The sequence below is a fragment of the Corynebacterium sp. KPL1986 genome (assembly GCF_000477975.1).
GTDB lineage: Bacteria > Actinomycetota > Actinomycetes > Mycobacteriales > Mycobacteriaceae > Corynebacterium > Corynebacterium accolens.
In genome coordinates, this window is sequence record NZ_KI515719.1 from 1016217 (window position 1) to 1072862 (window position 56646).

The window sequence follows — 56646 nt, forward strand, 5'->3', positions numbered from 1 at the left end:
CTGGCTCGCCGAGCTTACCGGCTATGCCAAGGTCTCCATCCAGCCCAATGCCGGATCCCAGGGCGAGTTGGCGGGTCTATTGGCCATTCGCCGCTACCACGTGGCCAATGGCGATAATGAGCGCGATGTCGTGCTCATTCCGGCCTCCGCGCACGGCACCAACGCCGCCTCTGCGACCCTGGCAAACCTGCGCGTCGCCGTGGTCAAGACCGCCGAGGACGGCTCCATTGACGTCGCGGACTTGGAAGAAAAGATCGAAAAGCACGGCAACCACATCGCCGGCATCATGGTCACCTACCCCTCCACTCACGGCGTCTTCGACCCCGAGGTGCGCGATGTGTGCGATAAGGTGCACGCGGTCGGCGGCCAGGTCTACATCGATGGCGCCAACATGAACGCGCTGACCGGCTGGGCTCGCCCGGGCGATTTCGGCGGCGATGTTTCCCACCTCAACCTGCACAAGACCTTCACCATTCCCCACGGTGGCGGCGGCCCGGGCGTTGGCCCGGTAGCGGTGGCAGAGCACCTCATCCCGTTCCTGCCCAGCGATGCCGCGTCCCCTGAGCTGGACGCCACCGCGGAAACCCCGGTAGGCCAGGGTGTTCCCATTACCGGCAGCAAGTACGGCTCCGCCGGCGTCCTGCCCATTTCGTGGGCTTACCTGGCCATGACCGGTGCCGAGGGCCTTGCCGCCGCATCCGGCCACGCCGTATTGGGCGCAAACTACCTGGCGGCCTCGCTCAACGAGTACTTCCCTGTCCTCTACACCGGCAACGAGGGCTTGGTGGCGCACGAGTGCATCATCGATTTGCGCGAGCTTACCGATGCCTCCGGGGTCACCGCCGCCGATGTGGCCAAGCGCCTCATCGACTTCGGCTTCCATGCCCCCACCCTGGCCTTCCCCGTGGCCGGCACCTTGATGATTGAGCCCACCGAGTCTGAAGACAAGGGCGAGCTGGATCGCTTCGTCGAAGCCATGCGCACCATCCGCGCCGAAATCCAGGAGATCATCGACGGTGAGGTGGCCTATGAGGACTCCGTCATCCACCACGCACCGTTTACGGCTGAGTCGGTGGCTACCGATAACTGGGAGTACTCCTTCGGCCGCGACAAGGCCGCGTGGCCGGTGAAGTCCCTATTGCATAGCTACAAGTATTTCCCACCGGTTCGCCGCCTCGATGAGGCTTACGGCGACCGCAACCTGGTGTGCAGCTGCCCGCCGCCAGAAGCATTCGAGATCGACGATTCCGAGGAGTAACAATGACCGAACTTCTAACCTCCCCGCTCAATGCCAAGCACGAGGAACTCGGCGCTACCTTCACGGCCTTTGGGCCGTGGAATATGCCGCTGAAGTACAACAGCGAGCTGGAAGAACACCGCGCCGTTCGTACCAGCGCCGGCCTGTTTGACCTCTCCCACATGGGAGAAATCTGGGTCAATGGGCCCGATGCCGGCAAGTTCTTGTCCTACTCCTTCATCTCGAACCTGGATTCGCTGAAGGTGGGCAAGGCCAAGTACTCCATGATCACCGCTGAAGACGGCGGCATCATCGATGACCTGATTTCCTATCGCTTCGAGGAAGAAAAGTTCCTCGTTGTGCCCAATGCCGGCAATGCCGATATCGTCTGGGACGAGCTCAATAAGCGCGCCGAGGGTTTTGACGTTGAGCTCAAGAACGAGTCCCGCGATGTTGCCATGATCGCCGTGCAGGGCCCCAAGGCCGCAGAGATCCTCGTCCCGCTGGTAGAGGACAATAAGCAAGAGGCCGTCTACGAGCTGGGCTACTACGCCGCCACGATGGGCAAGGTGGCGCGCACCTTCGCCATCATCGCGCGCACCGGTTATACCGGTGAGGATGGCTTCGAGCTCATCGTCTACAACTCCGATGCCCCTCAGCTGTGGGATGAATTGCTCAAGGCGGGCGCGGAATATGACATCAAGCCGTGCGGCCTAGCGGCGCGCGATTCGCTGCGCCTGGAGGCCGGCATGCCGCTCTACGGCAACGAGCTCTCCCGCGATATCACCCCGGTAGAGGCGGGCATGTCGCGCGCCTTTGCTAAGAAGGAAGCGGACTTCGTCGGTGCAGAGGTCATCCGCAAGCGCGCCGAGGAAGGCCCTCAGGTCGTTATCTCCGGGCTCACCTCGGATCAGCGCCGCGCCGCGCGCGCCGGCGCCGAGGTTTTCCTCAATGACACCAAGGTCGGCACCGTCACCTCTGGTCAGCCCTCCCCCACGCTCGGCCACCCGGTGGCCATTGCGCTGCTCGATACCAGCGCGGAGCTCAAACCGGGCACCGCAGTCGAGGTAGAAATCCGCGGCAAGCGTTATCCTTTTGAGGTAACCGCGTTGCCGTTCTACAAGCGCGATAAGTAAGACACCCCAATACCCTAAAATCTCAGCCCGAAAGGACTCCATATCATGTCTAACCTGCCCCAAGACTTTTCCTACTCCGAAGACCACGAATGGGTAAACGCCGCCAAGGACGCCGTGGAAGGCAAGACCGTTCGCATCGGTATCACCTCCGTGGCCGCAGACCGCCTGGGTGAGGTCGTCTTCGCAGAACTGCCTGAGGTTGGCGATACCGTCACCGCCGGCGATTCCTGTGGCGAGGTCGAATCCACCAAGTCCGTATCTGACCTGTTCTCCCCGGTCACCGGCACCGTGAAGGCCGTCAACGATGCCGTGCACGATGACTACGCCGTCATCAACAACGACCCCTTCGGTGAGGGCTGGCTCTTCGAGGTCGAGGTGGATGAAGCAGGCGAGCTGATGGAGGCTGACGAATACGCCTCCGCGAACGGCCTCGACTAAAAGGCGGTTCGTTCGACCCACTCGAACATAAAATGATGCGGGAGGATGCCACGGCATTCTCCCGCTTTGCTTTCCTCGCTTTGCTTTTCCCCACCAAAGAAGACGACACTGGAGATTATGACTGCACCACGCGATCCTTTCTTTCCCGCTGAACGCTCCATTCGCGCCTCGGACAAGCCGCTTGAAATACGCCACTTGGGCCGTATGGATTACCAAGAAGCGTGGGATTATCAGGCAGAGGTGGCGGCTGCGCGCGCGCAGGGCACGCAGGACGATGTGATCTTAGTGGTCGAACACCCCAATATTTATACCGCGGGCAAGCGCACCCAGCCGGAGGATATGCCGGATAACGATCTGCCGGTTATCACCGTGGACCGCGGCGGGCGCATCACCTGGCACGGCGAAGGGCAGTTGGTGCTCTACCCCATCATCAAGCTGGCGGAGCCTGTCGATGTCGTCGATTATGTCCGCCGCCTCGAGGAGGCCACGATCCAGGCGGTGCGCGAGATGGGCGTGACTACCGCAGGCCGCATCGACGGCCGCTCTGGGGTGTGGGTTCCCTCTACCACCCAGGCCAAGGATCCTTCCGCCTCGCAACGCGATCGCAAGATTGCCGCGCTGGGGATCCGCATTACCCGCGGGGTGACCATGCACGGCCTGGCGCTCAATTGCAGCAATACGCTGGAGTATTACGACCACATCGTGGCCTGTGGCATCGATGATGCAGATATCACCACGCTGTCGCTAGAACTCGGCCGCGAGGTCACGATGGAGGAAGCCGCTAAGCCGCTTTTGCGGGCGCTTGATGATGCCCTCTCGGGCCGACTCATCGTCGCCGATCACAGTTTCGGTTCCGCGCCCGATCCCACGAAGATTGCGAATGAGAAGGCGCGGGAGCGGCGTCGGCAAGCGCAGGCTTGAGCCCGGTGGCCCTAGTTTGGGGCTAGCGTGGAATAGTTGTGCGCCCGCGCGCCTTGAACCTAGAAGAGCTATTAGCCATCACCATCTTTGATCGATAAAGTGAGTATTTGTGACTGTAAAGCCTGAAGGACGCAAGATGCTCCGCATTGAGAAGAAAAATGCGGAGTCGCCCATCGAACAAAAGCCGCGGTGGATCCGCAACCAGGTACGCACCGGACCGGGCTATGAGGACATGAAGTCCCGCGTGGCCGGCGCTTCCCTGCACACCGTCTGCCAAGAAGCCGGTTGTCCGAATATCCACGAATGCTGGGAATCCCGCGAGGCAACCTTCCTCATCGGCGGCGATAAGTGCACCCGCCGTTGCGACTTCTGCGATATCGCTACCGGCAAGCCGGAGCCGCTCGACCGCGACGAGCCGCGCCGCGTGGCCGAAAACATCCAGGAAATGGACCTCAACTACACCACCATTACCGGTGTGACCCGCGATGACCTTCCGGATGAGGGCGCGTGGCTGTATGCGGAGATCGTGCGCAAGATCCACGAGCTCAACCCGCACACCGGCGTGGAGAACCTCACCCCGGATTTCTCTGGCAAGCCGGACCTGCTCGAAGAGGTCTTTGAGGCACAACCGGAGGTCTTCGCGCACAACCTGGAGACCGTGCCGCGCATCTTCAAGCGCATCCGCCCGGCCTTCCGCTACGAGCGCTCCCTCGATGTCATCCGCCAGGCCCACGACTACGGCCTTATTACCAAGTCCAACCTGATTTTGGGCATGGGCGAGACCGAGGACGAGGTCGAGGAAGCACTGCGCGACCTGCGCGAGGCTGGCTGTGACATCATCACCATCACCCAGTACCTGCGCCCCGGCCCGCGCTTCCACCCCATCGAGCGCTGGGTGCGCCCGGAGGAATTCGTGGCCCACTCCAAGCTGGCCAAGGAACTGGGCTTCGGCGGCGTCATGTCCGGCCCGCTGGTTCGCTCCTCCTACCGCGCCGGCCGCCTGTACGTGCAGGCCATGGAAAAGCGCGGCCTGGAATTGCCGGAAAACCTCCAGCACCTGAAGGAAACGTCCCAGGGCGCTACCGCCCAGGAGGCATCCACTTTGCTGGATAAGTACGGCCCCTCCAAGGAAACCCCGGTGACCACCCGCATGGCCAAGACTCCGGCCAATGCTAATTCGGTCGCGGCAACCGTGCGCTAAACCTCGGAATATTCTTATTCGGCCCTCGCCATCTGCGGGGGCCGTTTAACATTTATGTCACCTGACCTTTAAAGTAGGAACCATGGCGAAAGATGACAAAGCAGCCCTGAAAGCTGCCAAGAAGCAAGAACGCGCGGCCAAGCGCCAAAAGCGTAAGCAAACCTGGTCACAGTTGTGGCAGGCATTCAATTTGCAGCGCAAGCAGGATAAGGCGCTCATCCCTATCATGCTGGCCGCCTTCCTCGGCGTCGGCCTATTATTCTTCCTCATTGGCACGCTCTTTAATGGCCAGTGGTTCATGCTGATTATCGGCTTGGGTTTGGGCGCGCTTTTGGCGATGTTCCTGTTTACCCGCCGCTTGGAACGCGATATGTACAAGCGCGTCGAAGACCAGCCCGGCGCCGCCGGTTGGGCCTTGGAGCAGCAGCTGCGCAATACCGTCGGCATCGTGTGGTCCGTAAAGTCCGGCATCGCCGCCACCCGCCAGCAGGACCTTATCCACCGGGTCATCGGCAATGCGGGCGTCATCTTCGTGTGCGAGGGCAATAAGAACCGCCTTCGCCCCACCCTTAACCAGCTGAAAAAGCGCGTGGACAAGATTGCCGGCGGCGTGCCGGTCTATGAAGTCTACGTCGGCACCGGCGAAGACGAGGTGCCGGTATCCAAGCTGCGCAACCACCTCATGAAGCTGCCGCGCAACTACAATAAGAACGCCACCTACGACAATATCCGCCGCATTGAGGCCATGGACTCGATGCCTGGGACGATGCCGGGCATGCCCAAGGGCCCAATGCCGCAGCAGGCACAGAACATGTCCGGCATGAACCGCCGCATGCGCCGCGCGCAACAACGCAAGGGCAAGGGCTAAACACACCGTTAGCCCTTCGCCTTGGCTAGGCTTTCGGCTCTCGCCTTGCTCTACAACACAAACAGTCCCTGCAACCACCCGATTGGGAAAGGTTGCAGGGACTGTCGTGGTTTTCGTGGCTATACGGTGCGCGGGACTTATCCCCGCGCGCCGCTAAGAGTTAATAACGATGGTGCCCGTCGCACGGTCGTGCATGCCGCGCCCGTCCGCATCCACCATGGCGGCTGGGAAGATGACGCCGGTCAGCAGCGTGCGCACTGCCGCGCGCCAGAGCCCCACCTGCGCGCCAGGCACATCCAGGCGGGCCACGCCCATACCAAGGATGAGCATTCCGGGAGTGCGTGCGAATAGCCAGCCACATACGATGCCCATTAATGCCCAGAGCGCGTAGCCCAAAAAGGACACGCCGCCAAGCTGCGTGGTGACCATGTGGATGACGTTGGCCAAGAGCATGCAAATGATCCAGTCAATGGCCACGGCGCCTGCGCGGCGGCCTACCGACGCCATGGATCCGGGTCCGGATTCCGGCAGGCCCAGGTTTTCACCGGGCCACCGTCCGGGGGTTCCTGCATCGTCATATTCGCCCGGAATATTGGGCCCATCGAGCCACGTGCGCTTGTCTGCCATGCTCACCAATTTAGTTGCCCCTCACTCAGAAGTGAAACGAGGCTATTGGCCATGCCGGCCGGATAAAACTAGTAGGCTATAGGCAGATAATTCATCGGCCAACAAACAGGAGGCAATCTTGTCTTTCGAGACAGTGCAGGACATCGTCCAATATATTCAGGATGAGGACGTAAAGTTCGTAGATGTCCGCTTTACGGACGTCCCCGGCACCGAGCACCACTTTTCCATCCCTGCCAGCGAATTTACTGAAGAAGATGCCGAAAATGGCTTGGCCTTTGATGGTTCTTCCATTCGTGGGTTTACCACCATTGAGGAATCCGATATGACGCTGCTGCCGGATCCGGCCACCGCGCATATCGATCCCTTCCGTTCGGCGAAGACCCTGAATATCAAGTTCTTCGTCCATGATCCTTTTACCTTTGAGCCCTTTACCCGTGACTCGCGCAATATCGCCCGCAAGGCCGAGGAATACCTGCAGTCCACGGGCATCGCCGATACCTGCAACTTCGGCGCCGAGGCCGAGTTCTACCTCTTCGATTCCGTGCGCTATGGCACCGATATGCAGCACGGTTTCTATGAGGTGGACTCCGATGAAGGCTGGTGGAACCGCGATAACGAGACCAACCTGGACGGCACCCCCAATACCGGTTACAAGACCCGCGTAAAGGGTGGCTACTTCCCCACCCCGCCGTACGATAAGCACAGCGAGGTCCGCGATGACATCGTGGCCAACCTGCAAGAGGTCGGATTTGAGATCGAGCGTTTCCACCACGAGGTGGGCGCGGCACAAAACGAGATCAACTACCGCTTCAACTCCTTGCTGCACGCCGGCGATGACATCCAGACCTTCAAGTACGTGGTCAAGCGCACCGCCCAGGAGTGGGGCAAGACCGCGACCTTCATGCCTAAACCACTAGCCGGCGATAATGGTTCCGGCATGCACGCCCACATGTCCCTGTGGAAGGATGGCGAGCCCCTCTTCCACGATGAGGCTGGCTACGCCGGGCTTTCCGATATCGCCCGCTACTTCATCGGCGGCATCCTCCACCACGCCGGTGCCGTGCTCGCCTTTACCAACCCAACGCTGAACTCCTATCACCGCTTGGTTCCTGGCTTCGAGGCACCGATCAACCTGGTGTACTCCCAGCGCAACCGTTCGGCTGCGATCCGCATCCCGATCACCGGTTCCAACCCGAAGGCTAAGCGCATCGAGTTCCGCGCCCCGGACCCATCCAGCAACCCATACCTGGCCTTTGCCGCCATGATGATGGCCGGTGTGGATGGCGTAAAGAACCGCATCGAGCCACACGCCCCAGTGGATAAGGACCTCTACGAGCTTCCGCCAGCAGAGGCCGAGTCCATCCCACAGGCACCGACCTCCCTGGAGGCCTCCCTAGAGGCTCTGAAGGAAGACATGGACTTCCTGACCGAGGGCGATGTCTTTACCGAGGACCTCCTCGAGACCTACATCAACTACAAGTACGAAAACGAGATCAACCCCGTGCGCCTGCGTCCCACCCCGCAGGAGTTCGAGCTCTACTTCGACTGCTAAAGAGACGCTAGTTCTCAGCTAGCTCCGGATAGAAGGCAGCCACCTAACCAATGCTTAGGTGGCTGCCTTCTTTTGCTTACGGCGGTACCGCTGGGCTGCCCGAGAGCTTCGTCATAGTCGTCGCCCACTTTGAGGCTGGACGCTCTCTGCAGCACACATGAGGGTTTTCACCAGGTAAAAAGCGGCTCAGTCTTAGTATGCGGATTCGGGTGAAATTAGAATCTGGGTAGTGACTGATAAAATCCACCAACTTCCCCCTCCTGGGCCTGCATGGGCCGGCAGCCTCATGGGCACCTCCATCGTCTCGCGCATGTTGGTTGAAGAAGACATGTTTGTTGCCGCTGGTGTATTTGCCGCACTTGCATGCGCCATCTTCGTCGTGCTGACTGCCGGTTACGCGCGCTATCGCAGTCCGCGGTTTGAGCGGACCACCATGGCGGAATGGTCCATGTTTTTCATCGGCGTCCTCGCGCTTGGGGCGGCATTATCCGGTTTGACGGACATTGGAATATTCCGCCTCGTCGGCTTTTGGGTAGGTGGTCCCGTCACCGTCATCACGTGGGGCATTCAGCTCACTCGCTTCGATGGAGATCCGCGCTTTACCTGGGGTCTCCCCTTGGTAGGGCCAATGATTTCGGCATCGGTAGCCGGGTGGTTGGCCCGCGATTACGGGCAGATTTACCACATCATGGGTACCGCGCTCTTCGCTATGTCTTTGCTGACGGCAGTCCCGGTATTTGTCTACGTCTACTGGGCGGCGTGGCACGGCAAAGTGGATTTTAGCGGTGGAAAATCCGCCACCGCGTGGGTGCCACTGGGCGTGGTTGGGCAATCTACTACCGCAATGCAGATCCTCTACCCCGGCAGTGTCTCCGTGTACTACGGGCTTATCGCGCTCGCCATCGCCATCCCGTTATCGCTGTATGCGATGGTGAACTTTTATCCGCAAGCAGCCCGCTGGGTTCCCTATTCCCCTGCGTGGTGGGCGTGCACCTTTCCGCCTGGCACCGTGAGCATGGGCGGGCACCAGACCGCATTGGTCAATGGTTCAGAATGGCTTGACGTTATCGCGCTGAGCATTCCCCTGCTGCTTATCGCTCACTGGTGCCTGTGCTCAGCGCGCTTCTTAGGCTGGCTCTGGGAGGGCCGCACACGCAAAGAACTGACTCACTAGGTGATGTCTTCCCTCGTCTATCATCGGGCCATGAGCTCTTCGCCTATTACCTTCATTGCCTGGGATGCTGCGGACCTTGCCGGGGTGCGGGAGGTGCTCGCCGGCTTGCGGCGCGACGGGGTCTTTTTATTCCGAGCAAGCCTAGCGCTTGAAACCTCCTGGCTTGGCGATGGCGCCCAGGATTTCTATGGCACCGCCTGGGAATGGGGGCCAGACGATAGCGAGCTATTTTTTGAGCTGGCGCGCCGCAGCAAGCTGCTGATGACTATCGATGCCACGGTCATTTGCTGCGGTTACGACGAAGACGTGGAAGAGGCCAGGGAGTGCATCGCCCAAGAGCTGGTCGTAGCGAACAACGCGCAGGAGTTAAAGCGACTGCTCATAGGCGCGGAGGAAACGCGCTAGAGCCCGGGCTGCTCGCTGCGCTTCATCCAGCCCATGCGGGGAGAAAAGCCTTGCGGGTGCTTGAGGTGCGCCACGGCATCCGCGATCATCAGGCGATGGCGCCGCGACACGCTATCCGGGAGGTGGGCCACCGAGAACCACTGCGCTTCGGTATTTTCTTCATCGCTGATGACGGGCTCGGCGCCGTCGGCGACAGATAGGCGCAGCGCGGTGCTCATGAACATGCATTCATCGCCATTGGGATAGGTCACCGGACCGGATTGGCCAACACCGAGGAGCGCTTCCACCTTGGCATCGAGGCCCACCTCTTCCTTGACCTCGCGCAAGGCGGTGGTGGTAATCTCCTCGCCCGGCTCGCAGATGCCTTCGACCGGGGTCCACACGGCATTATCGGCACGCTTGACTAGCAGTACGGACGGCACCTCCCACAGGGCCGCACCGGTTGGTACATCGCGGAGAATGATGGCGCTGCACGCGGGGACGAAGATCTGATCGTGGCCGATGGATTCGCGCAGCTTCACAATATAATCAGGCGTTGGCATACCACCTAGCGTAGCCAATTGTGCCTGATCCTATGCCACGGGGCCGAGGACCTTCAGTGCCAATTCCTGGATATCCGGTGCGGTGGTAAAGGCCACGTCGATGTTTTGTTGCGTGTCTTCGCAGCTATGCCCCTCGTCCAAAGGCTCGGTGATTCCAGAGACCAGCCCCACGATGGTCTGCCGGCCATCCACATCGCCGTAAACGGGCCCGCCGGAATCCCCGACCGCGCTGCACATCTCCGCCAGGGCGGCGTTGGAATCGTGTTCTAGGCCCTGGTAATTCAGTTGTGTGGAATCCACCGCGTTTTTCACGTTCCCGCAGGTCACGATGGTAGAACTGCCCAGCTTGCATACCGCGTCCGGCAGCTTGTCCAGCTGCGTGGCTACGGTGGTGGCTACCTCGCCTGGGGTGAAGTACTGCGCATCGCGGTACAGCTCGATGAAGGCAACGTCTAAGTGATTGGTCTCCTCGGCAAAGAAGTCCGAATAGATCACCTCGCCTACTGGATCGGCTGGGTAGGCGAAATCGCCCTCTTGGGTTCCGGCCCAGACCTTATCGCCAGGTTTGCCGCAATGGGAGGCTGTCACGGCGATGGTGCGGCCATCGGCAAGCGCGAAGGACCACGCCGCGGTGCAGGACTGGAAGTTAAAGTACTCGCCCGGCTGCGGGTCACTCGTGGTTAAGTTCAGCGCGGCGCCTGGGGGCACCGGCACCACCGCGGGCTCATAAAACTCGTTCGGCGGCGCCGGCGGTGGCGTGTCAGTGGATTGCGCAACCACCCCATCCTGCTGCTGGGTGGCATCGGTGCTACACGATGCCACCGTAAAGAGCCCTACTACTGCCAGCAGGCTACTGGCTATTCGTACCCGCGTCACCTGCAGAGTCCTTGTCCTGTTCTTCCTTATCCGCCTCTGCTTGTGCTTTTAAGTCGCGGATGAATTTTTCCGGATCGAATTCGGTATAGTGCTCCGGCCCGGCGAAGTTTTCTAATGCCATGTGGTTGCTACACCTCCGTGTTCTTGATGCTCGAGGTAATAAAGTCCTTGACCGCTGCGGCATCGTTGGGCAGATCCGCCACGTGGCGCTCCGCATCTAGGATGTCAGCGAAACGCTCCGGTGGCTGCGGCGCGCTCCCGATGGCCTCGGTAATGGTTTCGCTGAATTTTACCGGCAGTGCCGTTTCCAGGCAGATAATGGGCGTCGTCACGCCCTCTTTTTGGGCCGCACGCGCCACCTTGATGCCATCGGCCGTGTGCGGATCCGCCAGGTAACCATAGCGCTCGTGGACGTCCTTGATGGTGGCGAGCCGATCATCGTGGGTGGAGGAACCGGAAAAGAAACCGTAGTCTTCACGCGCGGCCGTGATGAGCTCTTCTTCCAGGTTAAACCCGCCTTCTTTGACCTTGGTGCCAAAGAGATCCGCAACGCGGGCAGCATCGCGGCCTAAAAGATCGAAGGCGAAGCGCTCGAAGTTCGAGGCGCGGGAAATATCCATAGACGGCGACGAGGTGGCCATGGTTTCCGCGGCCGGACGCGGGCGGTAGTTGCCGGTGCGGAAGAACTCATCCAAGACGTCATTCTCATTCGTCGCCACGATGAGGCGATCGATGGGAAGGCCCATGCTGCGCGCGATGTGACCAGCGCAGATATCGCCGAAGTTACCGGTAGGAACGCTAAAGGATACCTTCTGCTCGTTAGTATCGGTGACCTTGATCCAGCAGGAAATATAGTAAACCACCTGGGCTAGCAGGCGCGCCCAGTTAATGGAGTTGACCGCGCCGATGCGGTAGTTGGCCTTAAATTCCGCATCGCTGGAGACGGCCTTTACCACGTCCTGGCAATCATCAAAGACACCGTCGAGGGCGATATTGAAGATATTCGGATCATCCAGGCCAAACATTTGGGCCTGCTGGAAGGCGGTCATGCGCCCGGCTGGGGTCAACATGAAAACGCGGATGCCGTCGCGCCCGCGCATGGCGTACTCAGCAGAAGAGCCGGTATCGCCAGAGGTAGCGCCCAAAATATTCAGCGTCTCCCCGCGGCGGGCAAGCTCGTATTCAAAAAGCTCGCCCAAAAGCTGCATGGCCATATCTTTAAATGCAGCGGTGGGGCCCTCGGACAGGTGGCCGATAAAGAGGGCATCGCCAAGCTCAGTGACCGGCACGATCTCTGGGGAGGCAAACTTCGGGTTGGTATATGCCCGGGCTGCGATTTTATCCAGATCCTCGTCTGGAATATCATCGATAAACAGCTTGATGACCTCGGCCGCAAGGGCGGCATAGCCGTTGGTTTTCACCACATCGCGCCACGCATCCAACGTGGCGGAATCTAGTTGCGGGTAGGTTTCAGGCAGGTAAAGGCCGCCATCGGGCGCGAGCCCTCCTAAAAGGATATCCGTAAAGGATGCGGGCTGGCCGGTGGTATCACGGGTCGAAATATACTTCACAAGATGAATCCTAGTAGTTAACGCGTAAGGTATCAGCCATGTCGCAGCCAAATCCCAGAGAAGTTATCACAACCCAGGCGTTAATGATTTGGATCGCGGCAATGGCGGTCTACCTCGTAGCCATTACCGGGCGGTCTTCCTTCGGCGTCGCCGGCCTTGATGCCATCGAGCGCTTCGACGTCGATGCCGGGCGCATCGCGGTATTTACCTCCGTGCAATTGGGCGTTTATGCCATCGCGCAGATCCCCACCGGCATGCTGATCGATAAATTTGGCCCCCGCATCCTGCTCGTGGTGGGCGCGGTCATTATGGGCGTTGGCCAGGTCATACTCGGCTTTACCAGCAATTACGGGGTAGCTATCTTCGCACGCGTGCTCATCGGCGCCGGCGATGCCACGGGCTTCTTATCGGTGATGCGCATCCTGCCTTACTGGTTCCCGCTGCACCGCACACCGATGTTTACCCAGGTGACCTCCTCCATTGGCCAGATGGGCCAATTCATTTCCGCCGTCCCCTTCCTCTGGTTGCTAGGAACTGCGGGATGGACCGCGGCGTTCGTGACCTTGGGCGCAGTAGGCATCCTCGTTGCCATTGCCGCCGCCGTCGCGGTCGCTGACTCCCCAGAGAAGCTCGGGGTTATCCCTTTAGAAAAAGAACCGCCCAATTCCCAGGGCAGCAGCATCGGTGCCCGCTTAAAGGCGGTCTTTACCTCGCCCATCGCCTGGCAAGCATACTTTATTCACTACAGCGGCATGTTGCCGCTGATTGTCTTTGTCATGCTGTGGGGCATGCCCATGATGACCCAAGGCATGGAACTATCCAAGGGCAAGGCCAGCCTCGTGCTGACCCTCTTGGCCGTATTTTTGGTTCTGGTCGGGCCCTTACACGGCCGGATTTCCTCCCGCGCGCAGAATATCCGCCCATGGGTCGCGCTCGGGTTCGTGTGCCTGCACGTGCTGACCTGGGTACTATTCTTCGCCTTCGGCACCGGCGGGGGTCTGGCGGCCATCACCGTGGTCTCCTTTATCTTGGCGCTGTGCACGCCGACGTCGAATTATGGCTTCGACATCATCCGCGAGAACATGGACCGCTCTGTCGTGGCTACCGCCACCGGCTTGGGTAATATGGGCGGGTTTACCTCCGGCATGTTGGGCGCGCAATTATTCGGCATGGTCTTGGATCACTCTGCCGATGCCCCCAATTACTCTATGCCCGATTTCACCTCCGCCGCCCTCGCCGTCCTCGCCGTATGGCTGTGCGGCATGGCTGGTGTCATCATCACCCACATCCTGCGCCGGCGCGGCGGCTACGCGGGGCCATCCGTGCGGATCGTGGAAGTAACCTAGCGGTCTATTCGGGTCTTTCGGCCCCGTCCACCGTGGTGTCGGCCGCCTCTGCATCCTCCGCCTCTGCATCTTCTGCGTCTGGGTCCAAGATAAAGTTGATGGTCCCCTCAGGGTCTTCGAGGAACTCCCTGGTAGCGGCCACGGCCTCGGCCTCGTCAAAGGAAATGCGCTGAAAGCCGGTGTCATTTAATTCCACGATATCGGCATTGGGGCAGCCTAATAGGATGGGTGAATGCGTGGCGATAAATACCTGCGCACCGCGGTCAACGGCCTGGGCGATTTCCGCTATCAATGCCAATTGCCGGACGACGGACAATCCCGATTCTGGTTCATCCAGAATATAGACCCCAGCGCCGTCAACTCGCTCATAGAGCACATCGAAGACGGACTCGCCGTGCGAGCGGGCCTGCACATCCACCTGGGTGGGCAGGGTGGAACGCCCGCCGGTTTCCTCGGGGGATTGCTCGCGCGATAGCAGGTATTCATGGGTTTCCGCCCGCAGGAAGTAGGCGCGCTGGATAAGCTCCGTGCACTCACAAGCCACCGGGCTTACTGGCAAGATTGCTTCCGGATCCCCCATCCGGCCGCCCTTGGGAGAGCACCCAAGATCCGTTGCCATGGCGGCCAAGAGGCTGGATTTTCCTATGCCGTTATCGCCGACGAAAATCGTCACCGGGCGGGTAAAGGAAAAGCGCCTTAAATCCGCTAGGTAATCGAAGGCAGGCAGGCTGCGGCGATAATCCCGCGGCATGGATTTCAGGCGAATGGCATCAACCAACATGCCTGGAACTTTAGCAGCAGCGGCGGTGCACAGATAGGGTAATGCACGCTATCTCTTCGCTAGCGCTGTTGCTACCTCGAGTGCGGACTTGAGGTGCAGGATTAATGGATCCCCTGTTGCTGCTTGGGCAATGGTCTCTGCTGGCACCGTATTCACCGCAAAGGCAATCGCCAATCCCCCGCTAATAGGAAATACTATGGCTGCGGCCACCGCCAAGGTTGTAGATAATCTATTGCTTATTGTCATCGTCTCCTCCAGTCCCTCGGTAACGCACACCATTATTCGTTACCGTTTCGTTATGGGATAACTCTAGGGAGACGAGCTGTTAAGGCCATGCCGTCAGTCTGCCGGTTTCCTGAAACTTCTTGGGGCCGTTCGCAGGCAATCCGTGGCCACGGCCTGGCCTAATTCGCCGGGGCACTTTCGGCCACGATGCCATCGCTGGCGGGGATGACAATCCCCTTTTCGAAGGCCCCGATGATGGCCTTTTCATCGTCTTCATCCAACTCACCAGAGGCCACGGCGCTCTTTAATTCGCGCTCGAGATACTGCCGGACATCAGACTTTCCGGATTTATTCTGGGTAATATCGCGCGGCACCGATTCCAGGGGAATGCCCAATGCCTTCGCCAGCGACATCACGCGATTGGCCTCCGAAGACGCATCGCCTCCTACCGCACCATTAACCTGAGCGGGCGCTTCTTCCTGTACCACTCCCCCGGCTACGGCATCGCCCACGGTCATCGTCCCTTTAGGCGGCTGATGGCGGCTGGTTGCCCACGTGCCAACGACGACGGCGATAATGGCCGCCACGGCGATACAACCCCAGAGGTAGATAAGCTTCCTGCGGTGGGCTCCCGAAGATTTAGCCATGTTAATCCGAATTTCCTCCGAAGAAGCCATAACCATTACCGCGCGAGGAATTGCCAGTGCCGCGTTCATTCAAAATATCAATGAGCGAGCGAATCGTGGCCTCCCCAATGCCGTCGCCGCGCCCGCGCGAGCGGGAGTCCGCACCGCCCTCACGATCAAGGTCGTCTTGGCGATGCAACGCATCGAGGTTCTGCCCGCCGCGGGACGCGCCCGTGTGTGGGGCCGAGACCGCAATGGTCAAGGTGGAGCCATCTAATTTTAGGACGTCATCATCGCGGACCCCTGCCGCGCGAGCGGCGGAAAGCAAGGCGGCCAATTCTCCCACGGTGGCGGAGTCCACATCGAGCTGCAGCTGAAATGACATACCAAAGATCCTTTCTCTAACTTGTTCCTACTTTAGGGCCCGATACTTCAAAAGTTAAGGGAATTAGCGCTGTATAGACCAAGTTATGCGGCAACTTTAAGAATGCTCGAAGGATTCCTCCTCTCCCCAAAAGACTTCATCGACCACCTTGCGCGCGTGCCGGGTCAATTTCAGGTACGTATCCAAGAAATCCTGGTTATTCTCCGGCGTCCACCCGGCCGCGCCAGCTACCTGGGCCAATTGTGGGCCAGGACCTGGCAATTGATCCACCCGCTTGCCGCGCACCAGCACCAATGCGTTGCGGGCATCCGTTGCCATCAACCACGCATCTCGCAGGTCGCTGGTTTGCGCGGCGCTTAAGACGCCGCTTTCTTCCAGCGCATCGAGCACCGGCAGGGTCCCTGGTTGGCGCAGCTCTGGATGCTCGTGCCCGTGCATCATAATCAGCAGCTGCACCGTCCACTCAATATCGGTCAGCGCCCCGCGCCCCAGCTTCGTGTGGGTGGTGCGATCAGCTCCCCGCGGCAGGCGCTCATTATCCACGCGAGCCTTCATGCGCCGGATGGCGCGAATGGTGGATTGGCTCGCGCCGCTATCCGGGTAGCGGTATTCATCGATCATCTCCATAAAGCGCTCGCCCACTTCCTTATCCCCGGCGATGAAGGCCGCGCGCAGCAGCGCCTGCATTTCCCAGGCCTCGCCCCACTCGCGGTAATAGCGCTTGTAGGAGGCAATGCTGCGCACCACAGCACCCGAACGCCCCTCCGGGCGCAGGCCCAAGTCAACGTCCAAGGGAGGATCCCCAGAGGGCTTGGCAAGGCGGCGGCGCAGCTTATCGACGATCCCGATGGCCCACCGCATGGCCTCGCCCTCATCGTCTGCTGCGTCAGGCTCTGCCACGAAAAGGACATCCGCATCGGAACCGAACCCAAGCTCACGGCCGCCGAGTCGGCCCATGCCAATCACCGCAATGCGCGCCGGCGGTTCCGCATCCTCGTGGTCGTTCCGCCATGCCCGCACCTCCGCGCGCAGGGCGGCTTCCAGAACGGCGTTCCAGATAGTCGACAGCTCTTGGCACACCTGCTCAACGGGGATGATCCCTAAGAGATCGCCGCTGGCGATGCGCGCCAGCTCCACCCTGCGCAGCGAGCGCGCGACCGCCACCGCCTTATCCGGGTGCGCATGGCGTTTGCTGGAATTAACCAGCGCCTTAGATACCTGCTCAGGCTTGGTTTCGAGCAACTTGGGGCCGGTCGCGCCATCGGAAAGCTGCTTTACCGAATCCGGGGCGCTGATGATAAGGTCCGCGGTAAATGGCGAGGTTCCTAGGATATGCATTAAGCGCTGGCCGACGATCCCCTCATCCCGCAAAATCCGCAGGAACCACGACTTATCCCGGGCGGCCTCTGAGAGCTTGCGGTAATTGAGCAACCCCATATCCGGGTCCGCGGTGTCTGCCAACCACTCCATCAAGGGGGGCAACAAGATGGCTTGAATGCGTGCCTTGCGCGACGTCCCGGACGCCAGGGAGGTCAGGTGCTCGAAGGCGCGATCCGGCGAGCTATAGCCCAATGCCGCAAGCTGTAGCTTTGCCGCCTCGGGCGAAAGTTTGAGCTCATCGGCGGACATGGTCACCACGGAATTGAGAAGTGGGCGATAAAACAGGCGCGAGTGCAACTCGGAAATGCGCATCCTGATGCGGCGCAAATGCGCGAGCATGCCCTGCACCGCAGACTTAGTGCCCTGCGGGGAGAACCCCGAAATCACCGCGAGCCAGTTCAGGCCCGCTTCATCATCGTCTGCCGGCAGGGTGTGCGTGCGGCGGAAGCGCTCCAATTGCAGGCGGTGTTCTAAAAGGCGCAAGAATTCATAGGCCTCAATGAGCTGCGTGCCATCCTCGCGGCCCACGTAACCGGCGGAAATAAGCGCGTCGAGGGCATCTACCGTCGACAACGCGCGCAGGGATTCATCGGAGCGACCGTGCACCAATTGCAGCAATTGCACCGCGAATTCGATATCGCGCAGCCCGCCGACGCCCAGCTTGAGCTCGCGGTGTTTGAGCTCATCCGGCACATTATCCAATACACGCCGGCGCATGGCTTGGACGTCTTCCACGAAGGAATCGCGCTGCGAGGCCGTCCACACCATCGGCCGAATCTGTTCCAGATAGTCCTGCCCCAGCGGCAGGTAACCGGTCATCGCCCGCGCCTTGAGCAGCGCCTGGAATTCCCAGGTCTCTGCCCACCGGCGGTAGTAGGTCACGTGCGAATCCAGCGTGCGCACCAGCGCCCCAGACTTGCCCTCCGGCCGCAGGTTCGCATCGACATCAAAAAATGTCGTGGAACCAATCCGGTTAAACTCCGCGGCTAGCCTGGTGGCCTTGGGCGTTGCCTCGCTGCCGACGAAGATAACGTCCACATCGGAAATGTAGTTGAGCTCGCTGGCACCGCACTTGCCCATCGCCATGACCGCAAGCTGCGCATCGAGCGGTTCGTCGCCGTAGATCTTGCGCACCGCAACGGCAAGGGAGGCGGTAAGGGCGGCATCGGCAAGCGCAGTCGTCAGCGTGGTGACCTGCCGGAAGCTTACCTCCGGCTGCGGGCGAGATTGCCCTTTGCGGGAGTGGAAGGTACCCGCCACATCGTGCGCGGCAAGCCGCATCATCAGCGTGCGGTACTGGGTCCGCATCTCTTTTTTATGCTCGCCCTCGCTCGCGCGGTACGTACCCGGCGCACTGAGATCGTCCCTCGCTGGATCAGGAGCATCGAGCTCTGCAGCGAACGTTGCCGGCTGCGCCCCCACCGTTTCAAGCAGGCTAGTCAGCATCTCTTCTGGCTCTGGGAGGGGCTTTTTCAGCTCCTCCCACAGCTCCGGGTGCGCGGCGAGGTGATCCCCAAACGCCGTCGACGCCCCCAAGAGCGCGAGAAGGCGCACCCGCACCTGCTCATTGCTGCGGATTTCCGCATCGAGCTCCGGGGCCTGCTCGTAAATGCGCACGAGGTTATTAAGCGCCAAATCTGGATCACCGACCGCAGCCAGCGTCCATAAAAGGTCAACGGACTCCGGGTTATTCCATCCCAGTTGTTCTAAGTCTTGTGCGGCATGGGACCGGCTAAGGCCCAGCGACGCCGGCGAAGGCACCGTGGCAGGACGCATTATTCTCCTAGAAGTTCAGGTTGTTGCGCAGCTCGACTGTCGTAATTTGGCGCTGGTAATCGCGCCATTCTTCCCATTTGGCGCGCAAGAAGAACTCGAAGACGTGCTCGCCCAAGACCTCTGCCATAAATTCGGACTTTTCAAACTCGCGCAGGGCTTGGTCCATGCTGGAGGGAAGATCCTTATACCCCATGGCGCGGCGTTCCCGGTGGGTGAGCTGGTGGACATCGTCTTCAGCGGGATCGTCTAATTCGTATCCTTCCCGGATGCCGCGCAGCCCGGCTGCGAGGATGACCGCATAGCCCAGGTATGGGTTCATGGAGGCATCGATGGAGCGGATTTCCACCCGGCGCGATTCTTCCTTGGTCAAGCGGTACGTCGGCACGCGCACCAAAGCGGAACGGTTCTGCACGCCCCATGTGGCCGAGCCCGGCGCCTCATTGCCAAACATCAGCCGCTTATAGGAGTTGGGCCACTGGTTGATAATGGGGCTCATCTCAGTAGAGTGCTCCAAAATCCCGGCGATGAATTGCTTAGCGGTGCGCGAGAGCGAAAATTCATCGTCCGGATCGTGGAAAGCATTGGACTGGCCTTCAAACAGGCTAAAGTGCGTGTGCATTCCGGAGCCCGGGAGATCCTCAAAGGGCTTGGGCATAAACGTTGCCCGCACATTGGAATCCGTGGCCACCTGCTTAATAACGCGCCGGAAGGTCATAATATTATCCGCCATGGTCAGCACATCGGCGTGGCGGAGATCGATTTCCTGCTGGCCCGGCGCGGTTTCGTGGTGGCTAAATTCGGTGGCGATGCCGAGTGATTCCAGTGCCAGCATGGCGCGGCGCCGGAATAGCGGCGCGGTATCGTGCGTCGCTTGGTCGAAATACCCGCCATTATCGGTGGGGACCAAGTCTGTCAGTTCCTTGCTGTGTTCCAGCAGGTAGAACTCGATTTCTGGTGAGGCCATGCAGGTAAATCCATCATTGGCGGCCTCGGTGACCTGGCGGCGCAGGATATGGCGCGGATCTACCACGGAGGGCTGGCCGTCTGGCTGCGCAATATCGCAGAACATGCGCGCCGTTTGCAGGTCCGGCTCGTTGTCATCAAAGGGCAGGATTTGGAAGGTGGAGGGATCCGGCAGCGCAATGGTGTCTGATTCCGAGATGCGGGAAAACCCCTCTACCGACGAGCCATCAAAGCCAATCCCCTCCTCAAAGGCTGATTCGAGTTCGGAGGGGCTCATCACTACGGATTTGAGGGCGCCCATGATATCCGTAAACCACAAGCGGATAAAGCGGATATCGCGTTCCTCAACGGTGCGTAAGACGAATTCGTGTTGGCTATTCATGCCCTAAACCTTACCGGCTCACCGCTAGGCAGTGTGCAGTTCATTAGTCAATTTCCACATGGTCAGATTCGCAGGTCGCCAGAGTATTCAGGGGGTAGCTAGCGGGGGTTATAGGAGCAGGTACGGCTGCGCGCACGTGCTTTGCTAGTGGGGCAAGCGAACACCTGTACAACCTTTCTAAAGGAAGAAACTAGTATGACCTCCCACGTTGATGAACTTTCTGCCAGCGTTATCGATGCCATAGTTACTGCCGCCCAATACGGGTGGTCCCCGGACGATTTACGCCACGTCCTGGGCGCTTATTCCTATCCCCTCATCTACCGCGCTAGCCCGCACGTACCTGCCCGCATCACCTCACCCGCGCTGCGCAAAGCGTGGCTGCAATTAGAAGCACCGCAAGAAAGTTTCATTCCCCCCGATAAAATGCGCGCCATCATGAAAGAGCTGGTGCACCTGCCGCGTTTGCGCGATACCGAACTTTTAGCAGGCGGCGAGTTGAGCCAGGCTGGTGACTCTAGCGATAAGCAGGATAAAATCCGCCACAAGATTTTGGGGCTATTGCGCAAGGCCGAGTCCACGTCCTTTGCAGAAGAGGCAGAGGTGCTTATTTCTAAGGCCCAGTCGCTGCAGCAGAAATACCGCATCGAAGATCTCTTGACCGTGGACCAGCCCCGCCTCATTTCCCACCGCGTGCACGTTCACCCGCCATATATCAAACACCAGGTCACCTTGTTAGGCACCATCGCCAATGCCAATGGGTGCACCACCCTCCTCATCCATGAAAAGGGCCTTGCCTGCATCATCGGCGCGCCCGAAGACGCCGCCCACTGCGCCGATCTATTCTCCTCGCTGAACCGCCAATGCGATTGGTACATGCGCAATAGCGAGGGTGCCGAGTTTGCACGCGCAACACAGACCACCGCAGCCTATCGCCGGAGCTTTCGGCTTTCCTATGCCGCCCGGATCGGGGAACTGCTGGAGCTGGCCAATGAATACGGCATCGAAGAAAAACTCGATGAGTCTCCCTATTGCAGCCACCACGCGGAGCTCATCGCCACCCAGACGCTACCTGCACTGCAGGCCCGCACCGATCATGCCGAGGAAACCCGCGACCGCCTATTTCCCAACCTGACCACATCCTCGCTATCTATGAATAGTCTGCATGGCATCACTGATGGCATCACGGCCGCGGATAAGTCTCACTTGGGTGGGCCTGCCACTGGCATCGATTCTTAATACCGGCGGCCCCCTCACCCCGCGGCTTCTTCTGCCCGCTTTCAGCCCATGGTGTCGGCTGCGCATTTCTACCTGTGCGCACAGCAAACGCTGCGAAATTTTTCAGGCGATCGCTGCGCGTCACGGGTAGGATCACAGGTGAAATTAATTGTTGTAAAAGCTTAAGGGTATGTGAATGTCAACACAGACTTTCCTGGAAGTAGAAGCGAAATTCGCCGTAGCAGAATCGACTCAACTACCTGAACTCACTCGACTCGAATCCGTTGACCATATAGCAGAAACGCGCCGCCACGCTCTATCCGCCATTTATTACGACACGGAAGATTTGCGCCTAACGCACGCCAAAATCACCTTGCGCCGCCGCACCGGCGGCAATGACGATGGCTGGCACATCAAGATCCCCAGCGAGGGTGGCCGGACCGAGATCCATGCCGAGCTGGGAGAACCGGTAGACGGCAAGTACGAGGTACCCCAAGAGCTGGTACGGCAGGTGCGTTCCATCGTTCGCCACAACGAGTTAAACCCCATCGCGCAGGTGGATAATAACCGCACCGAGATGCTGCTTGCGGATGAGCACAATAATCCGGTCGCGGAATTCTGCGATGACCACGTCACCGCCTTTTCCTTCCTGCCCGGCGGGCAGCAGCAATCCTGGCGTGAATGGGAGGTAGAGCTTGCCGGTGAGCTTCCAGGCACCGAAGCGGGAAGCCAGTTCATCCGCCGCGCCACTTCACTTCTCATCGGCGCTGGGGCGCGCGTTTCTTCGTCCCCGTCTAAGTTGAAGTCAGCCCTGGGAGATTCCTACAACAATGCTCCCCTACCGCCCGCGCTCATTACCCCAGACGTTGATGAGGATTCCCCAGCAGCCGCAGTGATTACAGCGCTGCAAGCCAACCGGGACAAGCTCATTGATTACGATCCGCGCGTTCGCCGCGATGAGTGGGACTCGGTGCACCAGATGCGCGTGGCCACCCGCGAGCTGCGCAGCCACCTGCAGACTTTTCACGGCATTGTCGTCGGCCCACAGATTGAGAAGATCGAAGCCGATCTCAAAGAACTCGCCGGCATTTTGGGCGTAGCCCGCGATGCAGAGGTTGTGGAAGAGCGCTGGCAAGAGCTCTTGGAGTCCGAGGACTCCGATACCTTGGATGCCGCCACCCGCGAACACATCTCCCGCGATATGGGAACGGCCTACCGGCGGGCGCACCGCAGGGTTATCGCCGCGCTAAATTCTGAAGAATACCTCGAATTGCTCGAGTCCCTTGACCGCCTATTGGCGGATCCCCCGACGGCCGGTGCCCAGTCTGCAGAAGATGCCGACAGCGAAGACGATTCCGCTACCGTGGACGCTGACGGGGATACGTCTGAGGATGCAGCCGAAAATTCTGCCGAAGAATCCGCGGAAACGCACCCCGCAGAGGAAGAACCGACCGCTGAAAAGAAGACGGAAAAGTCCCCCAACGCCGGCGATGCGGAGGCCGAGGACGTCGATGCCGTGATGGCACGCCACTTGGAAAAGACCTACAAAAAGTTGGTCAAGCGCCATAAGAAGGCAGTAGACAACTGGGATAACGCGGAGCTTTCACTGCACGAGCGCGAGGATTATTTCCACGATATGCGCAAGGCGGCCAAGAAACTGCGTTACGCAGCAGAGGCAGCCGGTTCCGCAACGAAGCTAAAGACCAAGCGTCTGTACAAGGCCTGCAAAAAGATGCAATCGGTCTTGGGAGATTTCCAAGACTCGGTTACCTCCCGGGATAAATTGCTCGAGCTATCCCAGAACGCGCACCGCCGCGGGGAAGATACCTTTGGTTACGGCCTGCTGTACCAGCGCGAACGCGCCATCGGCCTGGCCGCCTTGGATGATTACAACGAGTCTTTCAAGGACATCAAGGCCGCATTTAAGCCGCTGCGCAAAAAGCTGAAGAAGTAGCGGGCCGTGGCACCAGTTGTGGCGCGTTAGGCCGCATTGGTAGCTGCCAGGTGATGGTTGGGAATTAAACTAGTCCCAGCCATCATCTTCTTTATCTGCGGCATCGGCGGCTTTGGTGCGAGCGCGCGCAATTTCTATGGCGTGCTCGGCCTCTTCGCGGGTGTCATAGGGGCCCATGCGGTTTTCCCAGCCGAATACTTTGCCCTTGCTGACTTCCTTGGTGGAAGGGTCGTAATACCACTTCTCATCTGCTGTAGTCGCCACGGTAGTCCCTTTCGTCTATATACTTTGGACAGCACGTGTGCGCCGCCCGCCTGTGGTTGGTGCCCACACTACCCATGCATGAAAACACGCGCCCGCTAGAATATGAGGGCAGTATTTCTTTTCATGCCTCCCTTGCACCGTCAAGCAGAGCAAGGGAGCCGCTTTATCGGCTACTTTGTCCATGGCGCTAGCCCGCGCCACGTAGCCGCGTGATTTTTATCCGCCGAATTGGAAAAGGAGCTTTTGCCTTCATGCCACTGTGGTCGACGCCTAAGTCCCCTATTGCTGAGCGCGTTGCACAACAACACGCCTCTATCGTGGAAACGGAGCCCACCCATGTCGCCAGCGCGCCCGCGACCTGGCCGCTCATTGGTGAGCATATCGATCATTATGGGGGCATCGTCGCCGCAAGCCTGTCGGATCTCCGCGCGGCGGCGGCCGTCAGTTCGCGCAAGGATGGCATCGTTTCCGTCCACTACGTGCCGGCAATCGGGGAGCCTGCGCACGATTCCATTGGCCTTCAAGAGGTGGCGGCGCTCGCTGCGGCGCAACAACCCACGACGGACTCAGAGGGGCAACCGGTCATCCCGCCCGCACCAGAAGGTGGGCTGGCCGCGCGCATCGGCGGCATCGTGCATACCATGGTCAACCGCCAGTTACTGTCCAGGGAGACGGCTGGAGCGGATATCACCATCGTGAGCGATATCCCCAACGATATCGGCTTAGGCGCCGCATCGGCGGCGGATGTTGCCGTAGCGCTTGCCTTAATGGGCCCAACCGATAACCTCGACGCGCCCTTGCGCGTGCGCGTTGCGGATGTCTGCACCCAGGCGGTGACCACCTTTGCCCATAAGCCCGCCCTTCGCGCGCGCCACACCGCCGCGCTGCGCAGCAGTGGCGACGGTGTGTGCATCATCGACTATGCCGATGGCTCGGTCACCCACGCGCCCCACGTCGTGGACCAAGACGTGGTGGCCTTCGCCGTGGCGGTGCCCGGGAACACTGCGGAAGAACAGTCACAGGCAATTGACGCCATCCGCCAGCGCCAGCAGTTTATCGATGATGCTTGCCATTCCTTCGGCACAGAGTCGCTGCGCTTATTGCCCGATGCTCAACAGCGCGTGGTGGAGTGGCTCAAGGCGGTGCACAAGGTCTACGGCGAGGAGGGCCGCCCCAGCATCAATGCGGCTACTGAGTGGATGGCATTTTATGAGGAAGAGACCTCCCGCGTGGAGCACTTCGTGCGCTACCTGCGCTCGCACCGCCGCAACGAGCTTTTCCCCATTGTGTTGCAGTCGCAGGCCTCGCTGACCAATATCTATGGCTTCGATTCCGCAGAAAAGCTCGCGGAACTGGTCACGGTCCGCGGCGCGGTGGCCGCGCGCTCGGCGCACGCGGGGCTATCTGGAGCCGTTATTGCTTATGTCCCCAGCAACCGCGCGGAAAACTTCGCGGCGGATTTGGCAGACGATGGCTTCCTACTGGTGAAGCTGGCCGCAGGCGAGCCCGCCAAAGTAGAAGATTAAGGGCGAATGAGCCGGCCTATAAGCCGGATTCTGTCTAACCGCAGCGCCCCATTAAGCGGAACGCCGCGCGGCGAACATCCATCTAGACCAACCGTTGCCAGTTGGTTCCAGCAGCTACCTTCAGGCTCGGGCGAGCAGCCTTAAAACGCCTGATCGGGCCCTGCAACGTGGCAGGGCCGTGATGCCTTGCTCCCGGTGGGGTTTACCCAGCCACCGCCATCACTGACGATGCTGGTGCGCTCTTAACGCACCGTTTCACCCTTACCTTGTGTCCCCAACTTGAGCCGAAACGCAAGTGGAGGCACAAGGCGGTCTACTTTCTGTTGCACTTGCCCGCGGGTCACCCCGGGTTGCCGTTAGCAACCACCGTGCTCTGTGGAGTCCGGACTTTCCTCGACTTTCACTTGCGCCCACCAGCTGTCAGCACAGTTTGTCAGCCGCGATCGCCCGGCCGGCTCATTCACCCGCTCCATCTTCGTCGATAGCCGCGCACCTGTGCAAATCTGCTGGAACACTCTGCAAGGCGCTTAGTCGTAACGGATGACTTTTCGTCCATCGATGCTGCCGTCGTGCAGCTGTTTGAACACGTCGTTGACATCGTGAATGCTGCATTCGGTGACATCTGGTTTCACCTTGCCGCGCGCATAAAAATCAATGGCCTCGGCCAGGTCTTGACGCGTGCCGACGAGCGAGCCACGAATTGTCAGCCCCTTCAGCACGATGTCGAAGATGGACGCCGGGAATTCCCCTGATGGCAGGCCATTGAACACGATGGTTCCGCCGCGTTTAGCCATCTCGATGGCTTGCCCGAAAGCATCCGGGTGCACCGCAGTCACCAGCACTCCGTGGCTGCCACCGTCAGTAAAGTCCTGCACCGCCTGTACCGGGTCAACTTCGCTGGCGTTCACGGTAAATTCTGCGCCGTGGCGCTTGGCCAGCTCCAGCTTGGAATCGGAAATATCAACGGCGATAACCCGCATGCCCATCGCGTCGGCGTATTGCACCGCCAGGTGCCCCAGGCCGCCGATACCGGAGATGACGACATATTGACCGGGCTTGGTCTCGGTCATTTTCAGACCTTTGTATACGGTCACGCCTGCACATAGGATCGGTGCGACTTCTACCGGGTCGCTACCTTCCGGGATGCGTGCGCAGTAGCGTGTGTCAACGAGCATATATTCGCCGAAGCTTCCGTCGACGGTATAGCCGCCGTACTCTGCTTTCACGCAGCGGGTTTCCCAGCCAGTTAAGCAGGATTCACATTCGCCGCACGTCGACCAGAGCCAGGCGTTGCCGACAAGGTCGCCTTCGTTCACGAACTGTTCACCCGGCCCAAGCTTGACGACGCGCCCTACTCCCTCGTGTCCGGGGATAAACGGTGGTTCTGGTTTTACGGGCCAGTCACCTTCTGCAGCGTGCAGGTCGGTGTGACAAATCCCGGATGCCTCGAGTTTCACGAGTGCTTGGTGCTCGCCGGGTTCTGGGAGTTTTTCTGCACGGACGGTGACATTAGGGCCGAATTCTTCCACGACTGCTGCCGTGAATTCCTTCGGTGGTTGTGTGGACTGTGCGGTTCTGGTTGGTGTAGTCATTGCTTCTCCTCCTCTGATTGGTGAGCTCAAGCAATGAGCTCTGGTTAATGAGCAAACTGCCGAATTTCAGTATAGAAACAAAATAATAAAATGTGAAGCAAATCACTTATTGGGTATTGTTTTCATTTCGCTGCGCACCTGTCCTGCCATCAAGAGTGGCTGCACCTAACGCCCTCGGCGGCTTATAAGGCTCACCAACGAGGGGTTAGTACAAGCCGAACACGGTGCGCACGGTGGAGGCAGTAAGCGAAAGAAAGGCAGCGGCAAAAACTGTAGCCGCTGCTTATCGAGTTCCCGGTACTAGCTGCGTAAAAACTAAGCTCACATCACCGTCAGCGCAGGTGCGCGGTTTCGTTCACGCTGAGTACCGCCGATGCCACCGGCGAGTTCTCGTCATAAAACTTGACGACGCCAATGCTGGCAAGATCCAAAAACAGGTGACTAAACGTCGCTGGCCCAGCATTCAACGCCTGGCGGGTCAACGATTTAATCGGATTAACGTGACTGACCACAGCGATCGTTTTACCGGGGTGCTTGGCGACGAGTTCTTTTCGGAATTCCCGTACGCGGCGGTGCACCTGTGCGAGTGATTCCCCAGCTGGCGGTGCTAGCGACGCATCGGTAATCCAGGCATCGTGCAGCGCGGCATCGTCATCCTGGGCCTGTTGGAAGGTCAGCCCCTCCCAGTCGCCAAAATCTGCCTCGATCAACGCGTCGTGCGTTTCTACCTGGGCACCGGTTTTTTCCGCGATCTTTTTCGCCGTCACCTGGCAGCGCTGCAGTGGCGAGGACACCACCAGATCAATCTCGCCGCGTTCGGCCACGGCGGCAGCCGAAGCTTCTGCTTGCTGCATGCCGGTCTCGGTCAGCTCAATATCGCTGTGCCCGCAGTACCGGTGCTCAGCGGAGTAGGTCGTTTGCCCGTGCCGCACCAGAATCAACGTGGTCGGCTGGCAGGTCGCGCCCGTCCACGAGGCATGCGAGCCGGTGCTAATTTTCGCAGCGCCAGCATCCGAAAAAGTATCGGACACGGCCTGTTCATCAGCGCCAGCGGCAGTATCACCAGTGTCAGAATCATCGCCAGAATCATCGCCGCGGTCCACCACACCCGGCGCGTGGCCGGCGGCAGCAGCATCCATAGCCTCATTCGACAGTGCATCGGCTACTTTGTTGTCGTTTCGCCGCACCCAGCTCAGGTTCACCCTTCCGAGCTGCTGCATGAGCTTCTGCGCCTGTACACCCAGCTGCTTCATGTCTGGGTGTTTGATCTTCCAGCGGCCGTTCATCTGCTCGACGACCAGCCGGGAGTCCATATAAAAGTCGACGTCATCCGCGCCCAGCTCGACTGCAGCTTCCAGCCCGCGCAACAGCCCGTGATATTCGGCGACGTTGTTGCTGGCTTTCTTGCCGACGACATAGACGATTTCGCGCAACACCGTCTCACCATCGGCGGCGTAGACGACGGTGCCAGAACCTGCGATTCCGGGATTTCCGCGCGAGCCGCCATCGGCGTAGATGATGACCTTCATGATGCCAGGCGCACCAGGTAGGAACCGCAGTCGCTGCACTGTGGCAGCTCATCGGCAGGCGCATTGCGCACGGCGTTTTTATCGGCGGGCGGCAAGACGATAAAGCAGCCACCGCAGGCCCGGTTGGCCTTAAACTGCGCGGCGCCAACGCCGTTTTCTTGCCGCTGCGCGTCGTATTCCTCGAGGACATCGGAAGGCAGCTGTTCGCGCAAATCCGCGATGCGCACGGCGGGATCGGGCTGGTTATCCGCGGCCTCTTGGGCGGCGTCGGCGGCGCGGCGCAGCATGTCCAGCTTGCGCTCGGAATCCGAGACGCGCGCGCCGTGGACGTCCAAGTTGGAGCGCAGCGCGTGGATCTCATTGTGGGCTTCTTGTAGCTCACTCATCAGATCCGCGATGCGGGACTTGGTGGCGTAGAGATCGTGCTCGATATCCTTGCGCTTTTCGGTATCCAATTCGGCACCGAGCTGGCCCTTGTCATCGCGCTCGCGCCGGCGCAGCTTGCGCTCATCGGCCTGGATGCGCAGGATTTCATTTTCCATGTCATCGACTGCCATCTGCGCGGAACCGGAGGCATCGAGCAAGCGCTTGTGTTCCTGCTGCGCCTTGTCGTATTCGACCTTTTCTGGCAGCTCTTTTTCCCCGCCAATGCCTTGCGAGCGTTCCAGGTTGGCCAATTCCAGCAGTACCGGCTGTAGTTCTTGCGATAGTTTCACTTATGACTCCTTTGGGTGCGCGGAGATAGTCCACGGATCAGTGCGCAGGCTAATAATTTCCGTATCTAGTTCTAATGCTGCTTCTACGATATCGCTTGCTTGCGCCGTCCAGGGAAACTCGCTGGCCCAGTGGGCCGTATCGATGACGGCTGGTCCCCCGGCGCGCAAATGCTCGTCCACCGGGTGGTGGCGCAGATCGGAGGTGACATAGACATCGACGCCTAACTTCGCCGCAGCCCCCAGGAAGGAATCCCCGGCACCGGACGATACCGCCACGGTGCGCACCTTTTGCTCTGGGTCGCCGGCGGCCCGGATGCCCCATGCGGTCTCCGGCAGGGCATTGGCCACCTGCTGTGTAAACGCCCGCAGGGTCATCTCGCGGGGCAGTTCGCCCACGCGCCCCAGGCCCAGCGCGGTATCAAGGTCGCCGCTTCCGGCCGTTTCCACGATGTCATAGGCGGGCACCTCATACGGGTGCGCCTCGTGCAGCTCCGCAATCAGCGTGGACCGCAGCGAGGAGGGAGCCACAAATTCCACCCGTGCCTCGTCGCCGCGGTGCAGCTTGCCGATGTCCCCTTCTACCGGGTCCGCCCCCTCTTCCGGCTGGAATTGGCCTTTGCCCGCGATATCGAAGGAGCAGTGAGAATAGGCGCCGATGTGGCCCGCGCCGGCATCGAAAAGCGCCTGCTTTACCTGCTCCGCACTGCCTACAGGGATATGCACTCCCCACTTATCGATGGTCTCTGGGGCCTCCGGCACGATGGGCCGGCCCGGAGTAATGCCCACGAGTTCCGCGAGTTTATCGTTAACTCCTGGCCGGGCCTTATCGGCATTGGTATGGGCGGCAAAAAGCGCCACGCCATTTTTAATTAGGGTGTGTACGACCTTGCCCTTGGGCGTATCGGCCGCCACTGATTCCACGCCGCGCAGGAGCAGCGGGTGGTGGACTACCAACATATCCGCGCCGAGCTCAACCGCGCGGTCCGCGACCTCTTGGGTGCAGTCCAAAGCAAAGGCAACGGTGCGCACCTCGTCTGCGGGATCGCCGCAAATAAGGCCTACGGCATCCCACTTTTCGGCCAAATGGGGCGGATAGGCCTGATCCAAAACGCGGCGCACATCGCCCACTCGCACAGCAGACATGGGGATACTCCTTTATGCTCGATTCTTGTAAATTACGCTAGTGCTATATCCTGTCTCCCGCACTACAGTACTATCTGCGCAAAGGGTTTTCGCATGACTGAATCTTCTTCTCACTCGGGTCTCTACCTCGTCTTTGTGTGCACCGGCAATATTTGCCGCTCGCCCATGGCCGAAATCATCGTTCGCGATGAAATGGAAGACGACATGCTCGATCTCCTCGCTACCGTGGATTCCTGCGGGCTCGGCGGCTGGCACGTGGGGCAAGGCGCGGATGAGCGGGCCGTGGCAGAACTGCGCCGCGCCGGGCACGATGGGGCATCCCACCGCGCATCCAAATTGGGCGAAGAGCACATGAATGCCGATCTCTTCATCGCGATGGATTCCGGGCACTATGATTCGCTCATCGATCTGGGCATCGACTCTGACAAGGTCCGCCTGATGCGCAGCTTCGATCCCAATTCCCCGGAGGGCGCCGAGGTCGCAGACCCCTACTACGGCAGCGAAGAAGACTTCGAAACCGCGCGCAAGAATATCGAAGCCGCCGTCCCCGGCCTGCTGGATTGGATTCGCGAAAACCACGACTAGACTTGGGGGCATGCTAAAGACGTTCCTCAAGCCTGGCTGGGTACTCATGCTGCTTTTCGTGGTGGCATTTTCCTACCTGGCCTTTAGTGTCCTTGCCCCGTGGCAATTGGGAAAGGACGATGACATTGTGGAGCGCAATGAAAACATCACCCACGCCTACGAGGCCGATCCGCAGCCGATTGACCAGGTCGTAGACGATGATGGGGCCATCTCTGGCGATGAATGGTCCCGCACCACTCTGAAGGGCCACTACCTGCCCGAGGATGAGGTGCTACTCCGCCTGCGCCCCGCCGGTTCCGGCCCGTCCTATCAATCCTTGGTTCCTTTCCGCACCGATGCGGGCCTGACCATGCTGATTAACCGCGGTTGGGTCAGCGCCGAGGAGGGCAATGCGGTGCCGGATATTCCGCCCGCCCCCTCCGAGGAGGTAACGATTACTGGCATGGTGCGCTCGAATGAGGCCGAGCACAAAACCGCCCCCATCACGCAGGAGGGCTACCAGCAGGTCTATTCCATCCACACCGAGCAGGTGGGCTCGCTTATCGGTGCTGACTTAGGCCAAGACTATATCCAGCTCTCCGAGGACCAGCCGGGCGTCCTCAACGCCATGCCCATCCCGCAGCTCGACCGCGGCAACCACCTTTCTTACGGCTACCAGTGGATTGCCTTTGGCATCATGGCCCCGCTGGGATTGGGCTACTTTATTTGGTCCGAGATTCGCGAGCGCCGCCGCCTGCGCGAAGAAGAAGCCGCCATGCAGGCCCTCGATGCGGATGCGGAATCGCTTGCCGATGCCCCCGCCTCCAACGGCGAACCTGGCACGGCTGCCGATGCCGATGCCGATGCCACTGGCGCTACCGATGCCAACACCGATCCCGCACCTCTCGCCACCGAGCTGCGCAACCGCTCTCGCTACGGCGATTCCAAGCCGGACCACTACGCCAAGCTGAAAAAGCGCCGCCGCGAGCGCTACTAGCCGTCTTCGTTGGCTGGCTATGGGCCCGTCTCGGGCCTACTTTCGGCCACGCATGCAAAAAGTCTCGAGTCACCGTTCTAAAAACGATGTCTCGAGACTTGAAAATGGTGCGGCCTGAGGGGATCGAACCCCCGACCTATTGGGTGTAAACCAATTGCTCTTCCAGCTGAGCTAAAGCCGCATGCGCCCTTGCGCTGTTATGTACAGTAGCGCAGGAGTGTGAAGCTACACAAATCAGCTGGTGAAGGCTATTTTTTGGTGTAGCCGCGCTGTACCAGGCAGGAACCCTGCCACTCGCCAAAGCGCTCAGCTTTGGTCTGCACCAAGCCGGCTAGCTGCGCCGATTCGGAGATGAGACCAGGCTCGACGGTGCCCGGCTTGCCGGCACCCGGAGTCAACAACCAGACGGAACCGTTGTCCGCGAGGGGGCGGCTGGCATCCACCAGGCCGTCCACGAGGTCGCCGTCTTCCTCGCGCCACCAGAGAAGGACTACATCGCACAGCTCATCATTTTCCTCTTCGAGGAAATCCTCACCGAGTACGGCTTCGATCGATTCAGAGATTGTGTTGTCACAATCCTCGTCCCAACCAAGCTCTAGAGCGATTTGCCCTTCCTTGATTCCGAGCTTGACTGCAGCGTCAGCCACTATGCATTTCCTTCCTTATCCGGTGAATTCTTACTCACGCCCGGCCCATGATTGGCACAGAGGGCGTGTGTTATTACATGTAGTTTAACGTCCCAGGCCGTCTTTTACTTGCTATAGCACCCCTTTCCCCCAATTTGCAGGCCCTTTTCTGCTCACACCGGCGCCTGTTTTGTGGGAGAACTAGCGCCGTTTAGGGGCCTACTACCCACGTTTGCACACCGGGTGAGGAAAGCAAACCGCAGGTGGTAGGGGGTGCATCGGCAAGCGCGGCGTTTTATCCGGGATAGACTCCCACTCGCGATCTGGGAACGCGTATCGTAGGAGATAAACTCTGCAGACCCTTAATTAGGAGGTTTACATGGCCGAGAAGGACCCCGCCAAGGGCGATTCCAACTTCCCGCTTATCCGCGATGGTGTTGCATCGTACCTTCACGACAGCGACCCAGAAGAAACTCGCGAGTGGATGGATTCCCTCGATGGTCTGCTGGACCATTCTGACCAAGAGCGCGCACGCTACCTGATGCTGCGCCTTCTGGAGCGCGCCACCGCAAAGCGCGTGGAGCTTCCCTCGCTGACGTCGACGGACTTCGTCAACACCATCCCCACCAACATGGAGCCAGAATTTCCTGGCGATGAAGAACTAGAAAAGCGCTACCGCCGCTGGATCCGCTGGAACGCTGCCATCATGGTGCACCGCGCGCAGCGCCCCGGCATTGGCGTCGGCGGCCACATCTCCACCTACGCGGGTGCCGCCCCGCTGTACGAGGTTGGACTCAACCACTTCTTCAAGGGCAAGGACGATCCTTCAGGCGGCGACCAGGTCTTCTTCCAAGGTCACGCCTCCCCGGGCATGTACGCCCGCGCATACATGGAAGGTCGCCTCTCTGAGGAAGACCTCGACGGCTTCCGCCAGGAAGTCTCCCTCGGTGAAGGCAAGGGTCTGCCCTCCTACCCGCACCCGCGCCTGATGCCATGGTTCTGGGAGTTCCCCACCGTGTCCATGGGCATTGGCCCGATGAACGCCATTTACCAGGCACGCTTTAATAAGTACCTGGAAACCCGCGGCATCAAGGACACCTCCAAGCAGCACGTCTGGGCATTCTTGGGCGATGGCGAAATGGACGAGCCAGAGTCCCGCGGCCTGCTGCAAACCGCTGCGCTGTACGAGCTGGATAACCTCACCTTCGTGATTAACTGCAACCTGCAGCGCCTCGACGGCCCAGTGCGCGGTAATACCCAGATCATCCAGGAGCTGGAGTCCTTCTTCCGCGGTGCCGGCTGGGACGTCATCAAGGTCATTTGGGGCCGCGGCTGGGACAAGCTGCTGGACAAGGACACCGAAGGTGCCCTCGTCAACGTCATGAACACCACCTCTGACGGTGACTACCAGACCTTCAAGGCTAATGACGGCGCTTATGTGCGCGAGCACTTCTTCGGCCGCGATGAGCGCACCGCAAAGCTGGTAGAAGACCTCTCCGATGACGAAATCTGGGCACTGCGCCGCGGCGGCCACGACTACCGCAAGGTCTACGCAGCGTATGCCCGCGCCCTGGAGAACAAGGGTTCCGGCAAGCCGACCGTCATCTTAGCCCACACCATTAAGGGCTACGGCTTGGGCCACAACTTCGAGGGCCGCAACGCTACCCACCAGATGAAGAAGCTGACGCTGGAGGATCTCAAGAACTTCCGCGATAAACAGGAAATCCCCTTCTCCGATGAAGAGCTGGAAAAGGATCCCTACCTGCCGCCGTACTACCACCCGGGCAAGGACTCCCCGGAGATCAAGTACATGCTGGAGCGCCGTAAAGAACTCGGCGGCTTCCTGCCTGAGCGTCGCACGGACTTCACCCCATTGGAAGCACCTTCCTTGGACAAGCTGCGCTCCGTGCGCAAGGGCTCTGGCAAGCAGGAAGTGGCTACCACCATGGCCTTGGTGCGCACCTTCAAGGAGGTCATGCGCAATAAGGAACTGGGCAAGCGCATCGTGCCCATCATCCCGGATGAGGCTCGTACCTTCGGCATGGACTCCTGGTTCCCCACCATGAAGATCTGGAACCCGCGCGGCCAGAACTACGTGCCGGTGGACCACGACCTGATGTTGTCCTACCGCGAGGCCACCGATGGCCAAATCATGCACGAGGGCATTTCTGAGGCCGGTGCGGCAGCATCCTTTACCGCCGCCGCTACCTCGTATGCCACCCAGGGCGAGGCCATGATCCCGCTGTACATCTTCTACTCGATGTTCGGCTTCCAGCGCACTGGCGATGCCTTCTGGGCCGCCGGCGACCAGATGGGCCGCGGCTTCATCATCGGTGCTACCGCAGGCCGCACCACCCTGACCGGTGAGGGCCTGCAGCACATGGATGGCCACTCCCCTGTCTTGGCAGCCACCAACCCTGCGGTCATTTCTTATGACCCGGCCTTCGGCTTCGAGGTTGCCCACCTGGTAGCCCGCGGTATCGAGCGCATGTACGGCGAGGACAACGAGCCGGTCATGTACTACCTCACCGTGTACAACGAGCCGGTCCACCAGCCGGCCGAACCGGAGAACTTGGATGTGGAAGGCCTACACAAGGGCATCTACCACTTCAATACCGCCGAGAAGGGTTCCACCCCGGCCAATATCCTGGCTTCGGGCGTCGGCGTGCACGAGGCTCTTCGCGCACAGGAGATGCTGGCTGAGGACTACGATGTCAAGGCATCGCTGTTCTCCGTGACCTCCTGGAATGAGCTGGCCCGCGACGGCGCTCGCCGCAATAAGGAAGCGCTGCGCAAGGGCGAGGAGCCTTCCGAGGCATTCGCTACCTCCCAGCTCAAGGACTTCGAGGGTCCATTCGTGGGCGTCTCGGACTTCACCACCGAGCTGCAGGAGCAGATCCGCCCCTACGTCCCAGGTACCTACATCACCTTGGGCGCAGACGGCTTCGGCTTCTCCGATACGCGCGAGGGTGCCCGCCGCTTCTTCAATAACGACGCGGAATCCATCGTCGTCGCAGTGCTCGATGGCCTTGCCCGCGATGGCAAGATTGAGCGCTCCGTTGTGGAAAAGGCAGCCTCCGAGCTGAAGTTGGATGACCCAACTGCACCTAATAGCGGCGAGTAATTTCGCCCCCGCCTTCACAACGGGCTTTTAATTCAGGCGCTTCCGGCTTTGTGCTGGGAGCGCCTTTATTATTTTTGCCCTATTCCCCCTACCCAGTACCGCGTGCGCCTATTTCTCCAATGCCACGCTCCAATCGCTACTACACTGGGCACTATGGCAAATGACCTCAGTGCCCAATTGCAGGCAAAGTTTCAGGGTTCTGACCCAGATAAGGACCACGACCCGGATCGGGATACGCTGGGCGAGCTCATCGCCCTCATCATCAAAGTCACCGGAACCGAGGCCGATCTTGGCAGGGACACCGCGCTTTCCGATGTCGGCGTGGAATCCCTCGAGCTTATAGAGCTCACCGTGCGTGCAGAAGAGCTCTTTAAGGTGCGGCTTACTGAGGAAACAATGCTTAATTGCGAGACCATCGGCGATATCGCTGACTATTTGGAGGACCACCAATGATTTCTTACCTATCCGATATGGACGGCGTACTCATCAAGGAAGGGGAGATGATCCCCGGCGCCGATAAATTCATTCAGGCGCTAAAAGATAATGACATTGAGTACATGGTGCTGACCAATAACTCCATGTCCACCCCGCGCGACTTGGCGGCGCGGCTGCGCAATACCGGCCTGGATATTCCGGCCGAACGCATTTGGACCTCCGCTACGGCGACGGCAAACTTCTTGGCCACCCAAGCTAGCTCCAGCAAGGCCTACGTCGTGGGAGAATCCGGCCTGACCACCGCCCTGCACGAAGCTGGCTGGATCCTCACAAATGATGACGCAGACTTCGTGGTCCTCGGTGAAACCCGCACCTACTCCTTTGAGGCGATTACCACCGCCATCAACCTCATCCGCAATGGCGCCCGCTTCATCGCCACCAACCCTGATGTTACGGGTCCCGCTCCCGAGGGCGTGCTTCCTGCAACCGGCGCTGTAGCCGCATTGATCACCGCCGCAACCCACCGCGAGCCCTACTACGTGGGAAAGCCCAACCCGGTCATGATGCGTTCGGCGCTTAACCACATCGGCGCACACTCTGAAAACACCGTCATGATCGGTGACCGCATGGATACCGACGTCAAGGCGGGCCTCGAGGCCGGCATGCGCTCCATTTTGGTGCGCTCCGGCATTTCCGATGACCGCGAAATCTCCCGCTACCCTTACCGCCCGACCGCCGTGTTTAAGTCGGTTGCAGATATTCCCGATAAGATCATGGATCCCTTCGCCGAGGAGGTATCCTAAACGGTTCCCCGCCGCGCGACCTAGCTCGTGCGGCTCGGCATACTTGGCCGCGCTCGAGCCGATTCGCTCGAGCGCCTTAGCTAAAGCGCACCGTGGCGCTAAAACCATAGCGCTGCGCAAGGTAGCACACCGCGCTTTCGAGCGCGGCAAGCTCCGCTTCGGTTCCGGTGAGCACCTGGTGGCAGCCGATACCGACGCCAGAATCCATTCCCGGGCCCGTAGCCTCACCGCGCACGAGCGCCTCCATAGAGATCTCATCGCGGTACCACCGAGTGCACCACTGGGCGGTCAGCGGGTCATCGCCTGGGACGATGAACTCCGATTCGGTGCGAATGCACCGATCCATGGCACGCTCTACTTCTGGGCGCAGCGCACGCGGCATCCCAGAAATTTTCAGCACACCAGTGACCACGACGGCCGCACCATTGCGGCTGGGCCACGTGTAGTTGGAGGCCGGTTGATCAACCGGCACTGTATTGACGCAAGTATTCATAGCCGATATCTCCCTCGACAAATCACCACTGCGATCCACACGCGTAGCGTACGGCGCAGTGCAAGACGAGCTTCGTCTTCCCCAACGAACTGTCTTTTGCGTCTGCACCCAATTTTCCTGCGCCACACCACCCTCTACAACCCTCAACTTTCACTTCAACCCCCAAGTTCTAAACCTCAACCCAAAGTCCAGACTGTGACTAAAGTGTCCAAAGAAAATGGAGTTACAACAGTGAAATTTGTGAGGTTTTCTCGCTTGAACTGTTTTTCTGAAGCGACTTCTTGACAAGAATTACGCACGGGGCAGCTACCAGCAGAAACAGTGACCTTAATGCCCACATTCAACACTTACAGAAGAAAATCGCGCCCCACCCCTCTAGGAACGAAGAGCTCCGAAAAATCCTGCCCGCAAAGACCCCTGTGGGGGTAGCCAGCCGCCATATACCCACACCCGCATCTCACCCTCTCCAGGAGCAGATCGTCACCCGCGAACAGGCAGTTAATATAAATTTAATTTAGGGTAAGAAATAGTTTGACACGATTCCTGAGCTATGCCTATACTGAGATAAATTCAAACAATCCGGTTTGAACCCATCCCCAAAAAGAAAGGTACAACCATGTCTGGTCTGTCCTCTTTGACCGATCTCGGTCTCGGTCTCCTGTCCGTCGTTTCCAGCGTCCTCTCCTACGGCGCTATGATCATCGAGCAGATCACGGGTCTGACCCTGTTCTAAATAGAACAACTTAAGCTCCCCACTCCATTGGAGTGGGGAGCTTTTCCCGTTTTCCTATTAAGGGAAATCTTCGAAGGAGCCTCTTACAGCGCCTGCCAGATCTTCGTATTGGTTTCATTCCACAGCGGTTTAGCCCAATCGCCAAACTCTCGGTCCGTCAATGCGACCATGGCGTAGTCGCCGGCCAGCCAGAGGTAGGTACCGGACATGCCGAAGTGCCCGGTGGCATCGGCAGGCAGGGCCCCCATCCAGTGGTCCTTCTCGCCGCGGATCTCAAAGCCAAGGCCCCAGGTGCAATCCTTAAAGCTCCCGTAGCCGGGCACGATGCCGCGCAAGCCACCGAAATGAACGCGGCGCATATCCGCCACGGTGCTAGGGTGCAGGAGCTGCGGGTCCTGGACCTCGGCCGCAAATGCCGCAAGGTCCTGCACGGTAGAAATAAGGCCATGCCCAGCCGAGCCCTCTAAGCGCGTGGAGGACATTCCAAGCGGCTCGCACACGCCTTCGCGCAGGTACTCCGCAAACTCGATGCCGGTGGCCTTTTCAACAATCTCTGCGGCCCATTCATAACCGGCAGAGGAATAGATGCGCCGCTCGCCTACCGGCTTTTGTTGCTCGCGCGAATCGAATTTCACACCTGAAGCGTGCGCGAGCAAGTGCTCTAGCGTCGCGCCTTCTGGCCCAGCTGGTTGTTCTATTTCCACCGCGCCTTCTTCAACCGCCAACATAATGGCGTAGGCGGAGACGAGCTTGGTTACTGATGCCACCGGAAACTCCCGGGAAACATCTCCTATTTCATCGAGAACATCGCCGCGTTTCAATAACGCGGCGGCGACATTGTCTACGGGCCACTGGCGTAAAAGTTCTAACTCGCTCATGCCCACTAGCCTACTGGGACCAAGCATGGGCATGGCTGCGGTGGGAGAAGAAGGAAGTAGTTTTTAAAGAATTAGCGGGTGACTGTTAACGATCCATGCCTGCACGATCGATATAAAAAGTGAAAGGTCCTTTTTCAAGGATATTTCGCCCCTTCCCTATCACTCGCGTTCTCTACTTCCCCCTCCTCTCTCCCTACAACTGCCGCGGACTATTTACTGGTCCGCGGCAGTCTTGTAATCAATGTAGCCGCGCTCGCCGCCGACGTAGAACGTTGCCTGGTCAGGCTCATTGAGCTCCAGGTTCTCTTCCCACCGGCGCACCAAGTCCGGGTTAGCAATGAGCTGGCGGCCCACCACAATGGCATCCACATAGTCGAGGTCCAGCTCGCGCTGTGCATCTTCCTTAGTGGTCACGGTGCCAAAACCGTCATTCATCAAAACCTTGGTTTCGCCATTGGCGCGGGCCTTCTGTGCCAAGGCCGAGATGAGCTCGCCTTCCGGCTCTGCGTGCAAGAAGGAGACATAAGCCAGGTTCAGCGGGGCGATGGCGTCCAGCAGGCCGCCGTAGGTGGCCAACATGTCTGTCTCATCGTCTTCGACAATGCCCTGTACGACGTGGGCCGGAGAAAAACGAACACCTACGCGGTCTGCACCGATTTCATCCACGACGGCACGGATCACCATCTCTGGCAAGCGCCACCGGTTTTCGGGGCTGCCGCCAAATTCATCGTCGCGCTGGTTAGCGGACGGTGCCATGAATTCGTGCAGCAGATAGCCATTCGCATTGTGGATCTCTACACCATCAACGCCCGCGTCGACGGCTCGGCGTGCAGCGGCGCGGAATTCCGCAACGATGCGCGGCAGCTCATCGGCTTCTAGTGCGCGCGGTACCGGTGCATCCATCTTGCCGGCAAAGCCGCGAACCTGGCCGTCCCAATCCAGCGCGCTCGGGGCCTCTGCCTGGGCGCCATCAATGAGATCTGGGTGGCTGGTACGGCCGCCGTGCATGATCTGCATGAACAAGACACCGCCGTTGTCGTGCACTTCGTTGGCTACCTCGCGCCAACCGGCCGCCTGCTCGTCATCGACGATGCCAGCCTGGCCAGGGAATGCGCGGTTGGTCCATGCGGGGAAGGTTCCCTCCGTCACGACGAGACCGGCGCTAGCGCGCTGGGAATAATACTTTTTGTGCAGCTCGCTAGGCACACCGCTGTGACCTGCACGCTGACGGGTCAGCGGCGCCATGGTCACGCGGTTATTCAACGTATAACGGCCAAGTTCCAAAGGTGTAAATAATGATGTCATGTCTACTGAAACAGTCCGCGGTTGAAATTTGTTCCACCTTTTATTCTGTTGTTGCCCCACCTGCGATAGAAATAATAAAGAAACTAGAGGTCACCGCACCCGTTAAAGGTCAAGGAAAAAGACACCGCCTCGGACTATGAGGCGGTGTCTATGAGCTCCTAGTAGGGATGCTTAGTGGGGTTCTGAAGGAATCGCGGTCTGCTGGCTATTCGCCGCCCCGCTATTTCCGTCTGCGCCGGAGTCTCCGTCGCCATTCCCTTGGCCATCGCCAGCATCGCCGTTTGAGTCAGCGGGCCCATCCTGACCGCTCCCGTGCCCGTCCCCGGAATTAGGCGTGGAGTTGGGCGCCTGGCTGGGATAGCTAGGAACGGTCGGCGTATTGGTGGTCGTTGGTGTTGAATCTGCGTCCGTCGGTTCCGTTGGGGTACCGGTAGTTAGAGGATCTTCTGTAGGCACAGGCTCTTCAGATTCCGATGGTGTTTCGGAGGAAGATTGCGTATCGCGATCCTTCCAATAGTCCGGCGACAGCCAGCCGGCTTCCCCTTCCTCTGGGTTGCTTGCCGCGAGGATGAGCAAGCCAACGACAAGAAGGGCCGCCACGAGGCCTGTGGTGGAGGCGCGCACGCGCCCGCCGATGGTGGAAACCTTTTGGAATTGGGTACTGGTCTGGATGGTTCGCCAGATCTTCCGGCGCGATTTCTCATCTTCTTCCGCAGCCTCTTCGCCGGCTTCATCCGTGGCTGCTTGTTCATCGACCTTGGTCTCTGCAAGTTCGACTTCTTCTGGGACCAGTTCCTCTTCCTCATTGGGGTCATCCGCAGGCGTATTGGGGCGAGAACCTTCCCCGGCATCCAAGGCGTCTTTGGCCGACTGCGCCGCGGCATGCTTTGGGTCCGCAGGTTTCTTCTTTTTCTGTTCCTGCAGCTCATCAAAGTCGATGGCGGAGCCGTAGTGGTCCCAGAATTCCGAGAGCAGCGCCGAGCGGATGGCGCGCTCCACGGACCACTGGCGGGCGGGATTCACCGTCACCATGATGCGGTAGCCCACCTGCCACGGCTGGCCGGCCACCTGCGGGCTGACCAATTGCGTGGCGGGAAGGACCGTGAGCTCGCCGGCGACGTCGACGGAGATCTCTGGGGCTTTAATGGCGTGCTGCGAAATCTCTTTGACGCGGCTCGTAATCTCCGGCAGGGACTCGCCCTCATGCACTGGGACATTGATATTGACCACCGCGCGGGACCATTCCTTGGAATAGTTGGTCACCACGCCGGCGGAGCTATTGGGGATGGTCACCAACTCACCGCTAGGGGTGCGCACCTTCGTGGTGCGCAGGGTCAGCGTCACCACATCGCCTTCCACCCCGGGAATGCCGGCAAAGGAGACGTAGTCACCCACGCCGAATTGCTTTTCCGTGAGGATGAAAAATCCAGAAAGGAAATCCGAAATCACGGACTGGGCGCCAAAACCAACCGCGGCAGACACTATCGTCGCAGGCACCGCAGCGCCCAGCGCCGGAACGCCGAGATTAGTCAGCGCGGCCGCGACCAATAGGAAGTACGCAACCGCTTGGACGATGTAGACCAAGGCCCCGGTCAGCGCCAGCCGCGCCTTCGTGGATTCTTCTTGCTCATCCAAATTATGTTCAATAATCCGGATGGCTAGGCGCCCCATGCGGGGCAAAAGAATGCCGATAATCACGAATGCGATGAGCGGCAAGCCGTGGTCAACGATGAGGCCCCACAGCTCAAAAAAGAAATACCTCAAGTTCATGGTTCGAGGATATGGCACCTAGCTGAGAAATTGATGCCAGTTTTCTGCCAGAAGTAAGAAGGCGGGAGTGGGAAGATGGGGGCATCGGCAAGCAGAGGCCTGGGAGGCTAGTCGCGCGATTGGTAGCGGTCCATCAGGCGATCAATCAGCTCATCAGTAAGCTTGTCATCTTCCAAAATCGTATCGAGCAGGCGCTGGGATTCCTCGCTAGAGGTCTGCTCCTCTTCCTCATAGGAATCGCCGCTAAAGTCCACGCCAAAGTCCATGTCCTCGGACTCCGCTGGCGCCGTGCTGAACTGATCGACGTCTGATTCGAAAGACTGCAAAAACTCGCTGGCCTCTTCCGCCGCATCCTGGCGGCGCTTGCCGGAACGCACTTCCTTTTCGATGCGCCGCTGCAGCGCCTCCTCCATCTGCCGGTGGCGCCAGGAGCGCACGCGGTGTGGCTCCAGCTTGCGCCCAACCGCCCGGCTCTTGTTTTCTGCCTTCTTCGCCAGCACCTTGACCTGTGCGGCCGTATCATTAATCGGCGCCCACTCCTGGTTCGCGGGCACGCGCCAACCGGCCCAAATGCCCAGCAGCGCCAAGAAAATAGAGACCAACGGGCCCACAATCATGCCGACGGCCAACATATCGAAGTGGTTTCCCACCAGCACGATCACCGCACAAGCGATGGCCGGAATTACCGTCGGCTGATTATCGCCAAAGACCGCGGGCTCGCGCCCCATAGCAATATCACGAATCATGGAACCGCCAGTAGCGGTAAACACACCCATCATGATGCACGGAATCGGCGGAAGCCCATAGGTAATGGCCTTCACGGCGCCGGTGCCGGCCCATAGGCCGGAAACCACGGCATCGCCATGCGCCTGGATATAATCCCAGGTCTTGCCCTTAAAGTAGACAAAGCGCGCAATCAACGCGCCAGTAAACGCCAGGTACAGGTACTCCGGCTCGCTCATCGCCGCCACGGTGCCGCGATTAATAAGTACATCGCGCACCATGCCCCCGCCCAGGGAAGAAAACATCGCGATGAAGAAAAACCCGATGATGTCGTACCCGCGCTTGCGCGCAATGGTGCCGCCGATAATTCCCATCAGCAATACACCGCTGACATCGGACCAGCGATAGAGGGATTCAATGAGCGGATCTACTTCTGTCATGCCGTTTATTAGACTGCACTGCTCACCCGCGCGCAATTCGCCTGCCCACATGCGCTGCGGTGCTACACTTTTCCTGTTCTAATGCCCCTTCTATCTCTGCCGATATTCCGCATGAAAAAGATTCTCTCGCTCTTGCCGGCGCTCCTGCTGGTTGGGTGCTCGTCCACCCCCGCTGACGACGAGCCCAGCTTCACCGATACCAGCCCGCACAGCACCAGTTCAGACAGCGGTGCGCTTGCCGATGCCGACGCCGATACTGATTCCGCGCCTTCCAAGCCTTCCAAGCAGCAGAAAGCGGAGAAAGACAATGATTCCGCACTCGCTGCGCAGGTAGGCGGCATGTGCGGCATCCGCGACTACGCACAAATCATCGCCGACGATGCCACCGATTGCGCCTTTGCCCTGGACATTTATAAGCACGCAATGGATGCCACATACAGGCTCGAAACCCCTGATCCAACCGTTACTGAAGCCTGGCAGAGCGACATTACTGTAAAGAACCCGAGCTCTGGTGAGAGCTACGATCTCCACTGCATCATGGCCACGAATCAAAAATCCGTCCATTGCAGGTCCCAAGAAGACGAGAATATCGGCACCCGCATCGAGCTGACCGCCAGGCCGATTTTCTCCGAGCGCGTGCGCACCGAATACTAAAAAGGAAGCGCCAGCATTGCTTGCCGACGCCTCCTTCTACCGTGGGGCCACCGGGGCTCGAACCCGGGACCGACGGATTATGAGTCCGGAGCTCTAACCGACTGAGCTATAGCCCCACACGGATGCCATGTCGTACAATACGACACTCCGCTCCCAAAAGATTAGTCAATAGCTCGCGAAAGACCAATTCCCTCATCTCTCCCGCTCTGACCCCCTCTTCACCCCCTTAGGGTAAAACTTTTATATGCGAAAGCTATTGCCTTCTCTCGTTCTTACGTCTGTCCTCGTCCTCACAGCGTGCTCGAGTCCTGATGATGACAAAGACGCAGCACAACAAGGCCAGCAGGCTGAACCCGCTGAATCGCAATCCCAATCCGTGATCGGTACATGGAAGCAGGAGGACAGCGCTTCCGAAGATGGCTGGATGGAGCCAGCATTGCTGATGGCGTCATCACTGTGGAATGGACGTTTGATAATGGCAAGAATCGCTCGATCTACTGGATACGATCCAGATCTCACCGATTCCCTACTTGAGAAGATCAAGCAAGGCGGTACCGCTTCAGGCGCAGTCGCCTACGAACTCGATGATGAAGCCACCCCAGTAGAGCTTGTAGCTACAGACAATTTTGGCCAAAGCGAAAATGGCCGCCAAAAGTTTGAGCTGGACTCTTCTGACAAGAAGTAGGCATTTCCATTTACCTTCCTTCTCCCGCGCTTTAAAATAAAGAGTGATTTTTCTTCATAACCCCTAACTATGTGACGGGAGAAATAAATGGCTACAGTGGACTCTTTGCTGGTGCCGGGTGCTGTGGATCTTCACGGCGCTGCCAGTGACTGGAGGGAGGCAATCCGACTGTCGGGCAGACTTTTGGAAAAGGCTGGCACAGTAACTTCTGATTACACGGAATCCATGATCCAATCTGTCGAGGACAATGGGCCCTATATCGTAGTCGCGCCCGGGCTCGCTTTCGCACACGCGCGCCCATCAGAGGCGGTAAAAGAAACCTCACTGTCGTGGGTACGGCTTTCAGAGCCAGTGGAATTTCACCATGCTTCCAACGATCCCGTACATCTAGTAGTTGGGTGCGCGGCCAAGAGCTCCTCGGAGCATGTGGAAGCGATGAAACAGCTAGCTAGGCTTTTGGCGACTAAACGCGAAGATCTTGACCGCGCAGAGACTGAAGAACAGCTACGGAAGGTCATCACTTCAGATACCCCAACTCAAAAACCTTCCTCTGCTCCAAGTGGTACTACTTCCGCGGCGACAGCCTCTTCAGGAACCACCCACGAAACCGCAGAGGACTCCGTGGCATCCAAAGGAAAGATTCTAACCGTATGTGGCAACGGGCTGGGAACCTCGCTTTTTCTCAAAAATACATTGGAGCAGGTCTTGGATGAATGGGGCTGGGGTCCCTACCTCAACGTAGAGGCGACAGACACCATTTCGGCGAAGGGCCGCGCTAGCGAAGCCGACTTTTTGCTCACCTCGGGTGAAATCGCTGCCACGCTGGGCGATGTCGGCGTTCCCGTGTACGTCATCCAAAATTTCACTTCCACTTCCGAACTTGATGCGGCTCTTCGCGAGCTCTATGACATTTAAGGAATAACGCATGGATATTCTTCTGGCCATAGCCAACTTTCTCGTCAACGAAATCCTCGCTGTACCTGCTTTTCTCATCGGCATCATCACCGCCGTCGGCTTAGGTGCCATGGGGCGCGGCGCCGGCAAGACCATCGGCGGCGCGATTAAAGCCACGCTGGGTTTCCTCCTTATCGGCGCCGGTGCTGGCCTAGTATCCGATTCGCTAGAACCGCTGGGTGCCATGATCACCGGCGCGACGGGTGCACAGGGAGTGGTGCCGACTAATGAAGCCATTGTCGGTATCGCCCAAGATAGCTTCGGCAGCCAAGTCGCCTGGATCATGATTTTGGGGTTTGTTGTCTCCCTCATCTTGGCCCGTATTACACCGCTTAGTTATGTCTTCCTCACTGGCCACCACGTACTTTTCATGGCCACGTTGCTGACGATGGTGCTCGTTGCCACTGGATATCCTTCGTGGGTCATCATTGCCTTTGGTGCGGGACTGCTTGGCATTTTGATGGTGTCTTTGCCCGCTATAGCCCACCCCTTTACCCGCCGCATTACCGGCGATGATTCCGTGGCAATTGGGCATTTTGGCACGGCTGGGTACTTGGTCGCAGGTGGCGTCGGCAAGGCCGTAGGCGGTAAGGGCGACAAGATGTCGCCTTCGTCGGAGGATCTCAAGCTCCCGGAGGGCTTGCGCTTCCTGCGCGATTCGATGGTGGCGACGGCCCTTTCCATGGCACTGATGTACCTCGTGCTCGCCGTATTATTTATTGCGCGCGCAGGCTCCGATGAGGCTTTCACGGCCTTCCCGGATGGCGCCACCGATGTGGGCAATTACCTCATGCAATCCATAACGCAGGGCCTACAGTTTGGCGTGGCCGTTGCTGTCATTCTTTTCGGTGTCCGCACCATTTTGGGTGAGCTTGTCCCCGCCTTCCAAGGGATCGCGGCAAGAGTAGTTCCCGGCGCGATCCCAGCGCTCGATGCCCCGATTGTCTTCCCTTACGCTCAAAATGCCGTACTTATTGGGTTCATTTTCTCCTTCACCGGCGGGCTCGTCGGCTTAGCTGTGCTATCGCTATGGCTCAACCCAGCTTTTGGCGTCGCCCTCATTTTGCCGGGCCTCGTGCCCCACTTTTTCACTGGTGGTGCGGCCGGCGTGTACGGCAATGCCACCGGCGGGCGCCGTGGAGCGGCTTTGGGTTCCTTTGCCAATGGCTTGCTCATTACTTTCCTGCCCGCCTTCCTGCTTAGCGTGCTGGGATCTTTCGGCGACGCCCACACCACCTTTGGCGACGCCGATTTTGGCTGGCTTGGCCTGCTTCTCGGCTGGTCCATCCAGGCCGGCGGTGCATGGAGCGGTATCTTCATCGCAGTGATTGGCTTGGTCATCCTCGCGGTGGGTTGGGTATGCCAGCGCAAGCTTGTCGATACCCACTGGGATCCGGCACCCCATCGACCTTCTCCGGCAAAGACGGCCGACGTAGTCGGTGCCACCGCGCCCACCACTGGCGGTACCGCCGAGAGTGCTGGGAAATCCAGCCAATCCAAGCGCTACCCCAAGGTACTTCCCCCGGAAGGAGCACCCACTCCTCCGGCACGGGTTGAGTAGGCCTGCGGCGCACACTTGAGACGTTCCACCTTGTCCTAGCGTGCCCTTTCACTTCTTAGGTCGTTGACCTGGAAAAACACCGTTAGCAATTCTGAGTACAATCGGCGACTGTACTCACTACTAGTACGAAAATGACTTTAGAAAAGGAGTAATCATGGACGCCCTTTACGCCACTGAAGCACTCGCTACCGGAGAAGGCCGCGACGGCCGCGCCGTAGTGCAAAATTCTGACCTTGACTTCAAGATGGCCACTCCGAAGGAAATGGGCGGCGATAGCAACGGCGCCAACCCAGAGCAGCTGTTCGCCGCTGGTTATGCCGCGTGCTTCCACTCTGCCCTGCAGGCGGTAGCTCGCAGCGAGAAGACTGAGTTGGGCGATTCCTCCGTGGGCGCCCGCGTGTCCATTGGCAAGGAGGGCGAAGGCTTCAAGCTCGCCGTTGAGCTCGAGGTCATTATCCCCGCCCAGGAACACGACAAGGCACAAGAGCTTGCCGATGCCGCCCACCAGGTCTGCCCCTACTCCAATGCCACCCGCGGCAATATTGACGTCAACGTCACCGTTGCGCAGGACTAAGAAGGACTAATACAGTTTCTTACTCCTCGGCCCGCAAGGGCCACCATGCACGGGCGGATCCATCGATTCGAATAAGTGAGTCAAACTACGCTGCACGTGTCCGGCGTAGCTGGCAAAATCGAATCATGTCTGTTGAAGCTCGCGCCCTTTCACTGCGGCGATTATTACATGATTCCGCGGCAGTGCGGCTGCTGGCGGCCGATAATGCCCCGGTGATTTTGGCGCTGATTGCTGAGTATTTTCCCCGCGGCACTCGCGCGCGGCCGGCGGCAGAAGTATATGAGCTGATGGTCACCGATTTTGAGGTGCTTGCCAGTGAATTCTCAATGCCGCGCACACCGCAAAGTTATTGCAATGACTGGGTGAAAGCTGGTTGGCTAGTCCGTAAATCTGGCAAGAGCTCGCGCGGGGAAACGTTGGAACCGAGCGAGGAAGCACTGTCCGCGCTCGAGGCTGTTGAACGTTGGGAAACGCCGGTTACTACGGTCACCGCATCGCGCGTGGAATCTATCGGCTCGGCGCTACAACGCTTGGCGCGAGATACAAATGAGGATATTTCGAGCCGCGTCGCCAGCTTAGAGGCGGAGCGAGACCGCATTGACCGCGAAATTGAAAAGGCACATTTAGGGCAGTTTGAAAGGCTGACTGCGGCAGAGACACAGGAACGCGTCCAAGACGTGCTGAACATGGCTATGGCAGTGCCAAGCGATTTCGCCAGGGTTCGCCACGAACTTGAAGCCCTCAACCACCGATTGCGCCGACAGCTTTTGGATCCAGAAGGTTACCGCGGCGAAGTGCTCGAGGAAATCTTTAGCGGTGTAGACCACATCGCGGAATCGGACGCGGGGCGCAGCTTCCGCGGATTCTATTCCTACCTCATGGATAGAGAACGCAGCGCGTGGCTGGACCAGTGGATTAAGCAGGTTCTAGAAAGCGACGTTGGCCAAGAGCTAGCGCCAGAAAACCGGCGGCAGCTGCGGAATCTCTTCCGCGATATGGAAGAAACGAGCTTCGAGGTCAATCAAACTATGACTGGCTTGGCACGCAGCTTGCGCAACTATGTCTCCTCAGAACAATTCGCAGAAGACCGGCGCATGATTGAGCTACTGCGCGAGGCGCGGGGCATGGCCATTGATGCAGCGCAGGCATCGGAGCTGAAAGCCTTTCACCGCATGGAAACACCCCTGCAGCGCATCGGCATGTGCATTCATTCCGTATCGCGCATCCACTTGGCCAACCCGGGTCGGGAGGTCGTGGAGGAAGCACCGGAAGCCTTCCAGCCGGGACAGGAGAATGCGGAGGCGTTGTATGAGCTGGTGCGCGAATCAGAAATTGATTTTGAGGAATTGCATGGGGCGATTCGCGGGGCCGTCGGCAAGGCGGGTCCGTGCACGATTGGCCAAGTATTGCAGGCGTACCCGCCCACGCAGGGCCTGGCCAGCGTCGTGGGATTGGTACACATTGCGGACCAGCACCCACTACCGGCGCTGCATGATGCGCACGAGAAGATCACCTGGACCGAAGAAGATGGGACCATTCGCGCGGCGTATATCCCTACTATGTATTTCGATAGCACCACCGTTGAGGAGTTGTAGTGAGCGCTACTGATAATCACCGCGTCGATTCGGCGCATGAGCCCCCGCTGTGGGAAAGCGATAAAGGATCGCTGACCTATAACTCGCGCCGCGCGTTGGTGCAGCTGTTGAAGGGGCCGCTCGTGCGTGCGCACAAGGAACCTGTCTTATGGTCCGCCATCATCTCGGACGAAGACAACCTGCGCGCCCGCCTGCATGAGGTATTCCTCGAGCTGGTCGTCGATGAAGCAGAAGGGTTTGCGTTTACCCGGATGGTAGAAGAGGAAACGCTGCCCATTCCGCAGGTGCTGCGCACGGATAAGCTCAAGCACATCGATACCGCCATCCTGCTGAACCTGCGCCAGGAACTTGGTTTAGCGCTGCCCGGTGAACGCGTGATTGTGGATGTAGAAGACCTCCGGGAGGGAATTGGTTACGTCCGCGCGGTTGATAACCGCGATGAAGCCGGGTTCAATAACCGCTTCAATGCGGCGATTAAACGCATCCGCAATGAATACTCGCTGCTGAGTGCCACCGAGACAGAGGGGCGCTACGAGGTATCACCCGTCTTGCGCCAGCTTTTCGATGCCGCCACGGTCACCGCCATCCGGGATGAATACGCCCGCCTCGCAGAAGCCGAGAGCGACCAGGAGGAGGCTTCCGATGACTAACCTGTATCCAGGCCAATTCCGCATCAGCCGTATCCAGCTCATTAACTGGGGTACTTTTCACGGCTATTTTTCCATCCCGGTAGCCCGCAAGGGCTTCCTCATCACCGGCGGATCCGGTTCGGGCAAGTCCACGCTGCTTGATGCGATGTCGGCAGTATTGGTGCCGCAGAAGGACCTCAAGTTCAACGCGGCATCGCAGCAGGACCTCGGTCGGCATAATGGGCGCAACCTCGTCTCCTATATTCGCGGGGCGTGGCGGCAGCAAGAAAATGCGCACACGGGTGAAATCGCCCCGGAGTATTTGCGTGAGGGCGCAACAAACTCGGTGGTGGCGTTGACCTACGATAATGGTACTGGCACGCAGCACACCCTCATCGCCATCTTCCGCCTCAACGGCGGTGAAAATTCGGTGAGCCAGATTAAAAGGCTCTATGGGGTGGTGCAGGGAGATGAGGACATCGATAAGCTCAGCCCCCTACTCACCCGCAGCCTGGATACCCGCAAGATTAAGGCCATGTACAAGGGGCCGGGAGCGTCATTTACGCCGACGTACACCACGTTTGCGGATCGCTTCCGCAAACGCCTGGGCATCAAGAGCGAGCAGGGGCAGGTTCTGCTGCACCGCACGCAGTCTGCCAAGTCTCTCTCCAGCCTGGACCAGCTCTTCCGGGACTATATGCTGGATACGCCGTCTACCTTCGAGCGGGCGGAGGAGTCGGTGGAGCAATTCGAAGATTTGCGCCAGGCATACCTGCGGGTAGAGGACGTCAAGGCCCAGATTGAGACGCTGGCACCCCTGCCCCAATTGCACTCCCAACGCACCACCGCAGAGGCTGATAAGCACAAGGCCGAGGCGATGAATGAGGCGCTGCCGGCGGTGCGCGCCCGCTTGGTGGCAGAAGAACTGGACTATCGCATCCGCGTGCTGACCGCCCAGCAGGCAGAGGCGCACTCTGCGGCCGAGGCGCTCGAAGCGGAGGTCACGCACCTTGACGATGCCGAGCGCCGCGCCGCCGTAGCCGTCTCCCAACTCAGTGCCGGCGAGCTGGCCGCCCTAGAAGCCAAAATTGAAACCGCGGAGAAGGAAATTGAGCACCGCTCCAAGGAGTTCCACCACCTTGCCGCTGCCGCCGACCAGTGGACCGATCACTTTGAGCTCAGCCCGCACGGCTTCGCCGAGCTGCAAGCAAATGCCCGCCTGCGCATCGCGGACTTCGAGGCTGACTCGGCCCAGCTTACTGAGCAGCAGCAAGAAGCCGGCGTGGCCGCCCGCGATGCCGCGACAGCATCCGCGTCCTTAGAAAGTGAGCTGCACTCATTTAGCTCGCGGCGCACCAATATTGATAAGGCCCTCGTAGAGCTGCGCACCCAACTCGCGCAAGATACTGGCTACGCCGAATCGGAGCTTCCCTTCGCTGGCGAGCTACTGGATATTGCCCCGCAGCAGGCGGAGTGGGAGCCGGTGATCCAAAAATTGTTACACGGATTCGCCGCCACCCTGCTCGTTCCGGAAACCGCGCGGGAAGCCATTAACCAGTGGGTCAATTCTCGCAATGTGGGCACCCGGCTCGAGTACCGCACTATCCCGGAGTTTGCACCGGCGCCCGCGCCCGCGCGCAGCCCGCAACAGCTCATCCACAAATTGGAGTTCCAGGATCACCCCATGACGCCGTGGGTGCGCCACCATATTTCGAGCCGTTTTAACTACGAATGCGTCAGCTCGGTGGCCGCACTCGAACAAGTAACCAAGACCCCGGCCGTCACGCGCGATGGCTTGGAAAGCCGGCCCAAGGATAAAGATGGCTCGACGCGTTTTATCAAGGATGATCGCACGCGTTATAAAGGCACGCGGTGGTACCGAGTAGGTTCCACCAATACCGCCAAGATTGAGCTCCTGCGTTCCCAATTGAATGAAGCGAAAGCCACTGCTCGTGCCATGGCCAAACAGGTCCACGAGCTCAACCGGAAGATGGATATCCTGCGCACGCAGCGCGATAAAGCGCAGCGCGTACTGGAGACTAAATTCCAGGATATTGATACCGCTTCCGCTGAGGCGCGCAAACGCGATTTGCAAGAACAGTATGATTCTTTAGCTTCCTCCCCAGAAGCGCAGGCCTTAGCCACAGCACACGAACAGGCAAAGGAAAAACTCACCGCCGCCCGCGCCCAACTGAACGAAGCACAAAAACACCTCGGCAACGTGGAAGGCGAGCTGAACCGCTCCACCCAGCGGCGCCAAAGCATCGGAACAGTGCCCACGGTGGCGGATCAGGGCATCGCCAAGGCGGTCGAAGAAGCCCTGCACAAGGGCAGGAGAAAACTCACCATCGATGACATCGATGCCCGGCGCGATGAGGTGCAGGCCAGCCTGCAAGAAACCGCGCGTAGGGCCGCACGCCGCATCGAGGAGACGAATGCCAAGATTGTCTCCGTCCTGCACAAGTACCTATCGCAGTGGCCGGCGGAAGCGGCGGATTTGGAGCCACAGGCGAGCTTCGCCGGCGAAGGCATGGAGAAGCTGAAATTCCTGCGCGCGGACCGCTTGGCGGATTTTCGCGCTAAGTTCTTGGAGCTGCTCAATGGCACGACGGTGCAGAACTTATCGCACCTCGCCTCCTCACTTCGCCATGCCCGTAGCGATATCGAACAGCGCATGGAGTTTATTAATAAGTCACTGGAGCGCACGCCCTTCAATGGGGACCGCACCCTGCGCATTGATGTGAAGGATGCCCGGGGCCAGGTGGTGCAAGACTTCCAGCGGGATCTTGATGCCGCAACGTCCCATAGCCTGGCGGAGATTAGCGCCGATGATCCTGAAGCTGCGGTAGCGCGCTACCACGCCCTGGACAAGATTCTCAGCCGCTTGGGCTCGTCTGAGCCAGAGGATATTCGGTGGCGCAACCTGGTCCTCGATACCCGCAAGCATGTCAGCTTCATCGGCCGCGAGTGCTACCCCGATGGCACGACCGCCAATACTTATCAAGATTCCGCATCCCTCTCCGGCGGCCAGGCCCAAAAGCTGGTGTTCTTCTGCTTGGCTGCGGCGCTGCGCTTCCGCCTGGCGGAGCCGGATCAGGACGTTCCCACCTACGGTTCCATCATTTTGGATGAGGCCTTCGATCGCGCCGACCCTGCCTTCACGCGCACCGCCATGTCCGTGTTTGCGTCCTTTGGTTTCCACATGATTTTGGCAACGCCGTTCAAGCTCATCCAGACGCTATCGCCGTACGTGGATGGCACCATCGTGGTCAACTACGACGAGCCCATTATCCAGGGACGCCCGCAGGCGCGTACGGGCTATTCGCTTATCGATGCCACCACCTACCCCCACAAGTCCCCGGAGTCCACCGATGCGGATGCCTAGTGACTTGCACACCCATGCGGCAAAATACCTGCACAACCACTTTGCTGAGGCACTAGCCGCCCCGGATTCGCTGAGCATCGACTGGCCGCTGCATCCGCCTACGGCCGCCGCTGCTGCGCGCAATGTCGCCGCCACCCAGGAGTTTATCCGCGCCTGGCAGCGCTGGCCGCACCAAGAAGAGATCCACTACGAACCGCGCAATTGGTCCCGCACGGGACTCGGCACCAATTCCGTGCCTACCCGCGCAGCCCTTACCGGTGCGCCCCGCATCGCCGCGGCTGCAGGCCTCAGCGCCGAATACTCCCGCGCGCACAAGCGCGCGCACGACATCGCCGCGATCTTCCCCGACTCCCCTGCATTCGCCGACGCCGTGTACCGCACCTATGCCCAGTGGAAGGACCTATGCGCATACGATCTGCGCTGCTTAAAGCCATGCTTGATCTGGCTGCGCGCCCATCCGAATTCCGGCGAGTGGGAGCGCGCCGTTCCGGTCGAAGGAGTAGACGGCAAATGGATAGGCACCCACCGCCGCCTGCTGCTCGCTCTGCTTTCGCCTTTTGGCATAACGGATTTGGGGCTGCGCCGCACCGACGCCCGCCTGCGCCTGCGCTACCTCAATCACGCCCCCGCGTTGTCCGATATCGAGGTTCCCCTCTCCCAGGCGGCACAGCTCTTTCCCACCGCGCCTCCGCGCGTTCTCATCGTAGAAAACAAACAGACCTTCCTAGCCCTACCCCTGCTTTCCGATGCCGCCCCACCTACCATCGCCATCCTCGGTTCCGGCAATGCCGCCCGCCAACTTCACGCCATCGCCTGGCTCCACCACACCGAAATCACCTACTGGGGCGATCTCGACGCCGCCGGCTTCAGCATCCTCAACGGCGTGCGCGCCCACTTTCCCCACACGGAATCTCTCCTCATGGATACCGCCACCGTCACCGCGTTCCGCCACCTCGCGGTCCCCGATCCCGGTGACGGCTCCGCCATACTTAGCCACCTCACCACCGAAGAACAGCGTGCCTACCGCCTCCTCTTCACCGAGGGCAAGCTACGCATCGAACAGGAACGGATTCCGTTCGCGCATGCCAATGACGCGATTCAATCTACGTTTCAACGCTAGGTTCTAAGCTTTCGAACTAGAACCTCTGCTAGTTGTTCCCGTATCCTTCTTCCTCCGCAGCAGCAAGACGAACGCGAGTTAGATTACTTGTTGAGCCCCCTCAACTAGTAAAACCTTGCGGCGGCGTCTCCATCTCTCATTGTATCGCGGTCCACTCTATGTCCTCGAAGCCCCAGTCAGAGAAATGCCAGGTGATGGTCTCGGTGGCATCAACTAGCGCTTGCTCCATTGTCTCTTCATCGTCACCGGTAACGGAGAGCTCGAGTATCACTGAGGTATCTTCTTCGTCCAATAGCTCCATATCCAGCGGGCCGCCATCATCGAGGCCAGCCACAAAGCGCGCGGTCCAATTATCGCCGCCAAAGAAACTGGAGCCATCTTCTATAGCGTGCTTTTCCTCCAAGTCCCACACGGCTTCAATAATGTCCCAGTTGCCAGTAATTGCTGCGGATAGCTCGGCGTCACGCCCGTACAACACCAGCTCGTGGATCCAAGAATAGTCAATGATGAAGCTGCTCATAATGCCTGCCAGTCTAAGCGAGGAGAACCTCGTTCTTGAACGCACTCACCGAGCGTTTTGGTTATAAACCCAGCTGATCAAGTTCTGCGCAGAGAGCATCGATCTGCGCCCGCGTATGGGTTGCCATGAGGGTAACGCGGAGTATCGCAGCGCCACGTGCAACAGTTGGCCACCGGATTGCAGGGACGACAAATCCTTGGTCTAGCAGTGCAGCGCTAGCGTCCATTGCGGCGGCCTCATCACCCACATGCACGGGAATAATGGGCCCTTGCTGTGGCGTAGTACCGCGTGTGTTGTGCCAATAGGCGATATTGTCCTGCAGTTGGCTAACCAGACTGGGATCAGACTCAATGAGCTTAAACGCGGCGAGCACGGCGGCCGATGTTGCTGGCGTGGGCGAGGTCGAAAATACAAAGGACCGGGCTTGTTGCCGCAATAGCTGAGCCACCGGCTTACTCGTTGCAACGAGCCCACCTTCAGCACCAAGCGCCTTACTAGCGGTAATAATTTGGATATCGGGCTGGACACCGAAATATTCTGGGAGGCCAAGGCCGCGGTCGCCGACGGTGCCAAACGAATGAGCATCATCGACCATAAGCCATGCGCCGTATTCGCGTGCCACCCGCGATAACTCAGGCAAGGGCGCGAGCACCCCGTCCATGGAAAAGAGGCCATCGGTAACCACCAGGGCATACTTGGTGGTCCTGGTGGCCAAGGCATCTTCCACAGCCCGGGTATCGCGGTGCGCCGTGACGACGAGGCAGGCACCACTCGCCTTTGCGAGCCGGCAGCCATCGATGATGCTGGCGTGGTTGCGCGCATCGGAAGTAATGGTGAGCTCGGGCGAGGCCAAGGCCTGCAACGTCGATAGATTGGCTTGGTACCCGGTGGCAAAAAATACCGAGTCTGGATAACCAGTCAGGCGGGCCGCAGCCGCTTCTACCGCAACGTGTAATTCAGACGTTCCGGTGGTCAACCGCGATCCGCCTGAACCGGCGCCGTAGTTATCAACGCTTTCCTTTACGGCGCTTTTAATCTCCGGATGCTCTGCCAGGCCTAGGTAATTCGACGAGCTAAAGAGCACCGCGTCTTGGACTGTCTTCCCAGCGGCCGTCCGCAGGGAGCTTTCCGGCACTTGTCCACTTACAAAGACCGAAGGGCTGCGCCAGAGGCCGTCTTCTCTCCACTTTTCCCGGCGCGCAGATGCAACTTGTTCTAGGCTCTCGTTCACTGTTCTGCCTCAAAATCCACGAGTAGGGCGCGGTTTTCCAAATAATCAATCAACGCTTCGATATCGGCGCCTGGTTTGATAATGAAGGCCCGCGCCCCCTCATCCGATCCAAGTTCTTTAATGTGCGGAAGGCGGTGGTACATGTCATCTATGCAGACGTAACCGGTGGTATAGGCCGGATCATCAGACACACAGACCTCCGCTAGGACATCGGGATGCGCGGCAACCTTGCTCGCCAAAACGATGGCTTCACGGGCCGCGTCCTTACCCTTGAAATCCGCGTCTTGAGCGTTGTGCGCGTCCATGTGGCTCACGCGGACGCCGCGCTGCGCGTCCGGCTCGCAGCGGTTACCTGTATCGGCTGCAATGAGCATTGCGCCGCGCATATTCCTGGCAGTAAACGTCTCTTCAATGACTATTTGGGAATGAGCGGTCATTGGGTGCAATAGTTCCTCGATGACGTCCCTAGCTTGCGAAGGCGCTTGCACCGCCTTTT

51 protein-coding genes, 2 tRNA genes and 1 other RNA gene (2 of these 54 running past the window's edge) are annotated in these 56646 nt (G+C 59.3%); 27 read left to right on the forward strand and 27 right to left on the reverse strand.

The genetic code is table 11. The annotated features are described in order from the left end of the window. The 6 genes from gcvP to HMPREF1287_RS04735 form a co-directional block, all read left to right on the forward strand. On the forward strand, positions 1–1258 hold the 3' portion of the coding sequence (gcvP, locus tag HMPREF1287_RS04710; RefSeq protein WP_023017204.1) for an aminomethyl-transferring glycine dehydrogenase. The gene continues 1586 nt to the left of window position 1, outside the view; only the last 1258 of its 2844 coding nucleotides appear in the window; its start codon lies off the left edge, out of view; its stop codon occupies positions 1256–1258. Between the two features lie 2 nt (positions 1259–1260). Beyond that, positions 1261–2373, forward strand: a complete 1113-nt coding sequence (gene gcvT, locus HMPREF1287_RS04715) for a glycine cleavage system aminomethyltransferase GcvT (protein WP_023017203.1) — start codon at positions 1261–1263, stop codon at positions 2371–2373. Positions 2374–2418: 45 nt separating this feature from the next. After that, a complete protein-coding gene (gene gcvH, locus HMPREF1287_RS04720) occupies positions 2419–2811 on the forward strand; it encodes a glycine cleavage system protein GcvH (protein ID WP_005278306.1) in 393 nt (130 codons plus the stop codon). Between the two features lie 117 nt (positions 2812–2928). Further along, positions 2929–3732: a lipoyl(octanoyl) transferase LipB gene (gene lipB / locus HMPREF1287_RS04725; RefSeq protein WP_023017202.1), complete on the forward strand. Its 804-nt coding sequence runs from the start codon at positions 2929–2931 to the stop codon at positions 3730–3732. A gap of 136 nt (positions 3733–3868) precedes the next feature. Continuing rightward, positions 3869–4933, forward strand: coding sequence for a lipoyl synthase (gene lipA / locus HMPREF1287_RS04730; protein ID WP_005278301.1), 1065 nt, complete (start codon positions 3869–3871; stop codon positions 4931–4933). Positions 4934–5015: 82 nt separating this feature from the next. Continuing rightward, positions 5016–5801, forward strand: a complete 786-nt coding sequence (locus tag HMPREF1287_RS04735) for a DUF4191 domain-containing protein (protein ID WP_005283977.1) — start codon at positions 5016–5018, stop codon at positions 5799–5801. Between the two features lie 153 nt (positions 5802–5954). Here HMPREF1287_RS04735 and HMPREF1287_RS04740 read toward each other — a convergent pair whose 3' ends face one another. Continuing rightward, entirely contained in the window at positions 5955–6428 is a 474-nt protein-coding gene (locus HMPREF1287_RS04740) for an RDD family protein (RefSeq protein WP_005278294.1), read from the reverse strand. 118 nt (positions 6429–6546) lie between these two features. Here HMPREF1287_RS04740 and glnA point away from each other — a divergent pair, with 118 nt between their 5' ends. From glnA to HMPREF1287_RS04755, 3 genes are all read left to right on the forward strand, one after another. Then, positions 6547–7980, forward strand: coding sequence for a type I glutamate--ammonia ligase (gene glnA / locus HMPREF1287_RS04745; RefSeq protein WP_023017201.1), 1434 nt, complete (start codon positions 6547–6549; stop codon positions 7978–7980). Positions 7981–8209: 229 nt separating this feature from the next. Next, the gene (locus tag HMPREF1287_RS04750; RefSeq protein ID WP_084519542.1) at positions 8210–9154 is read left to right on the forward strand and encodes a TDT family transporter; all 945 of its coding nucleotides are present in this window, start codon (positions 8210–8212) and stop codon (positions 9152–9154) included. Positions 9155–9184: 30 nt separating this feature from the next. Continuing rightward, positions 9185–9559 carry a hypothetical protein gene (locus tag HMPREF1287_RS04755; RefSeq protein WP_023017199.1) on the forward strand — a complete coding sequence of 125 codons (375 nt, stop codon included), beginning with the start codon at positions 9185–9187 and terminating at the stop codon, positions 9557–9559. Here the strand turns inward: HMPREF1287_RS04755 and HMPREF1287_RS04760 are convergent. The 4 genes from HMPREF1287_RS04760 to thrC are packed head-to-tail and all read right to left on the reverse strand — an operon-like array spanning position 9556 to position 12548. Beyond that, complete coding sequence (locus HMPREF1287_RS04760) at positions 9556–10101, reverse strand: NUDIX domain-containing protein (RefSeq protein WP_005278283.1); 546 nt, start codon at positions 10099–10101, stop codon at positions 9556–9558. The genes HMPREF1287_RS04755 and HMPREF1287_RS04760 overlap by 4 nt on opposite strands. Before the next feature lie 30 nt (positions 10102–10131). Then, entirely contained in the window at positions 10132–10977 is an 846-nt protein-coding gene (locus HMPREF1287_RS04765; RefSeq protein WP_023017198.1) for a trypsin-like serine protease, read from the reverse strand. Further along, entirely contained in the window at positions 10952–11098 is a 147-nt protein-coding gene (locus HMPREF1287_RS12575; RefSeq protein ID WP_023017197.1) for a hypothetical protein, read from the reverse strand. The genes HMPREF1287_RS04765 and HMPREF1287_RS12575 overlap by 26 nt, the downstream gene beginning before the upstream one ends. 7 nt (positions 11099–11105) lie before the next feature. After that, the gene (gene thrC, locus HMPREF1287_RS04770) at positions 11106–12548 is read right to left on the reverse strand and encodes a threonine synthase (RefSeq protein WP_005278277.1); all 1443 of its coding nucleotides are present in this window, start codon (positions 12546–12548) and stop codon (positions 11106–11108) included. A gap of 38 nt (positions 12549–12586) precedes the next feature. Here thrC and HMPREF1287_RS04775 point away from each other — a divergent pair, with 38 nt between their 5' ends. Next, positions 12587–13894, forward strand: a complete 1308-nt coding sequence (locus HMPREF1287_RS04775; RefSeq protein WP_034654141.1) for a nitrate/nitrite transporter — start codon at positions 12587–12589, stop codon at positions 13892–13894. Between the two features lie 4 nt (positions 13895–13898). Here HMPREF1287_RS04775 and HMPREF1287_RS04780 read toward each other — a convergent pair whose 3' ends face one another. The 5 genes from HMPREF1287_RS04780 to HMPREF1287_RS04800 form a co-directional block, all read right to left on the reverse strand. Then, positions 13899–14675 (reverse strand): AAA family ATPase, encoded by a 777-nt coding sequence (locus HMPREF1287_RS04780; RefSeq protein WP_023017195.1) that lies wholly within the window; start codon positions 14673–14675, stop codon positions 13899–13901. A 404-nt stretch (positions 14676–15079) separates the two neighbouring features. After that, positions 15080–15547 (reverse strand): hypothetical protein, encoded by a 468-nt coding sequence (locus HMPREF1287_RS04785; protein ID WP_034654143.1) that lies wholly within the window; start codon positions 15545–15547, stop codon positions 15080–15082. 1 nt (position 15548) lies between these two features. After that, positions 15549–15911 (reverse strand): hypothetical protein, encoded by a 363-nt coding sequence (locus HMPREF1287_RS04790; protein WP_023017192.1) that lies wholly within the window; start codon positions 15909–15911, stop codon positions 15549–15551. Between the two features lie 96 nt (positions 15912–16007). After that, on the reverse strand, positions 16008–19067 hold the full coding sequence (locus HMPREF1287_RS04795; RefSeq protein ID WP_023017191.1) for a bifunctional [glutamine synthetase] adenylyltransferase/[glutamine synthetase]-adenylyl-L-tyrosine phosphorylase: 3060 nt from the start codon (positions 19065–19067) through the stop codon (positions 16008–16010). A gap of 7 nt (positions 19068–19074) precedes the next feature. After that, positions 19075–20412, reverse strand: a complete 1338-nt coding sequence (locus tag HMPREF1287_RS04800) for a glutamine synthetase family protein (protein WP_023017190.1) — start codon at positions 20410–20412, stop codon at positions 19075–19077. Between the two features lie 195 nt (positions 20413–20607). Between HMPREF1287_RS04800 and HMPREF1287_RS04805 the strand changes: the two genes are divergently transcribed. Continuing rightward, positions 20608–21648 (forward strand): DUF2786 domain-containing protein, encoded by a 1041-nt coding sequence (locus HMPREF1287_RS04805; RefSeq protein ID WP_023017189.1) that lies wholly within the window; start codon positions 20608–20610, stop codon positions 21646–21648. Between the two features lie 175 nt (positions 21649–21823). Beyond that, positions 21824–23581: a CYTH and CHAD domain-containing protein gene (locus HMPREF1287_RS04810; RefSeq protein WP_023017188.1), complete on the forward strand. Its 1758-nt coding sequence runs from the start codon at positions 21824–21826 to the stop codon at positions 23579–23581. 69 nt (positions 23582–23650) lie between these two features. Here HMPREF1287_RS04810 and HMPREF1287_RS04815 read toward each other — a convergent pair whose 3' ends face one another. Further along, on the reverse strand, positions 23651–23845 hold the full coding sequence (locus HMPREF1287_RS04815) for a hypothetical protein (protein WP_023017187.1): 195 nt from the start codon (positions 23843–23845) through the stop codon (positions 23651–23653). A gap of 251 nt (positions 23846–24096) precedes the next feature. Here HMPREF1287_RS04815 and HMPREF1287_RS04820 point away from each other — a divergent pair, with 251 nt between their 5' ends. Further along, positions 24097–25371 carry a galactokinase family protein gene (locus HMPREF1287_RS04820; RefSeq protein WP_023017186.1) on the forward strand — a complete coding sequence of 425 codons (1275 nt, stop codon included), beginning with the start codon at positions 24097–24099 and terminating at the stop codon, positions 25369–25371. Between the two features lie 3 nt (positions 25372–25374). Here HMPREF1287_RS04820 and rnpB read toward each other — a convergent pair. From rnpB to HMPREF1287_RS04840, 5 genes are all read right to left on the reverse strand, one after another. After that, positions 25375–25830: RNase P RNA component class A (gene rnpB / locus HMPREF1287_RS11965), an RNA gene on the reverse strand. A gap of 68 nt (positions 25831–25898) precedes the next feature. Further along, complete coding sequence (gene adhP, locus HMPREF1287_RS04825; protein ID WP_005278221.1) at positions 25899–26963, reverse strand: alcohol dehydrogenase AdhP; 1065 nt, start codon at positions 26961–26963, stop codon at positions 25899–25901. 332 nt (positions 26964–27295) lie between these two features. After that, a complete protein-coding gene (locus tag HMPREF1287_RS04830) occupies positions 27296–28492 on the reverse strand; it encodes a bifunctional RNase H/acid phosphatase (RefSeq protein ID WP_023017185.1) in 1197 nt (398 codons plus the stop codon). Next, on the reverse strand, positions 28489–29208 hold the full coding sequence (locus HMPREF1287_RS04835) for a zinc ribbon domain-containing protein (RefSeq protein WP_023017184.1): 720 nt from the start codon (positions 29206–29208) through the stop codon (positions 28489–28491). The genes HMPREF1287_RS04830 and HMPREF1287_RS04835 overlap by 4 nt, the downstream gene beginning before the upstream one ends. Continuing rightward, positions 29209–30351, reverse strand: a complete 1143-nt coding sequence (locus tag HMPREF1287_RS04840) for a Nif3-like dinuclear metal center hexameric protein (protein ID WP_023017183.1) — start codon at positions 30349–30351, stop codon at positions 29209–29211. Between the two features lie 93 nt (positions 30352–30444). Here HMPREF1287_RS04840 and HMPREF1287_RS04845 point away from each other — a divergent pair, with 93 nt between their 5' ends. Further along, the gene (locus HMPREF1287_RS04845; protein WP_023017182.1) at positions 30445–30936 is read left to right on the forward strand and encodes a low molecular weight protein-tyrosine-phosphatase; all 492 of its coding nucleotides are present in this window, start codon (positions 30445–30447) and stop codon (positions 30934–30936) included. 10 nt (positions 30937–30946) lie between these two features. After that, positions 30947–31912, forward strand: coding sequence for an SURF1 family protein (locus HMPREF1287_RS04850; RefSeq protein ID WP_023017181.1), 966 nt, complete (start codon positions 30947–30949; stop codon positions 31910–31912). Positions 31913–32017: 105 nt separating this feature from the next. Here HMPREF1287_RS04850 and HMPREF1287_RS04855 read toward each other — a convergent pair. Beyond that, positions 32018–32093, reverse strand: a tRNA-Val gene (locus HMPREF1287_RS04855). 67 nt (positions 32094–32160) lie between these two features. Next, entirely contained in the window at positions 32161–32559 is a 399-nt protein-coding gene (locus tag HMPREF1287_RS04860) for a DUF3052 domain-containing protein (protein ID WP_005278208.1), read from the reverse strand. 358 nt (positions 32560–32917) lie between these two features. Here HMPREF1287_RS04860 and aceE point away from each other — a divergent pair, with 358 nt between their 5' ends. The 3 genes from aceE to HMPREF1287_RS04875 all read left to right on the forward strand — a co-directional run bounded on the left by aceE (position 32918) and on the right by HMPREF1287_RS04875 (position 36900). Further along, positions 32918–35662 (forward strand): pyruvate dehydrogenase (acetyl-transferring), homodimeric type, encoded by a 2745-nt coding sequence (aceE, locus tag HMPREF1287_RS04865; protein WP_023017180.1) that lies wholly within the window; start codon positions 32918–32920, stop codon positions 35660–35662. Between the two features lie 153 nt (positions 35663–35815). Further along, on the forward strand, positions 35816–36115 hold the full coding sequence (locus HMPREF1287_RS04870) for an acyl carrier protein (RefSeq protein ID WP_023017179.1): 300 nt from the start codon (positions 35816–35818) through the stop codon (positions 36113–36115). Next, a complete protein-coding gene (locus HMPREF1287_RS04875; RefSeq protein ID WP_023017178.1) occupies positions 36112–36900 on the forward strand; it encodes an HAD-IIA family hydrolase in 789 nt (262 codons plus the stop codon). The genes HMPREF1287_RS04870 and HMPREF1287_RS04875 overlap by 4 nt, the downstream gene beginning before the upstream one ends. Positions 36901–36976: 76 nt before the next feature. Here HMPREF1287_RS04875 and HMPREF1287_RS04880 read toward each other — a convergent pair whose 3' ends face one another. The 5 genes from HMPREF1287_RS04880 to HMPREF1287_RS04900 all read right to left on the reverse strand — a co-directional run bounded on the left by HMPREF1287_RS04880 (position 36977) and on the right by HMPREF1287_RS04900 (position 43242). Then, positions 36977–37393 carry a hypothetical protein gene (locus HMPREF1287_RS04880; protein WP_023017177.1) on the reverse strand — a complete coding sequence of 139 codons (417 nt, stop codon included), beginning with the start codon at positions 37391–37393 and terminating at the stop codon, positions 36977–36979. Positions 37394–38209: 816 nt separating this feature from the next. Continuing rightward, complete coding sequence (locus HMPREF1287_RS04885) at positions 38210–39004, reverse strand: serine hydrolase (RefSeq protein ID WP_034654146.1); 795 nt, start codon at positions 39002–39004, stop codon at positions 38210–38212. 213 nt (positions 39005–39217) lie between these two features. Beyond that, positions 39218–40309 (reverse strand): alkene reductase, encoded by a 1092-nt coding sequence (locus HMPREF1287_RS04890; protein WP_023017174.1) that lies wholly within the window; start codon positions 40307–40309, stop codon positions 39218–39220. Positions 40310–40480: 171 nt separating this feature from the next. Continuing rightward, a complete protein-coding gene (locus HMPREF1287_RS04895) occupies positions 40481–42079 on the reverse strand; it encodes a mechanosensitive ion channel family protein (RefSeq protein WP_023017173.1) in 1599 nt (532 codons plus the stop codon). A gap of 107 nt (positions 42080–42186) precedes the next feature. After that, the gene (locus HMPREF1287_RS04900; RefSeq protein WP_034654286.1) at positions 42187–43242 is read right to left on the reverse strand and encodes a trimeric intracellular cation channel family protein; all 1056 of its coding nucleotides are present in this window, start codon (positions 43240–43242) and stop codon (positions 42187–42189) included. Positions 43243–43323: 81 nt separating this feature from the next. Here HMPREF1287_RS04900 and HMPREF1287_RS04905 point away from each other — a divergent pair, with 81 nt between their 5' ends. Then, positions 43324–43896: a hypothetical protein gene (locus HMPREF1287_RS04905; RefSeq protein ID WP_156905098.1), complete on the forward strand. Its 573-nt coding sequence runs from the start codon at positions 43324–43326 to the stop codon at positions 43894–43896. A 42-nt stretch (positions 43897–43938) separates the two neighbouring features. On the opposite strand, the gene HMPREF1287_RS04910 is transcribed toward HMPREF1287_RS04905, so the two are convergent. Next, positions 43939–44012 (reverse strand) — tRNA-Ile (locus HMPREF1287_RS04910). 359 nt (positions 44013–44371) lie between these two features. Between HMPREF1287_RS04910 and HMPREF1287_RS12690 the strand changes: the two genes are divergently transcribed. The 8 genes from HMPREF1287_RS12690 to HMPREF1287_RS04950 all read left to right on the forward strand — a co-directional run bounded on the left by HMPREF1287_RS12690 (position 44372) and on the right by HMPREF1287_RS04950 (position 54399). Beyond that, entirely contained in the window at positions 44372–44581 is a 210-nt protein-coding gene (locus HMPREF1287_RS12690) for a DUF5067 domain-containing protein (RefSeq protein WP_034654149.1), read from the forward strand. A gap of 87 nt (positions 44582–44668) precedes the next feature. Continuing rightward, positions 44669–45496: a PTS sugar transporter subunit IIA gene (locus HMPREF1287_RS04920; protein ID WP_023017169.1), complete on the forward strand. Its 828-nt coding sequence runs from the start codon at positions 44669–44671 to the stop codon at positions 45494–45496. 10 nt (positions 45497–45506) lie between these two features. Beyond that, the gene (locus HMPREF1287_RS04925) at positions 45507–47096 is read left to right on the forward strand and encodes a PTS ascorbate transporter subunit IIC (protein ID WP_023017168.1); all 1590 of its coding nucleotides are present in this window, start codon (positions 45507–45509) and stop codon (positions 47094–47096) included. A gap of 154 nt (positions 47097–47250) precedes the next feature. Continuing rightward, on the forward strand, positions 47251–47670 hold the full coding sequence (locus HMPREF1287_RS04930; RefSeq protein ID WP_023017167.1) for an organic hydroperoxide resistance protein: 420 nt from the start codon (positions 47251–47253) through the stop codon (positions 47668–47670). 125 nt (positions 47671–47795) lie between these two features. Next, positions 47796–49265 (forward strand): DUF3375 domain-containing protein, encoded by a 1470-nt coding sequence (locus HMPREF1287_RS04935; RefSeq protein ID WP_023017166.1) that lies wholly within the window; start codon positions 47796–47798, stop codon positions 49263–49265. Beyond that, a complete protein-coding gene (locus tag HMPREF1287_RS04940) occupies positions 49265–49915 on the forward strand; it encodes a DUF4194 domain-containing protein (RefSeq protein WP_023017165.1) in 651 nt (216 codons plus the stop codon). The genes HMPREF1287_RS04935 and HMPREF1287_RS04940 overlap by 1 nt, the downstream gene beginning before the upstream one ends. Then, positions 49908–53279 carry an ATP-binding protein gene (locus HMPREF1287_RS04945; protein ID WP_023017164.1) on the forward strand — a complete coding sequence of 1124 codons (3372 nt, stop codon included), beginning with the start codon at positions 49908–49910 and terminating at the stop codon, positions 53277–53279. The genes HMPREF1287_RS04940 and HMPREF1287_RS04945 overlap by 8 nt, the downstream gene beginning before the upstream one ends. Next, positions 53272–54399: a Wadjet anti-phage system protein JetD domain-containing protein gene (locus HMPREF1287_RS04950; protein WP_232218814.1), complete on the forward strand. Its 1128-nt coding sequence runs from the start codon at positions 53272–53274 to the stop codon at positions 54397–54399. The genes HMPREF1287_RS04945 and HMPREF1287_RS04950 overlap by 8 nt, the downstream gene beginning before the upstream one ends. Positions 54400–54535: 136 nt before the next feature. On the opposite strand, the gene HMPREF1287_RS04955 is transcribed toward HMPREF1287_RS04950, so the two are convergent. From HMPREF1287_RS04955 to HMPREF1287_RS04965, 3 genes are all read right to left on the reverse strand, one after another. Then, entirely contained in the window at positions 54536–54919 is a 384-nt protein-coding gene (locus HMPREF1287_RS04955) for a hypothetical protein (protein WP_023017162.1), read from the reverse strand. Positions 54920–54980: 61 nt separating this feature from the next. After that, positions 54981–56150, reverse strand: a complete 1170-nt coding sequence (locus tag HMPREF1287_RS04960; protein ID WP_023017161.1) for an 8-amino-7-oxononanoate synthase — start codon at positions 56148–56150, stop codon at positions 54981–54983. After that, a protein-coding gene (locus HMPREF1287_RS04965) for a 6-carboxyhexanoate--CoA ligase (RefSeq protein WP_023017160.1) crosses the window boundary here: on the reverse strand, positions 56147–56646 show its 3' portion. 217 nt of this gene lie beyond the right edge of the window; 500 of the gene's 717 nt are visible here — the last part of the coding sequence; the start codon falls outside the window, past its right edge — the gene reads right to left on this strand; the stop codon is at positions 56147–56149. The genes HMPREF1287_RS04960 and HMPREF1287_RS04965 overlap by 4 nt, the downstream gene beginning before the upstream one ends.

Bases quoted from the DNA above. Each gene is read 5' to 3' on its own strand.
- gcvT (WP_023017203.1), top strand. From the start codon at position 1,261: ATGACCGAACTTCTAACCTCCCCGCTCAATGCCAAGCACGAGGAACTC.
- gcvH (WP_005278306.1), top strand. From the start codon at position 2,419: ATGTCTAACCTGCCCCAAGACTTTTCCTACTCCGAAGACCACGAATGG.
- lipB (WP_023017202.1), top strand. From the start codon at position 2,929: ATGACTGCACCACGCGATCCTTTCTTTCCCGCTGAACGCTCCATTCGC.
- lipA (WP_005278301.1), top strand. From the start codon at position 3,869: ATGCTCCGCATTGAGAAGAAAAATGCGGAGTCGCCCATCGAACAAAAG.
- HMPREF1287_RS04735 (WP_005283977.1), top strand. From the start codon at position 5,016: ATGGCGAAAGATGACAAAGCAGCCCTGAAAGCTGCCAAGAAGCAAGAA.
- HMPREF1287_RS04740 (WP_005278294.1), bottom strand. From the start codon at position 6,428: ATGGCAGACAAGCGCACGTGGCTCGATGGGCCCAATATTCCGGGCGAA.
- HMPREF1287_RS04755 (WP_023017199.1), top strand. From the start codon at position 9,185: ATGAGCTCTTCGCCTATTACCTTCATTGCCTGGGATGCTGCGGACCTT.
- HMPREF1287_RS04760 (WP_005278283.1), bottom strand. From the start codon at position 10,101: ATGCCAACGCCTGATTATATTGTGAAGCTGCGCGAATCCATCGGCCAC.
- HMPREF1287_RS12575 (WP_023017197.1), bottom strand. From the start codon at position 11,098: ATGGCATTAGAAAACTTCGCCGGGCCGGAGCACTATACCGAATTCGAT.
- HMPREF1287_RS04775 (WP_034654141.1), top strand. From the start codon at position 12,587: ATGTCGCAGCCAAATCCCAGAGAAGTTATCACAACCCAGGCGTTAATG.
- HMPREF1287_RS04780 (WP_023017195.1), bottom strand. From the start codon at position 14,675: ATGTTGGTTGATGCCATTCGCCTGAAATCCATGCCGCGGGATTATCGC.
- HMPREF1287_RS04785 (WP_034654143.1), bottom strand. From the start codon at position 15,547: ATGGCTAAATCTTCGGGAGCCCACCGCAGGAAGCTTATCTACCTCTGG.
- HMPREF1287_RS04790 (WP_023017192.1), bottom strand. From the start codon at position 15,911: ATGTCATTTCAGCTGCAGCTCGATGTGGACTCCGCCACCGTGGGAGAA.
- HMPREF1287_RS04795 (WP_023017191.1), bottom strand. From the start codon at position 19,067: ATGCGTCCTGCCACGGTGCCTTCGCCGGCGTCGCTGGGCCTTAGCCGG.
- HMPREF1287_RS04800 (WP_023017190.1), bottom strand. From the start codon at position 20,412: ATGAATAGCCAACACGAATTCGTCTTACGCACCGTTGAGGAACGCGAT.
- HMPREF1287_RS04805 (WP_023017189.1), top strand. From the start codon at position 20,608: ATGACCTCCCACGTTGATGAACTTTCTGCCAGCGTTATCGATGCCATA.
- HMPREF1287_RS04810 (WP_023017188.1), top strand. From the start codon at position 21,824: ATGTCAACACAGACTTTCCTGGAAGTAGAAGCGAAATTCGCCGTAGCA.
- HMPREF1287_RS04820 (WP_023017186.1), top strand. From the start codon at position 24,097: ATGCCACTGTGGTCGACGCCTAAGTCCCCTATTGCTGAGCGCGTTGCA.
- adhP (WP_005278221.1), bottom strand. From the start codon at position 26,963: ATGACTACACCAACCAGAACCGCACAGTCCACACAACCACCGAAGGAA.
- HMPREF1287_RS04830 (WP_023017185.1), bottom strand. From the start codon at position 28,492: ATGAAGGTCATCATCTACGCCGATGGCGGCTCGCGCGGAAATCCCGGA.
- HMPREF1287_RS04840 (WP_023017183.1), bottom strand. From the start codon at position 30,351: ATGTCTGCTGTGCGAGTGGGCGATGTGCGCCGCGTTTTGGATCAGGCC.
- HMPREF1287_RS04845 (WP_023017182.1), top strand. From the start codon at position 30,445: ATGACTGAATCTTCTTCTCACTCGGGTCTCTACCTCGTCTTTGTGTGC.
- HMPREF1287_RS04850 (WP_023017181.1), top strand. From the start codon at position 30,947: ATGCTAAAGACGTTCCTCAAGCCTGGCTGGGTACTCATGCTGCTTTTC.
- aceE (WP_023017180.1), top strand. From the start codon at position 32,918: ATGGCCGAGAAGGACCCCGCCAAGGGCGATTCCAACTTCCCGCTTATC.
- HMPREF1287_RS04870 (WP_023017179.1), top strand. From the start codon at position 35,816: ATGGCAAATGACCTCAGTGCCCAATTGCAGGCAAAGTTTCAGGGTTCT.
- HMPREF1287_RS04875 (WP_023017178.1), top strand. From the start codon at position 36,112: ATGATTTCTTACCTATCCGATATGGACGGCGTACTCATCAAGGAAGGG.
- HMPREF1287_RS04880 (WP_023017177.1), bottom strand. From the start codon at position 37,393: ATGAATACTTGCGTCAATACAGTGCCGGTTGATCAACCGGCCTCCAAC.
- HMPREF1287_RS04885 (WP_034654146.1), bottom strand. From the start codon at position 39,004: ATGAGCGAGTTAGAACTTTTACGCCAGTGGCCCGTAGACAATGTCGCC.
- HMPREF1287_RS04890 (WP_023017174.1), bottom strand. From the start codon at position 40,309: ATGACATCATTATTTACACCTTTGGAACTTGGCCGTTATACGTTGAAT.
- HMPREF1287_RS04895 (WP_023017173.1), bottom strand. From the start codon at position 42,079: ATGAACTTGAGGTATTTCTTTTTTGAGCTGTGGGGCCTCATCGTTGAC.
- HMPREF1287_RS04900 (WP_034654286.1), bottom strand. From the start codon at position 43,242: ATGACAGAAGTAGATCCGCTCATTGAATCCCTCTATCGCTGGTCCGAT.
- HMPREF1287_RS04905 (WP_156905098.1), top strand. From the start codon at position 43,324: ATGCCCCTTCTATCTCTGCCGATATTCCGCATGAAAAAGATTCTCTCG.
- HMPREF1287_RS12690 (WP_034654149.1), top strand. From the start codon at position 44,372: ATGGCAAGAATCGCTCGATCTACTGGATACGATCCAGATCTCACCGAT.
- HMPREF1287_RS04920 (WP_023017169.1), top strand. From the start codon at position 44,669: ATGGCTACAGTGGACTCTTTGCTGGTGCCGGGTGCTGTGGATCTTCAC.
- HMPREF1287_RS04925 (WP_023017168.1), top strand. From the start codon at position 45,507: ATGGATATTCTTCTGGCCATAGCCAACTTTCTCGTCAACGAAATCCTC.
- HMPREF1287_RS04930 (WP_023017167.1), top strand. From the start codon at position 47,251: ATGGACGCCCTTTACGCCACTGAAGCACTCGCTACCGGAGAAGGCCGC.
- HMPREF1287_RS04935 (WP_023017166.1), top strand. From the start codon at position 47,796: ATGTCTGTTGAAGCTCGCGCCCTTTCACTGCGGCGATTATTACATGAT.
- HMPREF1287_RS04945 (WP_023017164.1), top strand. From the start codon at position 49,908: ATGACTAACCTGTATCCAGGCCAATTCCGCATCAGCCGTATCCAGCTC.
- HMPREF1287_RS04950 (WP_232218814.1), top strand. From the start codon at position 53,272: ATGCCTAGTGACTTGCACACCCATGCGGCAAAATACCTGCACAACCAC.
- HMPREF1287_RS04955 (WP_023017162.1), bottom strand. From the start codon at position 54,919: ATGAGCAGCTTCATCATTGACTATTCTTGGATCCACGAGCTGGTGTTG.